The 56,136-nt window shown below is 59.2% G+C and carries 57 protein-coding genes (1 of these 57 cut by a window edge); 30 read left to right on the top strand and 27 right to left on the bottom strand.

All coding sequences use genetic code 11. The features are described from left to right. The 3 genes from VO84_RS21290 to VO84_RS21280 form a co-directional block, all read right to left on the bottom strand. Positions 1-250, bottom strand: partial view of an IPT/TIG domain-containing protein gene (locus VO84_RS21290; RefSeq protein WP_058189781.1) — the 5' end (the start) only. 2,663 nt of this gene lie to the left of the window's left edge; only the first 250 of its 2,913 coding nucleotides appear in the window; it begins with the start codon at positions 248-250; the stop codon falls past the left edge of the window. Positions 251-351: 101 nt separating this feature from the next. Beyond that, entirely contained in the window at positions 352-552 is a 201-nt protein-coding gene (locus VO84_RS21285; protein WP_058189780.1) for a hypothetical protein, read from the bottom strand. Between the two features lie 292 nt (positions 553-844). After that, a complete protein-coding gene (locus VO84_RS21280) occupies positions 845-1,411 on the bottom strand; it encodes a cupin domain-containing protein (protein ID WP_197414150.1) in 567 nt (188 codons plus the stop codon). 218 nt (positions 1,412-1,629) lie between these two features. Here VO84_RS21280 and trxB point away from each other — a divergent pair, with 218 nt between their 5' ends. The 4 genes from trxB to VO84_RS21260 all read left to right on the top strand — a co-directional run bounded on the left by trxB (position 1,630) and on the right by VO84_RS21260 (position 4,216). Continuing rightward, positions 1,630-2,577, top strand: coding sequence for a thioredoxin-disulfide reductase (gene trxB, locus VO84_RS21275; RefSeq protein WP_058189778.1), 948 nt, complete (start codon positions 1,630-1,632; stop codon positions 2,575-2,577). 81 nt (positions 2,578-2,658) lie between these two features. Continuing rightward, the gene (locus VO84_RS21270; protein WP_058189777.1) at positions 2,659-3,144 is read left to right on the top strand and encodes a DUF4188 domain-containing protein; all 486 of its coding nucleotides are present in this window, start codon (positions 2,659-2,661) and stop codon (positions 3,142-3,144) included. Then, on the top strand, positions 3,144-3,890 hold the full coding sequence (locus VO84_RS21265; protein ID WP_058189776.1) for a YggS family pyridoxal phosphate-dependent enzyme: 747 nt from the start codon (positions 3,144-3,146) through the stop codon (positions 3,888-3,890). The genes VO84_RS21270 and VO84_RS21265 overlap by 1 nt, the downstream gene beginning before the upstream one ends. Beyond that, the gene (locus VO84_RS21260; RefSeq protein WP_082662282.1) at positions 3,887-4,216 is read left to right on the top strand and encodes a DUF167 domain-containing protein; all 330 of its coding nucleotides are present in this window, start codon (positions 3,887-3,889) and stop codon (positions 4,214-4,216) included. The genes VO84_RS21265 and VO84_RS21260 overlap by 4 nt, the downstream gene beginning before the upstream one ends. Positions 4,217-4,274: 58 nt before the next feature. On the opposite strand, the gene VO84_RS21255 is transcribed toward VO84_RS21260, so the two are convergent. Then, complete coding sequence (locus tag VO84_RS21255; protein ID WP_058189929.1) at positions 4,275-4,931, bottom strand: peroxiredoxin-like family protein; 657 nt, start codon at positions 4,929-4,931, stop codon at positions 4,275-4,277. An 88-nt stretch (positions 4,932-5,019) separates the two neighbouring features. Continuing rightward, entirely contained in the window at positions 5,020-6,411 is a 1,392-nt protein-coding gene (ffh, locus tag VO84_RS21250; RefSeq protein ID WP_058189775.1) for a signal recognition particle protein, read from the bottom strand. A gap of 71 nt (positions 6,412-6,482) precedes the next feature. Between ffh and VO84_RS21245 the strand changes: the two genes are divergently transcribed. Beyond that, entirely contained in the window at positions 6,483-6,683 is a 201-nt protein-coding gene (locus tag VO84_RS21245) for a superinfection immunity protein (protein WP_058189774.1), read from the top strand. Between the two features lie 58 nt (positions 6,684-6,741). Here the strand turns inward: VO84_RS21245 and VO84_RS21240 are convergent, their stop codons facing one another. The 3 genes from VO84_RS21240 to VO84_RS21230 all read right to left on the bottom strand — a co-directional run bounded on the left by VO84_RS21240 (position 6,742) and on the right by VO84_RS21230 (position 11,759). Then, positions 6,742-8,193, bottom strand: a complete 1,452-nt coding sequence (locus VO84_RS21240; RefSeq protein WP_058189773.1) for an amidohydrolase family protein — start codon at positions 8,191-8,193, stop codon at positions 6,742-6,744. A 124-nt stretch (positions 8,194-8,317) separates the two neighbouring features. Further along, positions 8,318-9,736, bottom strand: coding sequence for a serine hydrolase domain-containing protein (locus tag VO84_RS21235; RefSeq protein ID WP_058189772.1), 1,419 nt, complete (start codon positions 9,734-9,736; stop codon positions 8,318-8,320). Between the two features lie 37 nt (positions 9,737-9,773). Further along, complete coding sequence (locus VO84_RS21230) at positions 9,774-11,759, bottom strand: PP2C family protein-serine/threonine phosphatase (RefSeq protein ID WP_058189771.1); 1,986 nt, start codon at positions 11,757-11,759, stop codon at positions 9,774-9,776. A gap of 105 nt (positions 11,760-11,864) precedes the next feature. Here VO84_RS21230 and VO84_RS21225 point away from each other — a divergent pair, with 105 nt between their 5' ends. Next, positions 11,865-12,482 carry a carbonic anhydrase gene (locus VO84_RS21225; protein ID WP_058189770.1) on the top strand — a complete coding sequence of 206 codons (618 nt, stop codon included), beginning with the start codon at positions 11,865-11,867 and terminating at the stop codon, positions 12,480-12,482. A 22-nt stretch (positions 12,483-12,504) separates the two neighbouring features. On the opposite strand, the gene VO84_RS21220 is transcribed toward VO84_RS21225, so the two are convergent. Beyond that, on the bottom strand, positions 12,505-13,188 hold the full coding sequence (locus tag VO84_RS21220; RefSeq protein ID WP_058189769.1) for a hypothetical protein: 684 nt from the start codon (positions 13,186-13,188) through the stop codon (positions 12,505-12,507). 251 nt (positions 13,189-13,439) lie between these two features. Here VO84_RS21220 and dnaK point away from each other — a divergent pair, with 251 nt between their 5' ends. Then, the gene (dnaK, locus tag VO84_RS21215; protein WP_058189768.1) at positions 13,440-15,350 is read left to right on the top strand and encodes a molecular chaperone DnaK; all 1,911 of its coding nucleotides are present in this window, start codon (positions 13,440-13,442) and stop codon (positions 15,348-15,350) included. 57 nt (positions 15,351-15,407) lie between these two features. Here the strand turns inward: dnaK and VO84_RS21210 are convergent, their stop codons facing one another. After that, complete coding sequence (locus VO84_RS21210; RefSeq protein ID WP_058189767.1) at positions 15,408-16,430, bottom strand: energy transducer TonB; 1,023 nt, start codon at positions 16,428-16,430, stop codon at positions 15,408-15,410. Positions 16,431-16,530: 100 nt separating this feature from the next. Here VO84_RS21210 and VO84_RS21205 point away from each other — a divergent pair, with 100 nt between their 5' ends. The 9 genes from VO84_RS21205 (at position 16,531) to rsmB (ending at position 24,152) form a co-directional block, all read left to right on the top strand. Next, a complete protein-coding gene (locus tag VO84_RS21205; RefSeq protein ID WP_058189766.1) occupies positions 16,531-16,809 on the top strand; it encodes a type II toxin-antitoxin system RelE/ParE family toxin in 279 nt (92 codons plus the stop codon). Between the two features lie 17 nt (positions 16,810-16,826). Beyond that, the gene (locus tag VO84_RS21200) at positions 16,827-17,099 is read left to right on the top strand and encodes a HigA family addiction module antitoxin (protein WP_231738138.1); all 273 of its coding nucleotides are present in this window, start codon (positions 16,827-16,829) and stop codon (positions 17,097-17,099) included. A 44-nt stretch (positions 17,100-17,143) separates the two neighbouring features. Then, positions 17,144-18,352: a DnaJ C-terminal domain-containing protein gene (locus tag VO84_RS21195; protein ID WP_058189764.1), complete on the top strand. Its 1,209-nt coding sequence runs from the start codon at positions 17,144-17,146 to the stop codon at positions 18,350-18,352. Positions 18,353-18,383: 31 nt separating this feature from the next. Beyond that, positions 18,384-18,803, top strand: coding sequence for a heat shock protein transcriptional repressor HspR (locus tag VO84_RS21190; RefSeq protein ID WP_058189763.1), 420 nt, complete (start codon positions 18,384-18,386; stop codon positions 18,801-18,803). A 33-nt stretch (positions 18,804-18,836) separates the two neighbouring features. Then, a complete protein-coding gene (locus VO84_RS21185) occupies positions 18,837-20,027 on the top strand; it encodes a glycosyltransferase (protein WP_058189762.1) in 1,191 nt (396 codons plus the stop codon). Positions 20,028-20,065: 38 nt separating this feature from the next. Then, positions 20,066-21,244: a chorismate synthase gene (aroC, locus tag VO84_RS21180; RefSeq protein ID WP_058189761.1), complete on the top strand. Its 1,179-nt coding sequence runs from the start codon at positions 20,066-20,068 to the stop codon at positions 21,242-21,244. A gap of 24 nt (positions 21,245-21,268) precedes the next feature. Continuing rightward, entirely contained in the window at positions 21,269-21,778 is a 510-nt protein-coding gene (gene def / locus VO84_RS21175; protein ID WP_058189760.1) for a peptide deformylase, read from the top strand. 92 nt (positions 21,779-21,870) lie between these two features. Then, the gene (fmt, locus tag VO84_RS21170; RefSeq protein ID WP_058189759.1) at positions 21,871-22,812 is read left to right on the top strand and encodes a methionyl-tRNA formyltransferase; all 942 of its coding nucleotides are present in this window, start codon (positions 21,871-21,873) and stop codon (positions 22,810-22,812) included. Positions 22,813-22,814: 2 nt separating this feature from the next. Next, the gene (gene rsmB / locus VO84_RS21165) at positions 22,815-24,152 is read left to right on the top strand and encodes a 16S rRNA (cytosine(967)-C(5))-methyltransferase RsmB (RefSeq protein WP_058189758.1); all 1,338 of its coding nucleotides are present in this window, start codon (positions 22,815-22,817) and stop codon (positions 24,150-24,152) included. 4 nt (positions 24,153-24,156) lie between these two features. Here the strand turns inward: rsmB and VO84_RS21160 are convergent, their stop codons facing one another. The 7 genes from VO84_RS21160 to aroB all read right to left on the bottom strand — a co-directional run bounded on the left by VO84_RS21160 (position 24,157) and on the right by aroB (position 30,756). After that, complete coding sequence (locus tag VO84_RS21160) at positions 24,157-24,654, bottom strand: heme-degrading domain-containing protein (protein ID WP_058189757.1); 498 nt, start codon at positions 24,652-24,654, stop codon at positions 24,157-24,159. A gap of 37 nt (positions 24,655-24,691) precedes the next feature. Beyond that, entirely contained in the window at positions 24,692-26,023 is a 1,332-nt protein-coding gene (locus VO84_RS21155) for an MFS transporter (protein ID WP_058189756.1), read from the bottom strand. A gap of 156 nt (positions 26,024-26,179) precedes the next feature. Next, on the bottom strand, positions 26,180-26,959 hold the full coding sequence (locus VO84_RS21150; protein ID WP_058189755.1) for a PASTA domain-containing protein: 780 nt from the start codon (positions 26,957-26,959) through the stop codon (positions 26,180-26,182). Positions 26,960-26,989: 30 nt separating this feature from the next. Beyond that, positions 26,990-27,403: an OsmC family protein gene (locus VO84_RS21145; protein WP_058189754.1), complete on the bottom strand. Its 414-nt coding sequence runs from the start codon at positions 27,401-27,403 to the stop codon at positions 26,990-26,992. A gap of 13 nt (positions 27,404-27,416) precedes the next feature. After that, positions 27,417-28,844, bottom strand: a complete 1,428-nt coding sequence (locus VO84_RS21140; RefSeq protein ID WP_058189753.1) for a cation diffusion facilitator family transporter — start codon at positions 28,842-28,844, stop codon at positions 27,417-27,419. Continuing rightward, positions 28,841-29,629 (bottom strand): ubiquinone/menaquinone biosynthesis methyltransferase, encoded by a 789-nt coding sequence (locus VO84_RS21135; protein ID WP_058189752.1) that lies wholly within the window; start codon positions 29,627-29,629, stop codon positions 28,841-28,843. The genes VO84_RS21140 and VO84_RS21135 overlap by 4 nt, the downstream gene beginning before the upstream one ends. After that, positions 29,629-30,756, bottom strand: coding sequence for a 3-dehydroquinate synthase (gene aroB, locus VO84_RS21130; RefSeq protein WP_058189751.1), 1,128 nt, complete (start codon positions 30,754-30,756; stop codon positions 29,629-29,631). The genes VO84_RS21135 and aroB overlap by 1 nt, the downstream gene beginning before the upstream one ends. A gap of 78 nt (positions 30,757-30,834) precedes the next feature. Here aroB and nadB point away from each other — a divergent pair, with 78 nt between their 5' ends. Further along, positions 30,835-32,418 (top strand): L-aspartate oxidase, encoded by a 1,584-nt coding sequence (nadB, locus tag VO84_RS21125; RefSeq protein WP_082662254.1) that lies wholly within the window; start codon positions 30,835-30,837, stop codon positions 32,416-32,418. Here nadB and VO84_RS21120 read toward each other — a convergent pair. The 4 genes from VO84_RS21120 to nadA all read right to left on the bottom strand — a co-directional run bounded on the left by VO84_RS21120 (position 32,415) and on the right by nadA (position 36,710). Next, positions 32,415-33,599 (bottom strand): lactonase family protein, encoded by a 1,185-nt coding sequence (locus VO84_RS21120; protein ID WP_058189749.1) that lies wholly within the window; start codon positions 33,597-33,599, stop codon positions 32,415-32,417. The genes nadB and VO84_RS21120 overlap by 4 nt on opposite strands. Before the next feature lie 73 nt (positions 33,600-33,672). Continuing rightward, positions 33,673-34,590: an ornithine cyclodeaminase family protein gene (locus VO84_RS21115; protein WP_058189748.1), complete on the bottom strand. Its 918-nt coding sequence runs from the start codon at positions 34,588-34,590 to the stop codon at positions 33,673-33,675. Positions 34,591-34,593: 3 nt separating this feature from the next. Beyond that, positions 34,594-35,040, bottom strand: a complete 447-nt coding sequence (locus VO84_RS21110) for a DUF2203 domain-containing protein (RefSeq protein ID WP_058189747.1) — start codon at positions 35,038-35,040, stop codon at positions 34,594-34,596. Positions 35,041-35,564: 524 nt separating this feature from the next. Further along, positions 35,565-36,710: a quinolinate synthase NadA gene (nadA, locus tag VO84_RS21100; RefSeq protein WP_058189745.1), complete on the bottom strand. Its 1,146-nt coding sequence runs from the start codon at positions 36,708-36,710 to the stop codon at positions 35,565-35,567. Between the two features lie 204 nt (positions 36,711-36,914). On the opposite strand from nadA, the gene VO84_RS21095 reads away from it, so the two are divergent. From VO84_RS21095 to VO84_RS21075, 5 genes are all read left to right on the top strand, one after another. Continuing rightward, positions 36,915-37,409, top strand: a complete 495-nt coding sequence (locus tag VO84_RS21095) for a DinB family protein (RefSeq protein ID WP_197414149.1) — start codon at positions 36,915-36,917, stop codon at positions 37,407-37,409. Between the two features lie 199 nt (positions 37,410-37,608). Further along, complete coding sequence (locus VO84_RS21090; RefSeq protein ID WP_058189743.1) at positions 37,609-38,154, top strand: twin-arginine translocase TatA/TatE family subunit; 546 nt, start codon at positions 37,609-37,611, stop codon at positions 38,152-38,154. Next, on the top strand, positions 38,147-38,944 hold the full coding sequence (gene tatC / locus VO84_RS21085; protein WP_058189742.1) for a twin-arginine translocase subunit TatC: 798 nt from the start codon (positions 38,147-38,149) through the stop codon (positions 38,942-38,944). The genes VO84_RS21090 and tatC overlap by 8 nt, the downstream gene beginning before the upstream one ends. Positions 38,945-38,954: 10 nt before the next feature. Further along, positions 38,955-39,848: a M28 family peptidase gene (locus tag VO84_RS21080; RefSeq protein ID WP_058189741.1), complete on the top strand. Its 894-nt coding sequence runs from the start codon at positions 38,955-38,957 to the stop codon at positions 39,846-39,848. A gap of 14 nt (positions 39,849-39,862) precedes the next feature. Then, complete coding sequence (locus VO84_RS21075; protein WP_058189740.1) at positions 39,863-40,393, top strand: DUF1572 family protein; 531 nt, start codon at positions 39,863-39,865, stop codon at positions 40,391-40,393. A gap of 1 nt (position 40,394) precedes the next feature. On the opposite strand, the gene VO84_RS21070 is transcribed toward VO84_RS21075, so the two are convergent. Further along, a complete protein-coding gene (locus VO84_RS21070; protein ID WP_058189739.1) occupies positions 40,395-41,762 on the bottom strand; it encodes a M20/M25/M40 family metallo-hydrolase in 1,368 nt (455 codons plus the stop codon). Positions 41,763-41,870: 108 nt separating this feature from the next. Between VO84_RS21070 and VO84_RS21065 the strand changes: the two genes are divergently transcribed. The 4 genes from VO84_RS21065 (at position 41,871) to VO84_RS21050 (ending at position 47,602) form a co-directional block, all read left to right on the top strand. After that, on the top strand, positions 41,871-44,918 hold the full coding sequence (locus VO84_RS21065) for a TonB-dependent receptor (RefSeq protein WP_197414148.1): 3,048 nt from the start codon (positions 41,871-41,873) through the stop codon (positions 44,916-44,918). A gap of 34 nt (positions 44,919-44,952) precedes the next feature. Next, positions 44,953-45,822, top strand: a complete 870-nt coding sequence (locus VO84_RS21060) for a TerC family protein (RefSeq protein WP_058189737.1) — start codon at positions 44,953-44,955, stop codon at positions 45,820-45,822. A gap of 161 nt (positions 45,823-45,983) precedes the next feature. Then, on the top strand, positions 45,984-47,216 hold the full coding sequence (locus tag VO84_RS21055; protein WP_058189736.1) for an SH3 domain-containing protein: 1,233 nt from the start codon (positions 45,984-45,986) through the stop codon (positions 47,214-47,216). Positions 47,217-47,257: 41 nt separating this feature from the next. After that, on the top strand, positions 47,258-47,602 hold the full coding sequence (locus VO84_RS21050; protein ID WP_058189735.1) for a hypothetical protein: 345 nt from the start codon (positions 47,258-47,260) through the stop codon (positions 47,600-47,602). Here VO84_RS21050 and VO84_RS22320 read toward each other — a convergent pair. Together VO84_RS22320 and aroE are read right to left on the bottom strand one after the other, a co-directional pair. Then, complete coding sequence (locus VO84_RS22320) at positions 47,577-47,936, bottom strand: type II toxin-antitoxin system ParD family antitoxin (RefSeq protein WP_082662252.1); 360 nt, start codon at positions 47,934-47,936, stop codon at positions 47,577-47,579. The genes VO84_RS21050 and VO84_RS22320 overlap by 26 nt on opposite strands. Positions 47,937-48,001: 65 nt before the next feature. Next, on the bottom strand, positions 48,002-49,555 hold the full coding sequence (gene aroE, locus VO84_RS21045) for a shikimate dehydrogenase (protein WP_058189734.1): 1,554 nt from the start codon (positions 49,553-49,555) through the stop codon (positions 48,002-48,004). A gap of 98 nt (positions 49,556-49,653) precedes the next feature. Here aroE and VO84_RS21040 point away from each other — a divergent pair, with 98 nt between their 5' ends. Both VO84_RS21040 and VO84_RS21035 read left to right on the top strand, forming a co-directional pair. Beyond that, complete coding sequence (locus tag VO84_RS21040) at positions 49,654-51,696, top strand: M3 family metallopeptidase (protein ID WP_058189733.1); 2,043 nt, start codon at positions 49,654-49,656, stop codon at positions 51,694-51,696. Next, positions 51,639-52,058, top strand: coding sequence for an MmcQ/YjbR family DNA-binding protein (locus tag VO84_RS21035; RefSeq protein ID WP_082662251.1), 420 nt, complete (start codon positions 51,639-51,641; stop codon positions 52,056-52,058). The genes VO84_RS21040 and VO84_RS21035 overlap by 58 nt, the downstream gene beginning before the upstream one ends. 27 nt (positions 52,059-52,085) lie before the next feature. Here VO84_RS21035 and VO84_RS21030 read toward each other — a convergent pair whose 3' ends face one another. Then, on the bottom strand, positions 52,086-52,757 hold the full coding sequence (locus tag VO84_RS21030) for a hypothetical protein (RefSeq protein WP_157440042.1): 672 nt from the start codon (positions 52,755-52,757) through the stop codon (positions 52,086-52,088). A gap of 326 nt (positions 52,758-53,083) precedes the next feature. On the opposite strand from VO84_RS21030, the gene pgeF reads away from it, so the two are divergent. Beyond that, entirely contained in the window at positions 53,084-54,205 is a 1,122-nt protein-coding gene (gene pgeF / locus VO84_RS21025; protein WP_082662281.1) for a peptidoglycan editing factor PgeF, read from the top strand. A gap of 40 nt (positions 54,206-54,245) precedes the next feature. On the opposite strand, the gene VO84_RS21020 is transcribed toward pgeF, so the two are convergent. Further along, positions 54,246-54,560 carry an integration host factor subunit beta gene (locus VO84_RS21020; RefSeq protein ID WP_058189730.1) on the bottom strand — a complete coding sequence of 105 codons (315 nt, stop codon included), beginning with the start codon at positions 54,558-54,560 and terminating at the stop codon, positions 54,246-54,248. Between the two features lie 222 nt (positions 54,561-54,782). On the opposite strand from VO84_RS21020, the gene VO84_RS21015 reads away from it, so the two are divergent. Continuing rightward, on the top strand, positions 54,783-55,550 hold the full coding sequence (locus VO84_RS21015) for a dolichyl-phosphate beta-glucosyltransferase (RefSeq protein ID WP_058189729.1): 768 nt from the start codon (positions 54,783-54,785) through the stop codon (positions 55,548-55,550). 135 nt (positions 55,551-55,685) lie between these two features. On the opposite strand, the gene VO84_RS21010 is transcribed toward VO84_RS21015, so the two are convergent. Beyond that, entirely contained in the window at positions 55,686-56,054 is a 369-nt protein-coding gene (locus tag VO84_RS21010; RefSeq protein ID WP_058189728.1) for a hypothetical protein, read from the bottom strand. Positions 56,055-56,136: the final 82 nt, after the last annotated feature.

Raw genomic sequence — 56,136 nt, 5'->3', positions numbered from 1 at the left:
AGAGCGCGGCGGCTGCGTCGACCATCGCGACGGCCTGCTGATTGCTGACCGTGGCGCTGAGTGCACCCTGGTCTACGTAGTAATTGATCTTTCCGCCGGCCCAGTAGAGAGGCTGGCCCATGACCGAAGAGTTGAAGTAGGTGGTTCCGGCGACGGCGCGCGGGCCGCCGGCTTGAACGATGGCGGGTGAGAGGACGAGAAGAATGCCGATGAGCGCGAGGTGCGCTCTGGAATGAGAAAGGCCCAACATGCGAGTGCTCCAAGCATTCGCAGTTGCTGCAGGGGCCAGACCGTTTGGGCTGCGGCAGAATTAAAAAATTCTGGGAGAGCGGAGCCGGATTAGGGCCGGAATCAAATCTCGGGGTAAAAGTCGAAGAAGGCGTCGAGGCTTTGCTTGAGCTGGGCTTCGATCTGCTCGCGGGAGCCCTCGAGCACGTGCATGGTGACGTGCGCTTCATTGCCGTTGGCGAGCTGCAGGGTTGCGTCCTGAATCTGCTTTACTTCGCCCTCGGGGAGGAGGCGCATTCCGTAGACGAGAGTCAAATTTGCCATATCCGTATTATAGGTCTGTGGAAGGCTGAGTGGAGAGAGAAGCGCATGATATTGCCAATAGAATCAACGAATTATGGGCTATAGATAGCTTTAGGCTGCCACGGATGGCCATTTAGCGGATGGCCATTTATAAGACGGGAGTAAAAACCTGACGGATTCCCCAATCAAGGCTTTGGGACGTAGGCTATGCGGAAGGGCTGCAGGAACTGAAAGGGTCAATACATCCGCTTTCATCTCAAATTCTTCCTTCATTTGAAGCTCGTGCGCAGTTACCGCGAAGATATGAAGTTCTTCAAATCGGGAGCGGGCCGAGAATGCTGATGTTGTTCTGCTCACAAAGTGAGCTGAGTTTTTTGAGATCGGGCGGTGTTGCTGCGGGTAGTTGGTGACGATCATAAATCCGTATCGCCATCTCAAGCATCATTCCTACGAAACCGACTTTACCGCCCGGGATCGCATGGATCAGGACTTGCGAGTCTTTGTCGCTGCTGGTTCGAAATCCGTGGGGCACTCCCCTCGGCAGGAAAGTATAGCTTCCTGGTCCAGCCACGATTTTCTCTCCATCGCGAATCACAGTAAGCTCACCCTCTAATACGTAAAACGCTTCATCTTCGGCACGGTGAAGATGGTAGGGAGTTTCAAGGCGTGGAGGGGCTGTGAGATGAATCAGGGAATACGCACCATCTCCCGATTCGTTATGCGCCAGGAGGAGATGGCGGGCATTCAGAAACCAGTAAGCCGGCGCGTTGTCTAAATTGACGTTTGTTAATTCCGAGAACATAACTTCGAGTTCCTCCCACCTGACATTGGTACGTTTGTGAAGATCAACCCCAGGCGTATTGGCCAGGATCAAAGCCATCTCAGAAGCATTTGAGAACACTGAGAACAAGGTATCTCTCGTGGCGGACTAAATGAATAGGGGGTGCTACACAAAAGAGCGTGTGGAAGCGCACGACCTTAACAAAAGGATCCCGGGAGAGCCTGGAGCGGGAAAGAGTCCAGTCCAGCACGTCTTTCATCTTATTAGTGGAGATCCGAGGCGATTTGTACGAATAGAATCGACTCAGGAAAATATTGATGAGCGAGACACGCGAAACAGTCATTCTTGGTTCCGGCTGCGCCGGACTTACCGCTGCTATTTACACCGCACGCGCCGGGCTGAAGCCGCTGGTGCTGGAAGGCCACGAGCCGGGTGGGCAGCTCTCTATCACTACGCTGGTGGAGAATTTTCCGGGCTGGCCGGAGGGCGTTCAGGGGCCGGAGCTGATTGCCAACATGAAGAAGCAGGCGGAGCGCTTTGGCGCGGAGTTTCAGACGGCACATTTGAAGGCTGCCGATTTGCACAGGCATCCGTTCCGGCTGAGTACTTCGATTGGTGAGATCGATACGCGGTCGCTGATTGTGGCCTCTGGTGCGAGCGCACGCTGGTTGGGTATTGAGAGCGAGCAGAAGTTGATTGGGCATGGTGTTTCCAGCTGCGCTACCTGTGACGGGTTCTTTTTCCGTGGGCTGGAGATTGCCGTGGTGGGCGGCGGCGATACGGCGATGGAAGAGGCGATCTTTCTGTCGCGCTTTGCGACGAAGGTGACTGTGCTGCATCGGAGAGAGAATTTCCGGGCGAGCAAGATCATGCTGGAGCGGGCGATTGCGCATCCGCAGATTGTGCTGCGGACGAATGTGATTGTCGAAGAGGTTCTGGGAGTCGATCAGAAGGAAGTATGTGGTGTGCGCCTTAAGAACACCGCGACCGGAGAAGAGGAGACTCTGCATGTGAGCGGCGTCTTTCTCGGCATTGGACATGAGCCGAACGCGAAGATGTTTCATGGGCAGATTGATCTGGATGCTGAGGGTTACATTCTGACGCAGAACAACGTGTTTACTACGCGGAATGGGCAGATTGTGCCTGGGGTGTATGCGTGCGGAGACGTTCAGGACCGACGGTACCGGCAGGCGATTACGGCTGCTGGAACGGGCTGCATGGCGGCGCTTGAGGTGGAGAAGTATTTGGAAGAGCACGGGCACTAATGGTGCTACGCGCACGGCGAACTGCGCTTCGCGCCTTTGAATGGGTTGGAAATTATTACCCGGAGCGCAGTTGAAGGGGGCATGATGTCCATCTTTCCCGGCCGGTATGCAGCGCAGAGTGATGAATCGTTTGTGGTGTTTCTCATTGGCGCGCGGGTTAACAAGCTCTTTGCGCTGGGCAGTTGGCCGCGGGTGTTCGCCGCTATGCCGCCTATGATTGCTGAGCTTCGCCAGCATCCTGAGCTGGGTTTGCTCCATGCGAGCTATTTCGTCTACTGGCGTGGCGTTGCTGTGATTCAGTACTGGCGGAGCTTTGATCATCTTCATGCGTATGCGCATGCGCGGGATGCGAAGCATCTGCCGGCGTGGGCGGAGTTCAACCGGCGCATCGGCGGCAATGGCACGGTGGGAATCTGGCATGAGAGCTATCTTGTGGAGCCGGGCAAGTTTGAGACCGTCTATGCGAATATGCCGCGGTTTGGGCTGGGTGCGGCGGTGGGGCATGTGCCGGCGATGGGGCGGATGCAAGATGCGCGGTCACGGCTCGCAGTGAAACAATCATCGTAATGTCACTGAAAGAAAATCTCGAAAAAGTGGAAGAGCAGATTCATGCGGCCTGCAAGGCTGCGGGACGGTCGCGCCACGAGATTGAGATGATGGCGGTGTCGAAGACGTATCCGGCGGAGACGATTCTGGAGGCCGAAAAACTGGGTCTGCAGCTGTTTGGTGAGAATCGCGTACAGGAGTTTGCGGGCAAGGCGCCGGAGCTTGAGCCGTGCCGCTGCACGGGGCCGATGGCTGCTACGGATGAGCCGATTTTTGTGCATTTGATTGGGCATTTGCAGTCGAATAAAGCGGTGAGGGCTGTGGAGTTGTTTGATTCTGTAGATTCGCTGGATTCAGTGAAACTGGCGGAGCGGCTGAATGATGCGGCGGGCAAGTTGCATAAGCGGCTGCCGGTGCTGATTGAGGTGAAGCTGAGTCCGGAGGAGTCGAAGGATGGGCTGGAGCCTGAATCTGCAGAGGCTGCGGCGCTGCTGGAACGGCTGCCGGATCTTGAGCATCTGCATATGCGCGGGCTGATGACGATTGCGCCTTTTGGTGTTCCGGAGGCGGAGACGCGGGCTTGTTTTCGTGCGTTGCGTGAGTGGCGGGATAGGTGGGCTGCTGCGCATGCTCAGTTGAAGTTTGATGTGCTTTCGATGGGGATGAGCGGGGATTTTGCGCTGGCGATTCTGGAAGGTGCGACGCGGGTGCGGATTGGGACGGCGCTGTTTGGCAAGCGTGCGCTGTGGACTGGGCCGGCGGAGTGATTCGCGAGACGAAAGATGGCGTTACGCTGGCTGTGCGGGCGCAGCCGGGTGCGAAGAAGACTGCCATTGTGGGCGTCTACGGCGAGGGTGATTCAGCTCAGATCAAAATTGCTGTGCAGGCTCCGCCTGTTGAGGGGCGGGCGAATGAGGCGCTGATTGCGTTTCTGGCCGATGCGTTTGGTTTGGCGAAGTCGAGGGTGGAGATTATTTCGGGGGAGTTGGGGCGGGGGAAGGTGTTTTTATTGCGTGGGGTTTCGGTGGAGAGGGTGCGGCAGATTGTGGGAGAACACTCGAAAAAACAAAAGCGGGTCCTTCCCTCCGCCTGAAAGACGGCTACGGTCAGGATGACGACCTTCATGGGGGAGAGGGTGGCTGAGCTGGATTTCAGCGCGCTGAAAAGGCGGCGGCGAGGACTTCTTCCGGCTCGGGGCGGACGCGGAAGTCGGAGTGGGCTTCTGCGAAGAGGACGCTGCCGTTGCGGCTGATCACGTATGTGGCCGGGAGTGCGAGCGTGCCGCTGGTATCGCTGTTGATGAACGGCAGATTGACGAGGATGGATTTGTAGTAGTGCTGCATGTCCTGCGAGAGCGTGTAGGTGAGGCCGAATTGCGTGGCGACCTTGTTTCCAGGGTCTGAAAGCAATGGAAAAGGAAGGCCGTGCTGGCCCGCCATGAAGTCGTTCTGGCGAGCGGTCTGCGGGCTGATGGCGACCATGACTGCACCGTGCTCGCGGATGCGGCCGTAGAGGTCGCGCCAGATTTCGAGCTCTGTTGCGCAGTAGCTGCACCAGCGACCGCGGAAGAATTTGACGATGAGCGGGCCTACGGAGAGCAGGTCTTTGCTGCTGACGGCTTTTCCTCTTGCATCTTTCAGAGAGAATTCTGGAGCTTGTGCGCCTGCCGGAACGATACGGTCTTCGATGCCTGATGCGAAGAGGTCCTCGACGGAGCGCTCGCTGATGGCGAGGCGATCGGCCTGCACCAGCTTACGGGTGTTGGAGGTGATCTCGTCGAGCTGGTCTTGCAGGCTGGTGGTTGTCATGGTTGAGAAGAGCATCCCGCAGGGGCTAAAGCCCGGACAGATTTTGTGCTGCCTTTGATTGCCGAGGTTAAAACCCCGGCCTACCAATCTACCGCCCGAATTTCTGGCGGCCGCCCATCATGCTGCTCATGCCGCCGCGCATCATTTGTTTGGCCAGGCCGCCTTTGCCCATTTGCTTGAACATCTTGCTCATCTGCGCGTACTGGCGGAGGAGCATGTTGACGTCCTGCACGCTGGTGCCGGAGCCGGCGGCGATGCGCTTGCGGCGCGAGCCGGAGATGATCTCGTGGTTGCGGCGCTCGTGCGGCGTCATGGAGTTGATGATGGCTTCGAGGCGGACGAATTGTTTTTCGTCGACGTTCTGCGCGGCCTGGGACATGCCGGCGAAGGGGCCGACCGAGGGGAGCATCTTGAGGATGGATTCCATGGAGCCGAGCTTTTTGATCTGGCGGAGCTGGTCACGGAAGTCTTCGAGGGTGAAGCCGTCGCCGAGCAGCGCCTTCTTGGCGAAGTCTTCGGACTTTTTGCGGTCGAGTGTGGCTTCGGCTTTTTCGACGAGCGAGAGGATGTCGCCCATGCCGAGGATGCGGCCCACGATGCGGTCGGGGTGGAAGGGCTCGAAGGCATCGGGCTTTTCGCCGACGCCGATGAACTTGATGGGCTGGCCGGTGACGTGGCGGATGGAGAGCGCTGCGCCGCCGCGGGCGTCGCCGTCCATTTTTGTCAGGACTACTCCAGTGAGTCCGAGACGAGTATGAAAATCGAGCGCGGAGTTGACGGCGTCCTGGCCGGTCATGGCGTCGGCGACGAAGAGGATTTCCTGCGGGTTGAGGAGCTTTTTGAGGCGCTCCATTTCTTTCATCAGCTCTTCATCGATGTGCAGGCGGCCTGCGGTATCGACGATGAGCGTGTCGAAGCCGAAGTTGCGGGCCTCGCGCCTCGCTTCGCTCGCCAGGCGCTCTACCAGCGCTGAGCCGGGCTGCTCGCCCTTGAGGTCGCCTTCGTAGATTTTGGCGTCAATGGATTTGGCGACGACCTTGAGCTGCTCGCGGGCGGCGGGACGGTAGACGTCTACCGAAACCAGCAACGGGCGGCGGCCACCTTTTTTGAGCCATGCGGCGAGCTTGCCGGAGGTGGTGGTTTTACCGGAGCCCTGGAGGCCGGCCATGAGGATGACGGTGGGCGGCTGCGGGGCGAAGTTGAAGCGCGCAGTGTCTTTGCCGAGGATGGCGATGAGCTCGTCGCGAACGATCTTGGTGATCTGCTCGGTGGGCGAGAGCGCGGTCATCACTTCTGTGCCGACGGCTTTGGCGCGGATGTGCTCGATGAGCTCTTTGACGACGTTCAGGTTGACGTCGGCTTCAAGGAGGGCGACACGGATTTCGCGCAGGGCTTCGGCGATGTTTTCTTCGGTGAGCGTGCCCTGGCCGCGGAGGGTTTTGAAGGCGCGCTGGAGCTTATCTGTGAGTGTTTCGAACATAGACAGTTACTAGTGTATCGGATAGCCTGATTTGCAGCGGATTGACCCACTCCGTCTTCGTCAGAGTTACGATGCGTATTTTCCTCTCCATCCTGGGTGCAGCACTATACGCGGTACCGGCAATTATTGTGCAGCGTCGCAAATGTGCCGATATTTCTCTGATTTTCCTGCTTAGTTTCTTTCTGGGTTGGACCGGCATTGGCTGGATCGCTGCGATGCTCTGGGCAATTTACGGCAAGACCGAGCATGCCAGCCTCGCAGAAAAGCCATGATAGCTAGTGCCTTTCAGTAAATCTCCGAGCGAAATTTTGAGATCCTGCTTGTCGCATATCAGCGGATTCCGACCATGCCTCGGGTGGATTCGATGAGTTTTGCCGGGTCGTAGCCGATGCCTTTTTTGAAGACGTATTCGACGTTTTCCACGGCGGAGATGTTTTTGGCGGGGTCGCCTTTGACGATGACTAGGTCCGCCTGCTTGCCTGCCGCGATGGTGCCGATCTGCTTGTCACGACCGAGGTAACGCGCGCCGTTTTGTGTGGCGATCTGGATGGCCTGAACTGGCGTGAAGCCGGCTTCTACTAGCAGCTCGATTCCGCGCTGGTCGCCGAAGCCGGGGAGGACTGCGCCGTAGCCGGTGGGATCGCAGCCGGCCATGAGGAGGCCACCGGCAGCGGCGAAGGCATGCTCGAAGGCCATTTCTTTTTTGAAAGCGGCGAGCCAGGGGGATTTTTCGCCGCCAGGGGCGATGTAGGCGCGATTTTCGAGGACGGAGGACCAGGCTTCCGGGAGCATGGAGTCGTGCTCGCGATCGAGGAAGGACATGGGCGGGCGGTTGGGCGTGAAGCTCTCGAAGATGGCGAGTGTGGATGTGATGGCGACGTGGTGGTCGACGAGGGTGTGGATGAGCGCCTGGACCTGCGGGCCGTTGATATCGACTGTGTCCGCGATTGCCTTTATGCCTGCGTTGCCGGGGCTGCAGATGCCGGGCTTGCGGTTGGGGGTGAATTCGGAGTCTTCGAGAAGGCCGTGTTCAAGGTTGTCGATGCCCATCTCCGCGGCTTCTGGTATGGAGACAGAGCAAAGATGGCCGGTGATCTTGAGACCGCGGGCGTGGACTGTGTCGATGGCTGCTTTGAGGGCCTCAGGCTTGATGAACATGTAGGCCTTGAAGGAGGTGACGCCCTGATCGGCCCAGTAGTTGACGGCGGCGCGGGCTGAGGCGGCGTCCTGCAACGGGACTGCCTGCATGATGAAGGTGCCGGGGCCGTCGAGGTAGGGGCCTGTGATGTCGAGATCCGGGCCGGGGTCGAGACCTTTTTCAATGCGGGTGCGGAGGGTGATATCGGCGTAGGGCTCGATGCTGCCGGTGGTGCGGCCAGTGGTGACTCCGCCGGCGAGGTAGAGGCGCGGGGCGGTCTGGAGCGATTGGCCGATGAGGAATGCGTGGAGACTCGAGTTTTCCGGCTCGGTGTAGAAGAGATGCTCGTGCATGCCGACGATACCGGGGAAGACGGTGTGGCCGGTGAGGTCGAGGATGCGCGTGCCGGTGGGAATTTTAGCTGAGGATGCGGGGCCGATGCTCTCGATTTTGCCGTTTGCGAGAAGGATGGTTTGGTCGAGGACGGGAGCTGTTCCTGTGCCATCGATGACTTCGACATGCGTGAGTGCGACGGTGGGCTCCGGCACGGAAATGTAGGTGGCGAGAGGGTTGCGGGGCTGCTGGGCTGCGGCGGTGAAAGCGACGAGAGCGAGAAGAGAGATGGGCAGGCGTGCAGCGTGCATTGGTTTCTCCGAAACAGAGTTTGAGAAGCGTCCTCAGGGACTAAAGCCCGAAAATCTTTTCCTCCGACCTCCAGGTGCCGGGGATAAATCCCCGGCCTACCAGCCGTGCCCTTTCAAAGCCGCTTCAGTCTGCGGGAGAGACGAGGTATTGTTCTAGCTTACCGTCGGGGTAGGTGTACGTGGAGACGGAGAGGCGACGTGAGGGATAGACGATGCGGTAGGAGCGCTCGGTCATGCCGCCGCGGAGGGATTCGCCGGTCGGGATGAAGGAGAGCAGCTCTCCGAGAGGGCCGAGGCTGGTTTTGAAGTCCGCGAGAGTTTGCGCGTCGAAGTAGTCGCTGAGGTTGGGCGCGAGGAGCGAGCGGTCGATTTTGCCCTGCTGGAGGCCGTGGTAGATTTCGAGGGCTTGCTGTAGAGGGGCGGAGGATTTGGAGCCGAGGATGGCGTCAGCGGTCATCGTTGCGATTTGAGACGCGCCTGAGGCCATGTGATTCGTCAGGACGATGACGGAAGCGCCATCGTCGGGGAGGATCATGCTTTCGGCAACGAAGCCGGTGACTTCTCCCGAGTGTTCGAGGAGGAGATGGTTGTCATACTTGCGCACGAAGATGCCGAGGCCGTAATGCGTGTCCTGGCCGTCTTTTGGGCCGCCTTTGAGCTTGATGCTGGTGAACATTTCTTTGTAGCTTTCGGGCTTGAGGATGGATTGGGCGATGAGGCTTTCGTTCCAGAGGGCGAGGTCGTGCGGTGTCATGGCCAGCTCGCCGGCGGCGAACATCCAGTTGCGGCCTTCCTTGGGGGCGGGGCGTAGCGGGCCGAGGGCGGCGCGGATGTAGGCTGTGGCGTCTGTGGAGGTGAGCTTGTCCTGATCGGTGTCATAGACGCTCTTCATGCCGAGCGGGTGGAAGATATGCTCGCCGAGGAATTCCATGAGTTTTTGGCCGGAGACTTTTTCAACGATCAGGCCTGCGATGACGAAGTTCGTGTTGGAGTACTGCCACTGCGTGCCGGGCTCGAAGTCGAGCGGTTTTTTGGCCCAGGTGTCGAGGATGTACTGACCCGTGGTGGGCTTCATCATGGGTGTCATGAGGTAGTCCTCGGGCCAGTAATCCTGGTAGCCGGAGGTGTGGGAGAGAACCTGGCGGATGGTGATCTCGTTGCCGCGGGTGAGATCGGGGATGTATTTGCCGACCGGGTCGTCGAGGGTGAGTTTGCCCTGTTCCTGCAAAAGGAGAATTGCGGCAGCAGTGAATTGTTTGGAGATCGACCCGATGGAATAGCGCATCTCCGGCGTGGCTGGCTTGTCCGGATTGATGTGCGCCAGGCCGTAGGCGTGCGTGAAAACGAGCTTGCCGTGCTGAATAACTGCGATGGAGGCTGAGGGAACTCCGCGCTGCTCCATGACACCGGCGGCGATGCGGTCGATTTTGGTTTTGAGGGCCGGGTCGATGGTGTCGATGGTTTGGGCGGTGAGCGAGAGTGCAGAAACAGAGGCGAGAGCAAGCAGAAGCGAGGCGCGGAAGAGCCGGGTGAAGCAGGGCATGAGAAGAATCCTCTCGGAGCAGGATAAACGCAGGGTTTCAGGATGCAAAGGCGATGGACAGGACGATGATGTCATCCTCCTGACCGAAGGAGCGTGCGGCATGGGCTATCTGGCTGGCGGTGTGGCCGGACATGAGCTCTTCGGTTTGCTTAAAGCCGAGGAGTTCGCCGGATGGGGAACGCGCTTCTACGACGCCATCTGTGATAAGGAAAAGTGTCTGGCCGGGTGCGAGGCGTCCGGTTATGGATTCGTAGTCTGCGGCGGCGGCAAGGCCGAGCGGGAGGGCAGGCGATGTGGCCACTTCTGCGCCTGCAATGTAGGGAGGGATGTGGCCTGCGCTTGCGAGGGTGTAGTTGCCGGATTGCTCAATGCGGATGCAGCAGGCAGTGGTGAAGCCGATTTCGGTCTGGCCCAGAAGCTCCAGGTTCAGGTTTGAGAGCACGATGGAGGGATCGCGCGAGTCTTCGCGCCGCAGCGAGCCGAGAATGGCTGCGACGCGCATGGCCGCCTGCAGGCCCTTGCCGCTGACATCCCCCACAACTGCGAGCAGCGAGCCGTCTTTGCCGGAAGAGAGTAAGAAGAAATCGCCGCCTACTTCTTTGGCTGGGTGGTATTCGACCTGCACGTCAAAGCCCGGAGTGACATCCTTTGAGCGCGTGAGCTGCAGGTTCTGCAGGGTGCGCGCGGCGTCCATCTCCGTGGCGGCTTCTGCGTTATGCCGGGCGATACCGACGGTGCGGAAGACCAGGAAGAGGAGGATGCAGAGGAAGAAGAGGACGTCACAGAGGTTGTCGAAGGTGATGGAGTAACTACCGAGATGGAGAGAGGGAAGCGCGGGCAGCCTGAAGGGCTGATTCAGGAAGAGGACCAGATAACGGGCGAAGACCCATCCCCTGGAGGTGACGACGGCTACGACTGCGGGTGTGAGGATGCGGGCTTCTGTGCTGCCGGCGCGCCAGCTGCGGATGAGGAGCGCCAGGACGATTGCTTCCACGACGAGCGTGGGGAGGAAGAAGGTGATCAAGCCCAACTGGTAGATGCCGGGCAGGCCGTAGTTGACGAGCGGGCCAGCCAGCGCGGAACCCACGACAATGATTTGCGCGATGAGCAGCCAGCGGGGGCGTTTTTTGCCAAGGTAAGGTGCAAGCAGGATGCGGAAGAACTCAAGGAGCAGACCCTGGGCGATGCCGAAGAGGGCGTAATCGATCCAGTCAGAGAATGGAGTGCGATCACCGAGCATGAGCCAGATGTCGCAGAGAAAAAGCTGCCCGTAGGCAAAGAGAGCGGCGGCGGCGGCGAGGTATTCCTTGCGCGTACTGAGGGCGAGATAGAGGCCGAGGGCGATGACGCAGGTGAGGAAGGCGAGGCCCGCGAGCAGGAAGAGCGCCCATGTGCTGTGAGCGCTGATGAAGCTGGCATTGATGTCGGCCTGCGCGGGGCTGGTGAGGAAGATGTGCGACTCGAAGCCGATGGGCGTGGCGGTGCGACGCCCATGGGTGCGGATCTGGCGGCCTGCAGGATTTATAGCGAAGCGGATGGCGACGACGAGGTCGCCAGTTGAGGGAATTGCTGATTGTGGAACCGGAAAGGCGAGCAGACGGTATTGATAGCGGTAGGTTGCGCCGGGAATGGGGCCGTTGCCGCCGAGGGAGATGCCGTTGGCGAAGACTTCATACGTGCCGAGGGTGGAATCGAGGGTGATGGCAGGTGGGGGCGCGTCAGTACGGAGATGGATGTGCATGCGATACCAGCCGAAGCGGATGTCGCGGATGTTGTAGTCAAGGAGCTGCTTGTTGGCCGAGATGACCTGCCAGCTGGTGTCGTCAAATGTAGACGATGCCCATTCGGGATTGTCGCCGGGCTGGAAGAGCCATAGCGGCCCGAGCTCGATGCGCTCTCCAATGTCTGTTGCGTCGACGCTGCGTGGATCTGGAATTGGAGTTTGCGCGCTCGCCGCTGAGACGCAGAGCAGCGTGGTCAGCAGAAAACCGCTTAGTCGCAGACAAATTCTGGTACGGGGCATCGCCCTCAATATACCGCAGCGTGATTTCCCTGGAACGAGAATCCTGTAGGCTGGTTCAGGCTTGCAATTGAGAGAGTTCGGGCTGGACGGCGGAGAGGAATCGATATGCAACATTTGATTGATGGTTATAAGAAGTTCCACGCGGAGGTTTTCCCGACTTGCCGCGACCAGTTCCATTTGCTGGCGGAAGGGCAGTCGCCGGAGTACCTGTTGATTACGTGTGCGGACTCGCGAGTGGTGCCGAATCTGATTTTGCAGGCGGGGCCGGGCGAATTGTTCCTTGCCCGGAACGCAGGGAATGTGGTGCCGGTTGCCGGCAATGATGTGGACGGAATTACCGCGACGATTGAGTATGCGGTGCAGGTGCTAAAGGTGAAATATGCGATTCTGTGCGGGCACTCGGACTGCGGGGCGCTGAAAGCTGTGCTCTACAACAAGAATGTGGACGATCTGCCGAAGGTGGCGCGGTGGCTGCACCATATTGACGCGGCGCTGGAATTTAAGCAGCCGGAGCGGCCCGAAGAGGGGGAAAACGCAGAGCTGGCAGCGGTGATTCGCGGGAACGTGGTGGCACAGCTCAGGAACCTGAAGGCCGACCCGGTGGTGCGGCAGGCAATGGAGGCGGGCACGCTGCAGGTTTTCGGCTGGTACTACGACATTCTGACCGGAACGATTGAGCAGTATGACGAGAAGGATCGGCGGTTTGTGGCGCTGGGGGAGTGAGGCTGTGAGCGGTTTCCTTTTCCTATGGAATGGTGCCGGCTGACTTTGAGGAGACCATCTTTGGGCTGCCGTTGAGGGACATGGAGCAGCGGCCCCAATCCATACTGGGTGCGCCCTGAATCTGCGGCTGAGTTATGCCGATCCACTCCGTGCCGTTGTGGAAGAAGAAACTGCAGGCGTTGGGCTGCTTTGCGTCTCCGTAGAGATCGAAGTCGATTGAGAGCAGAACGTCGGCTGTGGTGCGGCCGATGCGTTCGAGCAGCGGGTAGCCCTGCTTCTTTCCTTCTGAATTCGGGTAATGCAGGGCGCAGACTGTGTCCGCGCCGGTTCCGCGCAGCAGGAGAAGGCTGCAGCCGTTCTGACCGCCGGTAAAGATGAATCTGCGCGGCGGTGCGGCCTTGGGGATATTATCCAGCGGCTGCAGTGCCTGGTTATTGCTGGTGACCGTGCCGAAGGCGAGATAGGGCGCATAGTAGCCGGAGATGAGGCCTGGTCCGGCGGCGATCTGCGGCTCCAGCATGACCTGCGAGGTGGAACCGAAGAGGGAAGCCGACCATGGCAACAGGTCGAAATAGAGCGTGTCGTAGGCCAGGTTGGGGTTGAATGCCGTCAATGGCACCCCTCCCTTGGTTTGCAGGTTGATGCAGGTGGATTTTACATAGGCCAGCGGGCTGAGCAGGAATTTTTGAACCTCGGCTGCAGACATGGTTCTTACCGTCCTATTGGGGAGCAATTGCGCTGTAGGAGATTGTGGACCTGATCGTACACCGAACTGCCAGACTATTTATTAAAAAAAGCCCGAAAAGCCGTTGTGGAATTAGGCGAAGATTTTGCCCGGTCTGGGACTACGAACTCGCGAGTAAGGTTTATATAAACAACTTCAAAAAAACTTGACACTAAGTCACTCAATCTTGCATCTTATATTTGTCAGTATCTTTTACCGGCAGGAGCCAAAATATGGCAAAAATTATTGGTATCGATCTCGGAACCACCAACTCGTGCGTCGCTGTCCTTGAGGGGGGCGAGCCAAAAGTCATTCCGAATGAAGAGGGTGCGCGTACTACGCCCTCGATCGTCGCGTTTTCAAAGACCGGCGAGCGCCTTGTGGGCCAGGTGGCCAAGCGGCAGGCGATTACGAACCCGGAGAACACGATTTTCTCCATCAAGCGGTTTATGGGCCGCCGCTTTAATGAAGTCAATGACGAGATGAAGATGGTGCCCTACAAGGTCATGCAGCAGGGCGATCACATTGCTGTTTTAGCGCAGGGCAAAGAGTACACGCCGCCGGAGATTTCGGCGATGATTCTGCAGAAGTTGAAGAAGTCTGCCGAGGCCTACCTGGGCGAGACCGTGACCGAGGCTGTGATTACGGTTCCGGCGTACTTTAACGACGCACAGCGGCAGGCGACCAAGGACGCGGGCAAGATTGCCGGCCTGGACGTGAAGCGCATTGTGAACGAGCCGACGGCGGCTGCACTGGCGTACGGTTTGGACAAGAAGAAGGACGAGACGATTGCCGTGTACGACTTCGGCGGCGGTACGTTCGATATTTCGATCCTGGAAGTGGGCGAAGGCGTCATTGAGGTCAAGTCGACCAACGGCGATACGCACCTGGGCGGCGACAACCTGGATCAGCGGATTGTGGAGTGGCTCATTGCCGAGTTCAAGGCTGAGGAAGGCCTGGACCTGGGCTCGAAGGGCAACGAGATGGCTCTGCAGCGTTTGAAGGACGCGGCGGAAAAGGCCAAGATTGAGCTTTCAACTACGGTTGAGACGGAAATCAATCTGCCGTTTATTACGGCGGATGCGACGGGACCGAAGCACCTGGTTCGCAAGCTGACGCGGGCGAAGCTCGAGTCGCTGGTGGACGATCTGCTGCAGCGGTCACTGGAGCCTTGCAAGAAGGCGATGAGTGACGCTGGCGTGACGGCGGCGCAGATTGACGAGGTTGTGCTCGTTGGCGGCCAGACGCGTATGCCGAAGATCCAGGAGATTGTGAAGCAGCTCTTTGGCAAGGAGCCACATCGCGGCGTGAACCCGGATGAAGTGGTTGCCATAGGCGCGGCGGTTCAGGCTGGCGTGTTGGCTGGCGAAGTGAAGGATCTGCTGTTGCTGGACGTGACACCGCTGACCCTCTCGATTGAGACGCTGGGTGGAGTGGCGACGCCGATGATTCCGCGGAACACGACGATTCCGACGAAGAAGACGGAGACGTTTTCGACGGCGGCTGACTCGCAGACCGAGGTTGAGGTGCATGTGCTGCAGGGCGAGCGCCCGATGGCGGGACAGAACCGTACGCTGGGCAAGTTCAAGCTGGCGGGAATTCCTCCGGCGCAGCGCGGCGTGCCGCAGATTGAGGTGACGTTCGATATTGATGCGAACGGCATTCTGAATGTGACGGCGAAGGACAACGCGACAGGCAAGGACACGCGCATCACTATTACTTCGAGCTCAGGTTTGAGCAAGGATGAGGTGGAGCGCATGGCCAAGGACGCCGAGGCGCATGCGGCCGAGGACAAGTCGAAGCGCGAGGAGATTGAGGCGCGCAACGGGCTGGACTCGCTGGTCTACAACATAGAGAAGATGCTGAAGGACGCAGGCGAGAAGGTGGAAGCTGCGGACAAGACGGATGTAGAAGCTGCTCTTGCCGAAGCGAAGACCACGCTGGCTGGAACGCCTTCTGTGGACGAGCTGAAGGCCTCACACGAGAAGCTGACTACGGCGAGCCACAATCTGGCTGCGGCAATGTATAAGGCGAATGCGGCTGCTCCTTCACCTGATGCTGCGGCGGGCGAACCTGCTGCCGAGCAGAAGAAGGATGAAGGCGTGATTGACGCTGAGTACGTGGATGTCGAGGACAAGAAATAGGACTCGCCAGGACTGGCAAACAGTGGGGAATGCCTATATGGCTTCCTCACTGTTTTTTTATTGCAGATTGAAGTTCACTTGTACCGTCATCTGCACATCGACTGGCTTGCCGTTCAGCAAAGCGGGCCAGAAGCGGTATTGGTTCACAGCTTCTATTGCGGACATTTGCAGTTCTTTCGGCCCACGAACGGCGTGAACTTCTCGGGGCTTTCCATCCTTGCCGATAATGGCTGAGATATAAATCTCCCCGGAGATGTGATTGGAGTGAGCATCGCGCGGATAAACAGGCTCGACGCTGTATTTAAGGCGAGGTGGTGTAACGCCCGGTGCATTCAGGGTGCGCAGCGGCTCCGGGACCGCATCTGCAGGAGGAGCGAAAACTGCTTCTTCCGAAGGGTCGAGAACCGAGGCTGTTTCTACGTGAACCGTGACTGTTGCCTTGCCGTCATGCGTGATCTTAAGATCGCCGGCAATGACGCGACCTTCGACGCGGATGAGCTTGTTGTGAAATGTCTGATCAGAGGTTGAAGGGCGTGCAGCAATGCGCAGGAGAGGCTCATCCTGATTCAAGCAATATGCGGAGTTGTCCGCTGGCGCGCCGGGTGTGGACGCGGATGGGATCACACAAGTGAGTTTGAGATTGCCGGCGTCGAGGGGTTTGGTTGTATAGGTGGTGTGTTCGATGATAGCTTCGGGCGGCAGCGGGTTGACGAGATTATTTCGGGCAGCGAGCAGGAGATCGGGAGTGTCTCCATGGACTTCGGAGAGCAGGATGCCTGCTTTGCCGCCATATGCAGTTTGCGAAAAATTCTTTCCAGCGAAGACGCGCTTGAATTGAAAAGGGCTGGCCCAGAACTCTTCGTAGGTGCCCTCGTCGGTTACCGCGCCCTGGTCGTCGAAGAGCTGGAAGGAGGCTTTGATGTGCCAGGGTTTGGCGTCTTCTGTGGTGAGATTGTTGAGCTTTAGTGCTGCGAGCATCAGAGCCTTGGGATCGGTGGGCTCCTCCGCGGAAGCTAGGATGCAAGGCAGGAGCGCAAGGCCTAAGCCGAAGAGCACAATGCGGACGGGTTGTTTTCGCATGGCGGAACGATAGCAATAGACGGGCTGAGGCGCAAGGAGATTTCTTGAAGTAAAGGATGCGTATCTGGCTTTCTGATGCGTGATGCGCTACACTTAACGCGTGATCACGAGCTTCCGGCACGCTGGCGTTGAGAAGTTTTTCAAGACGGGGAGCAAGGCGGGAATCCTGCCGGCTCATGCCGAAAGGCTGGCAAATCGGCTGCAGGTATTGAATTTTGCGAAGTCTTCTGCAGACATGAATATGCCGGGATGGGGATTGCATTCGCTGGCCGGTGATCTGAAAGGCCATTGGGCGGTGAAGGTCAGCGGGAACTGGCGTTTGACGTTCGCTTTTGAAAAGGAAGATGCGATCCTGGTGGATTACCAGGACTATCACTAGGAGGTGTTATGCAGCGAATGCACAATCCGCCCCATCCGGGCAAGATTTTGCGCGATGCGCTTGGCGATATGGATGTGACCTCGGCGGCAAAGAAGCTGCATGTCTCGCGCACCACTCTTTCGCGCATTTTGAACAGCGCTGCCGGTATCTCTGCGGATATGTCGTTGCGCCTGTCCGCTGCCCTTGGTACTCACGAGAGCCTCTGGTACCAGTTGCAGATGGACTATGACATGTGGCAGGCGGCGCGCAGGAAGCGTCCCAGGATTGAACGTTTCAATGTTGCTGCATAAATAGCGGGCGACTGCCGATAAAGAATGGGCAGAACAGGACAAACATGGCAACGACAACCAACAAAGACTATTACGCAACGCTCGGCGTGAAGAAAGCGGCCACGCCGGAGGAGATTCGCAAGGCCTTTCGCAAGGCGGCGCGCAAGTATCACCCGGACGTGAACCCGAACGATAAGAAGGCCGAGGAGAAATTTAAGGAAATCTCAGAGGCGAATGACATTCTGAGCGACGAGAAGAAGCGGAAGGTTTACGACCAGCTTGGCTTCTACTCCGACCAGATTGATCCGGCGCAGGCCGAGGCCTATGCGCGCCAGCAGAACATGGGCGGGCAGCCGCCGGTGGACTTTGGCGGCTTTGATTTTTCGGGCTTTCAGGGCGGCGGTGCGCATGGCGGCGCCTCGTCCGGTCCAGGTGCGACGGGTCCGGGATCTCCGGGCTGGGGCAGCTTCAAGGATATTTTCTCGGGGATTTTTTCGGGATCGCAGCAACCGGGCCGTCCCCGTGGACCGCAGCCGGGAACGGACCTGGAGTACCAGGTGACGGTGGACTTCTGGACGGCGATTCGCGGCGGCCAGGCGCGGCTGACTGTGCACCGGCAGGAGGTTTGCCCGACGTGCCACGGCAAGGCTTCGACAGGCGGTCCGCAGGCTTGCCCGGAGTGCAATGGCACGGGGCAAGTGACGCAGATGGGCGGGCGCATGAAGTTCAACATTCCGTGCCCGCGGTGCAATGGTACGGGGCGTATTTCAAATGCCTGCGGCACCTGCCACGGAGAGGGTGTAATGGACCGCTCGGAGAATGTGGAGTTCCGCATCAAGGCTGGCACGCGGGATGGTCAGCGCATCCGGCTGCAGGGCAAGGGCAATGCGGGCATTCACGGCGGAGCGGCGGGAGATTTGTATCTGATTATCCGCACCGGCTCGAATGCGGTGTTTTCACGGCAGGGAGATGATATTCACCTCACGGTTCCGGTGACGGTGCCGGAGGCCTCGCTGGGTGCGAAGGTGGATGTGCCGACGATCGATGGGCGCGCGCAGCTGAAGATTCCGCCGGGAACGCAGAGTGGGCAAAAGCTGCGGATGCGGGAGCGCGGGGTGGAAAGCGCGCAGAGCGCGGGCCAGCGCGGCGACCAGATTGTGACTGTTGAAGTTCTGGTGCCGACGCTACAGGATGAGCGCAGCCGCGAGATTATGCGCGAGCTGGCGAAGCTGAATAATCAAGACCCGCGGGTGCAGTTGTTCGATAAGCTGTAGGCCGGATTGTGTAGAGTGGTGGGAAGAAGCCATGCCTGCAAAACGCAAATCGAAGGGCGCGTACATGATCTCGGCGGTGGCCGAGATGTATGGTATTCATCCGCAGACGCTTCGGCTTTATGAGCGCGAGGGATTGCTGAAGCCTTCGCGCACGGAAGGCAATACGCGGCTTTATACGGACGAGGATATTGAGCGGCTGGAGTTCATTTTGAACCTGGCGCGCGACCTGGGCGTGAACATTGCCGGCATTGCGATCATTCTCCAGATGCGCGAGCGCATGGAAGAGATGAACCGCCAGATGCAGAGCTTTGTGGAGTATGTGCGCTCGGAGATGCTGACGCGCTTTCAGCAGAATGCGCCGAGCACGGCGGGAGCGATTGTTCCGCTGCGGAAGCCTGCTGTGGCCCGGCCGGTGGTGGTTACCAGGACTAATCCGAAGCGCGAGTCTTGATTCGCGTGCACTTGAAGGTATTCTGATAGCTGCATGTTGTACGTCTTGCTTGGATTGGCCATTTTTGGCCTAATTACTTCTTCGGTCTTTACCGGCATGGTGCTGGCCGCTTTGCCCTCGTATCTGCGGGAGCGCAGAGCCGCTCTTGAAAAACTTGCCTCCGGTGCGCCATTTACGCCGCCGCTGAGCCTGCTTAAACCCCTGCATGGCGCGGAGCCAGGGCTCGAAGGCTTCCTCGAAACATTCTTTACGCAGGACTATCCACGGTACGAGATCCTCTTTTGCGCGCGCTTCGCGGAAGACGCGGGGCTGGCGATTGCGCAGAGCGTGGCCGAGCGGCATCCGGCGATTCCGGTGAAGTTTCTGGCGACTGGCGGTGAACCGGATTACATCAACGCCAAGGCCGCATCTTTGGAACATATGGAGGCTGCTGCTGAGCACGAAATTCTCATCATCAGTGACAGCGATGTGTGCGTGACGCCGGATTATCTGCGCGCGGTGGCGCTGCCCTTTGCCGATTTAAAGGTGGGCGGCATGACCTGCCCGTATCGCGGGGTGGTGGCCCCAGGTCAATCCGGCATTGGTTTGTGGGCGGGGCTGGAAGCGGTAGGCATGTCTGTGGAGATGACCGCAGGTGTGCTGGTGGCGCGGAATATGGAGGGGATGCAGTTCACGCTGGGGCCGACGATGGCGTTTCGCCGTGGAACGATCCGCAAGATGGGCGGATTTGCCGTGACGGCGGATTATTGCGCGGATGATTTTGTGCTGGGCAATGAGGCTTTCAAGCAGGGCGATGCGATTGTGCTGAGCCACCATGCGATTGATCACATGGTGATCAACGCGAGCTTCTGGCAGTCGATGCTGCACCAGGTTCGGTGGATGAAGTCCACGCGCTTTTCGCGGCCCAAAGGGCACTTTGGCACGGCGCTTACCTTTGCCATGCCGTTTGGGCTGCTGGGACTAGCTGCGGGCGGGGCGCTGGGGCATTGGGGTTGGGGATTTGCGCTGCTTGCGTGGGCGCTTTTGTCGCGTCTGGCCATTTCACTTTCCGTAGGCCGGATGGTGGTGCAGGACCCGAGCTGGCTGGCGCTGCTGGTGCTGTATCCCGTACGCGACCTGATGGGGTTTTTCTTCTGGGCGGCGAGTTATACCTCCAGCCATATTCATTGGCGGAGCAGGATTTACCAGCTTCTGCCGGGCGGAAAGATGCGGACGGCGAAGTAGAGGCCCGGACTGACCGCTGATTTAAAATCAAATTCATCATGATTCGTTATTCCACTGCCGGTGAGTCGCACGGTGAGGCGCTGATTGCGCTGGTCACGGGGCTCCCTGCGGGCATTCCTGTCGATCTCGATTTTGTGAACCGCGAGTTGTGGCGGCGGCAGCAGGGCTATGGCCGCGGCGGCCGCATGAAGATTGAGACCGACAAGGCGCATATTCTCTCGGGCGTGCGTCACGGCAAGACGATTGGTTCGCCGGTGGCGATTGAGATTATTAACCGCGACTGGAAGAACTGGGAAGAGAAGCTGCCGGTGGAGGCGGGCGATCCGGCCAAGCACCAGGCTGTGGCTTCACCGCGACCGGGCCATGCCGATCTGGCCGGCGCGCTCAAGTACAACTTTCCCGATGCGCGGTATGTGCTGGAGCGGGCTTCGGCGCGTGAGTCTACGGCGCGCGTGGCTGCGGGGGCGTTTGCCAAGCTGATGCTGCGCGAGTTGGGCATTGAGATCCTTAGCCATGTGATTCGCGTGGGCCATGTGGAGTTGAAGCGCACGGCGGCGTGGGATGAGATTGTCGCGGTGGCGGCGAAGGACGACGTGCTGCTGAGCTGTGTGGACGCTGAGACCGAAGCGCGCATGAAGGAAGAGGTTGAGAAGGTCTCGCGCACAGGCGATACGGTGGGCGGCGTATTTGAAGTTGTCGTGCATAACGCGCCTGCCGGCCTGGGCACTTACGCCACGTGGGATGAGCGGCTGGATGGACTGCTGGCGTGGAGCGTGATGAGTCTACAGGCGGTGAAGGCCGTGGAGATTGGCCGTGGTGTGACGGCGGCGGAGAGCTTTGGCTCTCAGGTGCATGATGCGATCCACTATGCGCCGGAGCCCAACGGTAAGCCGACGCGCTTTACGCGCGAGCAGAACAACGCGGGCGGCGTGGAAGGCGGTGTTTCCAATGGCGAGGACATTGTGGTGCGCGGCTATCTAAAGCCGATTTCGACGCTGCGGCGGCCGCTTGAGTCGGTGCGTTTTGATACGCGGGAGACGACAAGCGCCAGCTACGAGCGCAGCGATATCTGCGTGGTGCCGGCGGCGGGCGTGGCGGCGGAGTCGATGGTTGCGATGACAATTGCGAGCCTGGCGCAGCAGAAGTTTGGCGGAGACAGCGCGCTCGAAATGAAGCGGAACTTTGATGGTTATATTGAACAGATTCGGAAATTCTAGGTCAGGAGATTTTAGTTTTCGGACATGGTGTTGAAGATCGTTAAATACCCGGAGCCGGTGCTGCAGCAGCCCGGTGAACCTGTGACTGAATTCAATGATGAGCTGCGCGGCTTTGTCGCTGATCTCTTTGAGACGATGTATGCGGCCAAGGGGATTGGGCTGGCTGCGCCGCAGGTGGGCGCCTCCAAGCGCATTACTGTGATTGACCTGAGCAGCGGAAAGAATCCGGAAGAGAAGCTGGTGCTGATCAATCCGGAGATTATTGCGCGCGAGGGCAAGCAGTATGAAGAAGAAGGCTGCCTGAGCTTTCCTGATATTCATGAGAAGGTGCAGCGTGCGGCCAAGGTGACGGTGCGCGCACAGGATGAGTACGGAAAGTGGTTTGAGATGGATGGCGAGGAGCTGCTGTCGCGTGCGTTTCAGCATGAGTTTGACCATCTGGACGGCGTGCTGTTCATCTTCCGCATGAGCGGCCTGAAGCGCGACATGATTTTGCGCCGCATTCGCAAGGCGCAACGCGAAGGCACCTGGTAGAGACTGGCCGTCCAGGTGACAGCGCGCTCTCGCGCGCCACACCGGCAGCGGTGGGCCTCCTGCTGGTTGGCACAAGGGTTCAGGAGTAAGGCATGGAACTCGTATTCTGTGGTACGCCGCGATTCGCAGTGCCTACGCTTGAGGCGTTGATCGCGGCGGGGCATAAGGTTCCGCTGGTGGTGACGCAGCCGGACAGGCCTGTGGGGCGCACTCAGGAGCTACATGCGCCGCCGGTGAAGCAGACGGCGCAGGCTGCGGGGTTGCAGGTGACGCAGCCGGAGAAGATTCGCAACAATGCGGAGTTTCGGGTGCAGCTTGAGGCAATAGCGCCGGATGCGATTGTGGTGGTTGCGTATGGGCGGATTATTCCGCCGTGGATGCTGGCGCTGCCACGGCTTGGTTGCATCAATCTGCATGGGTCGCTACTGCCGAAGTATCGCGGTGCAGCGCCGATCCAGTGGGCCGTGGCGATGGGCGAAACGGTGACTGGCAACACGACCATGCTGCTGGAAGAAGGACTTGATACGGGGCCGATTCTGCTGCAGCAGACGCTGCCGATTGCGCCGGAGCAGACAGCAGCTGACCTTTTTGGTGAGCTGGCTGTGCAGGGCGCGCCGCTGGTGGTGGAGACGCTTGCCGGGCTTGACGCAGGGAGCATTGTGCCGCAAGTGCAGGATCACACAAAGGCTACGCTTGCGCCGATTTTAGAGCGCGAGGACGGGCGGATGGATTTTGCGGCACGGAGCGCGGTGGAGCTTGTGAATCGCTGGCGCGGCTTTCAGCCCTGGCCGGGAGCCTTTACTTCGTTTGATGGGAAGAAGCTGATTGTGCATCATATGGTTGTGGTGGATGGACAGCCAGGAACTTCTGATCCCGGTATGGTGAGTGTGAAGGACAAGCGGATGCTTGTTGCCTGCGCGCAGAATACGTGGCTGGAATTGCTGGAAGTGCAGTTGGAAGGCAAGAAGCGCATCGCTGCCGCTGAATTTCTGCGTGGGCAGCAGCCGGCGCATACGCATTTGCGGTTAGGTTAGACATGGCTCGTACTTCCGAGAAAATCTCGCCGGCACGGAAGGCTGCATTCGAGATCCTGCTGGCCGTGGAGCGGGGACGCGGTCACTCGGACGATCTCCTGCGAAGTAAATCCGTCTCGCGCCTTTCTGCATCCGACAGGAACCTTGCGACAACAATGGTGCTGGGTGTTCTGCGATGGCAGATTGCGCTTGATGCGCGGATTCGACCGCTGCTTACGCGCCCCAACGCGAAGCTCGATGCGGAAGTGCTTCTTGCGTTGCGGCTAGGTGCGTTTCAAATGCTGAAGCTGGACCGGATTCCGGCTCATGCGGCGATTGATGAGAGTGTGGAGCTGGCCCAGGCAGCGGGGCATCGCTTTGCTTCCGGCATGGTGAATGCGGTGCTGCGAAAGCTGGCGACTGCAGATGCGAGGATACGTGAGGATGATCCGAAGGCTGCATATCCCCTATGGATGGTGACGCGCTGGATGCGCTTCTTCGGCGTAGAGAAGGCAGAAGCGATTTGCAGGAACGGTCTTTCAGAGCCGGAGACGAGTGTTCGCATCCAGGGCTCCTCAACTGCAACTGAGCTTGTGGACGCGGGAGTTAGATTTACGCAAGGGCAATTGCTGACAGCGGCTCGCAAAATCCTCTCCGGGGATGTGATGGAGACGGCGGCGTTCCGCGATGGGCGGGTGCGGATTCAGGATGAGGGTTCGCAGCTTGTGGCGGAGATTGCGGGGAGTGGAGCGGAGATTCTGGACGCATGTGCTGCGCCGGGAGGCAAGACGCTGATTCTTGCCGAGCGGAATCCGCAGGCACAAATTGTGGCCTGCGAAGTGAACCCGCAGCGGTATGCTTCGCTGCGGAAGAGGCTTGCTTCGCTTGGGAGTCGCGTGGAGTGCAGGCAGGCGGATGCGACGGAACTTGAAGAGAAAGACGCGTTTGATCTCGTGCTTGCGGATGTGCCATGCAGCGGTACAGGGACGCTTGGGAGGAATCCGGAGATTCGGCATCGGTTGCAGCCGGAGGATTTTGCGCGGCAGGCGGAGCGACAGAAGGCGATTCTGACAACAGCTCTGCGTGTAGCGCGGCGGGGCGCGAGGATTGTGTACTCGACCTGTTCGCTGGAGCCGGAGGAGAATGAGCAAGTGATTCAAGCGGTACTTGCGGAGGTGCCGGGAGTGAGGCTTGTTTCACTTGCCGTGCGCACTGTGCAACTGCGCGAAAAGGCCATAATTACGTCAGATGGCGCTGAAAGGCTATTCAAAAATACTTCCACAGATGGTTTCCTGCGTCTATTTCCGGGCGATTTCGGCACAGACGGATTCTTTATTGCGCTTATGGAAAAGCTTGCGTGAACGGCTACTCAGTGGGCAGCTTGAGTTCGGCATAATCGCGGCCGAGCAACGCGCAGAGTGCTTCGATGACTAATTCGTGATCGGCGCGCATGGGCAGACCGGAGACTGTAGCGATGCCTACAATGCCTGCGCCGGTGACGCGCAGCGGAAATGCACCGCCATGGGTTGCGTAGTCGGCCACGGGCAGGGCCTGGCTTTCCGTGAGCGAGTGTCCTTTGATCTTTTCCTTGATGCCGGCTGCGTATGAGCTGATGTGGAAGCGCTCGACGACATTGTTCTTGCGGCGCACCCAATCGACATTGTCGGGAGTTGTGCCTTCGAGAGCCGTGTAGAAGAGCGGCTGACCGATGCGGCGCACGTCGATGACGACGGCAAGCTTACGTTCATGCGCCATTTGGCGCAGGCGCGAGCCGAGATCCCAGGCAGTATCCGCACCAAATTCTGGAAGTGTGAGTTCGCGTTCCTGGAATGCGATTCGTTCGAGGTCTGACTGCAAGCTCATGTCGGCGGTGTCTCCCTGATCTACTCATGGTAACCGCTTAGTTCTCGGCGGCTTCTTCTACCAGCGCCGGCTGCCGGATCGGAATGATGCCGAGCCGCTCATAGATGGGACGTATCTCTTTGCGAATGCGGGGGAGGCGCGTGAAGAACCAGATGCCGCCGGAGATGCAGGCGATGCCGCTGACGATGACTGTGTTCTGCGCGCCGACGACGCGCGCCAGCGCGCCTGCGAAGAGGCTGCCGAAGGGCGCCATGCCGACGAAGGCCATGGTGTAGTAGCTCATGACTCGGCCGCGCATCTTTTCATCGACCAGCGTTTGCAGAATGGTGTTGCTGGAGGTGATGCCCTGCATCATGCCGAAGCCTGTGACGAGCATGATGGGCAGTGAGAGCCAGAGGCTGTGCGAGAAGCCAAAGGCGATGAGCCCGGCACCGAATACGCATGCGCCGATGGGAATAATTTTGGTGAGCCCGCGCACGGATTTGCGAACCACGAGCACAAGAGCGGAAGCGAGTGCGCCGACGCCGACTGCGCCCATGAGGAAGCCCTGCGTGTGCGCGCCGCCTTTGAGCACTTCCGCGGCAAAGATCGGCATAAGCACCATGAACGGCCAGCCCATGAGGCTGAGCACGGCAAAGAGCAACAGGATGTTGCGGATGGGTACGGAGTGCGTTACATACTCCCATCCCTGGCGAAGCTGCTGGGTCATGGTGGCGCCATGTGCCTGCAGCTCTTCGTGACGAACCCGCATCATGAGCAGCGAGGCGATGACAGCGATGTAGCTGATGCCGTCGACGAGGAAGCACCAGCCTTCATTGGTGGCGGCGATGAGGATTCCCGCGAGCGAGGGGCCGATGAGACGGGCGGCGTTGACCATCGACGAGTTGATTGCGATGGCATTCTGCAGATCGGCGCGGTCTTCAACCATGCGGATCATGAAAGACTGGCGCGCAGGCATGTCAAAGGCGTTGATCATGCCTTGCATGACGCTGAGAAGGAGGATTTCCGTTACGTTGATGCGATGGGTGAGGGTGAGAGCGGCGAGCAGCAGCGACTGAAGCATGGCGAGGGCCTGCGTCCATAGGAGGACTTTGCGGCGATCCATACGGTCTACGACAACGCCGGCGAGCGGCGCGAACAGAAACGAGGGAATTTGTCCGGCGAAGCCCACGGTTCCCAGCATCAGAGGGGATTTAGTGAGTTGGTAAACCAGCCAGGAGGTGGCAATGCGCGTCATCCACGTGCCGATGAGCGAGATGCTCTGGCCGCCGAAGAAGAGCCTGAAATTCCTATGCTTTAAAGCACGCCATGCGTGCGAGATGCCTTCGGGCTGGGGTGTCTTGGATTCTTTGCTCGACTCAACGGACATGCGTATTTGTTTGACGCTCCAGGCTGCTCCTACGACGCGCATATAAGAGCGGATCAGCATGGGCGTGGCCGGTGAAACCTGTAATGCATTGGATTTTTCTTAACAAAAATCCGATCCGGCATCTTCGCGGTAGGGCTCAGTCGTGGTGATTCTGCTCTATCGCGCGACGGTGAGCCTGACAAGAGTGTTTGCATCCACGCGTGCGCCGGGCAGCGGCTGCTGCTGAATTACGGTGTCCGGCGCAACGGGCAGTTTTACGCTTGAGCCATCGGGCCCGACAGGCGGAACATCCATCTCCATGAAAGTGGGTGGGGCTGCGGTGAGGCCGACATGGGCCAATTGAGCCTGGGCAGACTCAAGCGTCATTCCCTTCAGATCTGGCATGAGAAAGCCGTCCGCGCCTACATCGGGCGGAGCAGCGACGAGGAGATTGATGCTGGGTCCTTCAATGCCTTTTGCGTGCGCGGGCGGATCCTGCGCGAGAACCGTGCCTTCCGGGGTTTTTGCGTTGGGCAGGCGGGCGGTTGTACCTACGGTGAGGCCCACGCGGCGCAGCTTGAGCGCGGCAAGATGCTCATCCATGCCGATCGTGTCGGGCACATCCACCTGCTGCGCCCCGAGGCTTTCGGCGACCCGCACATGCCACTCGCGCCGCACCACGGTTCCAGGCGTGGGCGATTGTGTGAGGATGTGTCCGGCGGCCACATCGGAAGAGAAGTAGCGATTGTCCACATCGAGGTTGAGACCCAGACCCGCGGCCTGACTGCGTGCGTCCGCAACCGTCATGCCTTTGAGCGTTGGAACCTGAACCTCCGCGCCGTGAATGACAAAGTGCATGGTGGTGATGGCCGCAAGAAGGCCTACAGCGACCACCAGCAGGATGACCGATGCCACGCGGAAGAAGCCGACGACGGGGCGAGCGATTTGTGGGCTCATGACTGGGGACTCATGTGTGTGGCTCCGTGCTTATGCTTCTGGTTCTCCATCGGGGAGTGCGATCTCGTAACTGATCTCAGCTTTGCATTCGAGCATCTTCGATACGGAACAGTATTTGTTTTTCGAAAGCGAAACAGCGTCTTCCGCGGCCCTGCGATCGACTTTGCCACGGATGGTGTACGTGAGCATGATTTTTGTGAAGACCTGTGGAGGGTCGGGAGCGCGCTCGGCCTCAGCGGAGACGCGCAGGCCGGTGATTTCCTGCCGTTTCTTTTTGAGGATGCTTACGACATCGACAGAAGTGCATGCGCAGAGAGCCATTAACACGGCTTGCACAGGACTTGCGCCGTGCGTGTGGGCGCTGTCGGTATCGAAGACGATTTTGTTGCCTTCCGAGACTGCTTCATAGATGCTGTCGTTCTTCCAGTCGCTGTAAACATTCATTGCGGTGATCCTCTTATCTTGTGTTTTCCGTTGCGGGCTCGGGGTGAATGGTCATGCGGTTCACCTCCGGGCATTCCTGTTTCAGCCGATCTTCAAGCGCTGTGATGATTTCATGCACATGACCCATCGGCAGCGCATCGGGCAGGGTGCAGTGGCAGGAGAGATCGATATGGTCGCCCACGCGCAGCACTGTAAGCTCATGCACGTCGATGATCTCAGGAAACTGCGTCGCAGTGGAACGCAGGGCCTGCTCAATGCGTCGGTCTTCAACCACGATTTCTTCAGGTTGCTCGATGGTTGCCGGCTCGCTCTCAATGTGCGTGAGCACGGAGTGAATCTCCGGAGCTTCATGCAGGATTTCCTGTTCGAGCGCGGTGACGAAACGATGCGCCTCGATGAGCGGCAAGCGCTCGTCAAGCTCGACGTGCTGTTCTACGCGCAGCTTCCCATGGTGCGATTGCACACTGAGCTCATGCACGAAGACGTTGTTGCGCGCAGCCACGGTGCGCACGCGATCGAAGATGCTTTCCGTGCCGGGGTCGCGTGGGACTGTGTGAATCACTACGTCTGTGCCGGGAAGAGCCTGATCGACGGCCTCGGTGGCGGCGCGGACGACTTCGCCGGTGTGCTCGAAGGTGAAGCGGCGCGGCAGCGCGAGCGTGAGATCGGCAAAGTAGGATGCGCCGGAGCGGCGCACGCGCGCCTGCTCCACGGCCAGCACGCCATCCACGCCTGCTGCCGCGTGAATGACACGTTGACGGGTTTCAGCAGGGATCTCGTCGATCAGCGCGGCGATAGTCTGGCGCGTGAGATGGATTGTGAGGCGCAGGATCATGAGTGAAACCACAATGGCCGCGAATGGATCGGCAAATTCCAGCCAGGGAATACCGAAGCGCGCGCCGGCCCAGCTTGCACCCAGACCGACGAGAACAGCCAGTGTAGCCCAGATGTCGGATGCAAAGTGGAAGGCGTCGGTTTCAAGCGCGGGAGATCCTGTGCGCCGCGCTACCTCGCGTAACTCGCGCGAGCGCCAGTAATCCACGGCGATGGAAGCGAGCAGCACCAGCACGGGCCAGATGGAGTGGTGCAGCTGAATGGTTTGACGTGCAATATGGCTGAGCGCCTCCGAAATGATCCATACGCAGGAAACGGCCATTAGGCCGGCTTCAATGAAGGCGGAGACGTTTTCAATTTTGCCGTGGCCGTAGGTGTGATCTTCGTCCGCGGGCTTGTCTGCCACCCGCACGGAGAAGAAGGTGAGAACGGCGGCGACGAGATCGATGGCAGAGTGCGCAGCATCTGAGAGCACGCCGAGCGAGCCCGAGAGCAGGCCCACCAGGAGCTTGAGCAGCGTCATGCATGTGGCGCCCAGAATGGAATAAAGCGCCACGCGCCGCTTTTCAGCGGTGATGGAGGCGAGGTTGGGCGCAACAGAGGTCATGCGAGTTTCAGGCGCTCCGCGCTTTCATCCATTGGACGGATACCAGTGTAAAGTCCGGCGATTCCGAAGGTATAGGGCTGCCAGGTGCAATCGGTGTGACCCGCTTGGCGCATCATCTCAAGCATTTGTGGAGGGGCGGGAAAGTTGCCGACAGATTCGGGAAGATATTGGTAAGGACTTGTTTGGCCGGTGATGACGCGGCCGATGGCGGGTAGGACACGACGGAAGTAGATGGCGTAGAGCTTGCCGAGCAGGCCGCCCGGTTCGCTGAAGTCGAGGATGCCGAGCTGGCCGCCGGGCTTGAGCACGCGATGAAATTCTCGCAGGCCGGCATCGTAGTTAGCCAGGTTGCGAAAGCCGAAGGCGCTGACGACGAGATCCAGCGAGCCGGATTGCAGCGGGAGATGAAGGGCGTCGGCTTCGAGGGTGGTTGCCGTGGGCTGGTTTGGAGCGCGTGTTGCGAATTTTTCTTCGGCCCGCGAGAGCATGGCGCGTGCGAAATCCGCCGCCAGAATCGGGCGAGAGCCGGCGGGACGATGCTTGAGCAGCGCCAGCGTCATGTCGCCGGTGCCGCAGCAGATGTCGAGTATAGCGGAGTCGGGCTGTGCGAGGATGTCGTGAAAGCGGCGGGCGGTGCGGTTCCACCAGATGCGGTCCACGTTGGCGGAGAGGACATGGTTGAGCAGGTCGTAGCGCGGCGCAATGGAGTTAAACATGGCCTGCACGGCCTGTGCGGCACTGGCTTCATCCTGCGCGCCTGCGGGTTTTGCGCCGGTGTTTGCCATCAGGCCTTTTGCTCCGTGCGATGAGCCGGTTGGGGTTTGGGCGCGGCCTGCGCCAGCATGTATTCGGCTGCTTCGCGCAGCTCACTGACGGTGATGTCTTCCACAACGCCGGCGTCACCGATACCGATGGGAAGCACGAAGCGGCGTATGCCGCCGACGTTCTTTTTATCCGCGCCGCTGGCGGCAACGAGCCTGGCCGCGCTCGCTTCGAATGGCGGAAGAGCGCCATAGTGGTGGATCAGTTCTTCCATGCGGTCTGATTGTGCGCGTGTGATGGTTCCGCGCAGGCCTGCGATGTAGAGCGCGGCAATCATGCCCCAGCCGACGGCTTCGCCGTGCAGCAGGACTTTGTAGCGTGTGACCTGCTCAATGGCGTGACCGAGAGTGTGGCCGAAGTTGAGAATCATGCGCAGGCCGCTTTCGCGCTCATCGCGGTTGACGACATCGGCCTTCATGCGGACGGATGCGGCAATAACCTTTTCGAGGGCTTTGGGATCGCGCGCCAGCACGTCTTCGGCACGCTCATCCATGTAGCGAACCAGCGCGCGGTCACGGATGATACCGGCTTTCACGCTTTCCATGAGACCGGCGCGCAGCTCGCGCTCGCTGAGCGTGCCGAGGACGCCAATGTCCGCAAAGACGGCGAGGGGGTGATGAAAGCTGCCGAGGAGGTTCTTGCCGTTTGGCAGGTTTACGCCGGTCTTGCCGCCGACGGAGGAATCAACCTGCGCGAGAAATGTGGTGGGGACCTGGATATATGGGATTCCTCGCATGAAGATGGCGGCGAGGAATCCGCCGACGTCGCCGACGATGCCGCCGCCAAAGGCGATAAGCAAGGAGCCGCGGTCGCCGCCGGCTTCAATCATCTGGCGGGCGAGGCGCTCCACGCTGGAGAGCGTCTTGCTTTTCTCGCCGGCAGGAAGGAAAAGAGCGATGGGCGGCTGCGGAAAGGATTTTTCCAGCGTTTCGCCCCAGAGCGCCCAGATTTCGGGCGAGGTTAAGACAAAGACGCGGCGCGGAAGCTGGCCGGCCACGCGCTCAATGCGGGACCCGAGCGTGTCCAACAGGCCGCTGCCCGCGAAGACGTCATATCGTGCTGATGGGGTGTCTACTCGTATGGTCTGCACGCTATCTCTATCGTAAATGTGCGGAGCGAGGGATAAGGAAACAGGGACAAGGGACAAGAAAATGCTTTAGCCTGATGGGTGAACCCTTTTTTGCAATCGGATTTCCTGGTAATCGGCGCTGGCGTGGCCGGGCTGCGTGCGGCGGTTGAGTTGGCCGCCTATGGCTCCGTGCTTGTTGTCACGAAGGAAGCAGTGAGCGAGTCGAATACGCACTATGCGCAGGGCGGCATTGCTGTGGCGATGGAAGGCGATGCGGATGTAGCGCTGCACTTCGAAGACACAATTGTGGCTGGAGATGGATTGGTGGATCGCGCCGCCGCGGAGACGCTGGTGCGCGAGGGACCGCTGCGCGTGGCGGAGTTGATGGAGTGGGGTGCGCAGTTTGATCGCGAGGCAGGTCAATTGCTGCGTACGCGCGAGGCGGCGCATTCCAGGCCTCGAATTCTTCATGCAAATGGCGATGCGACAGGAGCAGAGATTGGACGCGCGCTGGCGGTGCTGGCAAGAAGTCAAGCCAACATTCGCTTTGCCGAGTGGACCACGGTTACGAACCTTGTGGTTGCCGATGGACGCGTTGTGGGCGCGGATCTGCTGGATCGCGATGGCGTACTTTCGCGAGTACCGGCGCGCGCGGTGCTCGTAGCTGCCGGCGGCGCGGGGCAGATGTATTCGCATACGACCAATCCGGCCGTGGCGACGGGCGATGGGCTGGCGCTTGCCTTGCGCGCCGGGGCCGAGCTGTCTGACATGGAGTTTTACCAGTTTCATCCCACGGCGCTGGCGCTGCCGGGTGTGCCGGCGTTTCTGCTCTCTGAGGCTCTGCGCGGCGAGGGCGCATGGCTGGTGAATGATCGCGGCGAGCGCTTTATGGAGCGCTACGATGCGCGGCTGGAGCTTGCGCCCCGCGATGTGGTGGCGCGCGCGGTATGGCGTGAAGGAATGGACGAGGCCGGGCGTCAGGCGCGGCAGGTGTATCTCGACATGCGGCATGTGACCGGAATAGATTTGCACAAGCGTTTTCCGGGCATCAGCGCGTTCCTGGCACAGCATGGGCTGGACCTGCATCGGGACCGGATTCCGATTCGTCCGGCGGCGCACTACCTGATGGGCGGCGTGAGGACCGATCTCGACGGGCGCACGCGGGTGCGTGGGCTGTATGCGGCAGGCGAGGCAGCATGTACTGGCCTGCATGGGGCGAATCGGCTTGCTTCGAACTCGCTGCTGGAAGGGCTGGTGTTTGGCGCGCGGGCTGCACAGGCTATGCTTGCCGATGCGCTGTCGCTTGCGGTGGTTCCGGATGCCGAGCCTATGCGGGCTGTGGCTGTGCCGGAAGGGCTAGTAGCGGAGATAGTTCAGGAACTGAGGCAGACAATGGACCGCTGCGCAGGCTTGCTGCGAGAGGAAAACGGCCTGCGTGACGGACTTGCTCTGCAGGCGCGTTGCGCGGAGGCTCTGGATGAGATTGCCGGGCGAGCCACGCCGTCGCGCGAGATTGTGGAAGCGCAGTCGCTGTGCGCGGTTGCAGAAGCGATCCTGAGTTCGGCGCTGGCGCGAACGGAGAGCCGTGGCGCACACTTTCGCACAGATTATCCCCGGCGGGATGATGAGCGATTCGGAAAGCACTCGATCTTTGACGGCAAGTACGTGACGTTTGCCGATTAAAGAGCAGGCGCGGCGATGATTGCAATGGTGCCGGTGGGATCTGTGCCAGTGGATGAGGTGGGGCCGGCATCGAGCTGGCCTTGCGTGGTGGAATCAAAGGTGAATGTGCTGAGATCCGGACTGCCACCGAAGTTTACGGCGAGGATGTATGCATTTGTGTTGTCTTCTGCGATTGCGGACGTGAGCGAACCGGCGGAAATAGTGTTGATAGCGGTTAAGGAGTAGCTGGTTCCAGAAGTTGAAGTTACGATAGAGAAACCGCTGATGTTTCCGCTGGAGCTGCCGCTGACGGCGCTGTTGGCCACGTAGACGATGCCAGTTGTGGGTAGGATGGCGGAAGGCCCGGTGCCGCCGGTTGCATAGGGCGAGCCGGAGATTTCACTGATGGCCGAGCTTCCGATGGTGAAGACGCGCAGACCGCCGGATTGTGTTCCACTTACGGCCACGGTTTCTCCCACATAGAGCAGGCGGCTCCCCGGATCGACGGCGACAGCGTTGTCGGCGCCGAGCGAGTTCTTCACACCAATTTTGCTCACTACGCCGAAGGGATTCGCGTTGCCTGAATTGAAGGCTACTACTGCGGTTCCGCCGGTTCCCATGGCGACAAAGACATACGGCGTAGCGGCTCCGCTGGGTGTGACGGCGATTTCCTTGAGTGTGGTGGCAGGGAGATTGACGGTTTGTGCGGTCCCGTTGAGGGCTCCGGTACTGGAGTCGAGGGGGAGAGCAGCCAGAACGCCGCTTCCGGAGACGGACTCGATAAGCCACGATCCGCTGGGGTCAACCTGCATGGCAAAGGCGGTGTCACTGCTGAGGATCTGGCCGCTGTCGCCGGCGGTCAGCGAGCCATCTGCGTTAATGGTGTAGTAAAGGATGCCGGAGAGGGTGCTGACATACAGGTAACTTCCACTGGGCGCGATGGCCATGGCCAGCGGCTGCGAGGGAAGCGAGTATGGGCTGTTCGTCACCGCGGTTGGAGATGAGGCGCCGGCGGCGAAAGCAAAGCCGGCGAGCTGATTGGTCTTTTGATTAAGGACGTAAAAGGTGCCGCTCACGGGATTGGTGCCGCCACCGCCGGAGTTGGGCAGCGGATCCCAGAATCCGGCGCAGCCGGAGATTGCGGCTACTGCAATTGCTGCTACGGCCACAATGATTCCGCGAACCCACCTGGCTGTCCTCATGACGCTCCTTGATATGTGCTTAGACTACCGCAAGATTGCCTAAGTTTATTGACGTGGAGGTGGTTCGATTCGTTCATGTTTGGCTGGCTGAATGGGCCTGCCATACGAGACGGGCTGCGACGAGGTCCTCAATGGCCATGCCGACGGATTTGAAGAGGATGCGGCTGCCGCGCGGGACGGGATATGCGGGATTCGCAAGAATCTCACCGATTTCGGCCTGGACGCGAGCGCCGGAGAGAAGAATGTCGCCTGATTCGCGCTCGACGCCCTGGCGCGATTCGGCAACGACCCAGCAGGAGCGGGCCGCTTCATCATCGAGCTCGCGCAGATGTGCGCCGACGGCTCCGACGGCAAGGATGACGGCTTTGGGCGAGAGCCAGTGGCCTTCGAGGACAGGCGTGGGCGATGCGGTTGCGGTGAGGACAATGTCAGAACCGGCGGCTTCTTCGAGTGTTGTGGCGCGAGCGCCATTCTCTGCCGCGAGCTGTTCGGCATTGGCGGAGGTGCGGGACCAGATGCGGATGTCGGTCAGCGAAGGGCGGACGCTGCGCAGAGTTTCCAGATGCGAGTGGGCCTGAACGCCTGCACCGAGGATGCCGAGGCTTGTGACGCCCGGGTCGGCGAGGGCATCAAGGGCGACTGCGGAGACAGCAGCGGTGCGCATGGCTGTGATCAGGCGGCCATCCATGACGGCAAGCGGCTCGCCGGTGGTACGGCTGAAGAGCGTGATGACGGCCATGTGGGTGTGGAGGCCGTGGTTTGCATTGCCGGGGAAGAAGGTGACGGATTTTACGCCCATGACTTCGCCGTGGATGACGGGCATGACGGCGAACCAGTCTTTATCGCTGGGGCGGAGGATGGAGCGCGGAGGCTGAACTACCTTGCTTTTTTCATCTTTGCCTGTGGAGTAGTCGATCAAGGCTTCGCGAATGGCGGGGATCAGCGCGTCGTATGTGAGAAGCGAGCGGACTTCTTCTTCCGGTATGTACATGGGCTAGTTGGGGCGCGTGGATGAGCCTGATCCAGACCGGCGGCGGAAGCGATCATCGACGGGCTGGCGACCCTGGAAGCCGGATTCGACGGTGTGCCAGTGCTCGATGGCCGGCTCGCCCAGACGCCAGCAGAGCAGCACCACCTCGTCTTCGAGGCGGAACGGGAAGTCGAGCAGGCCGGTGTCGAGGTCCTTGACCTGAACGCCGATGGCGTCGATTTCCGCGACGGTCTCCTTGACCTGCTTGAGGTGCTCTTCCATCTCGAAGCGGTCGCGGGCGACGGCGGCGACATCAACCCTCATGCCGCCGGAGATATAGATGCGGCGGATCAGTTCCTGCAGGCGGTTCTCGGCCAGCTCGGCGGACTGCTTGCCCTCAATGGCGCGCTTGAGGAGCGAGTCGAGGACGGGGAGCAGGGATTGTGCTTCGTCGATGGTGAAGGTCTTCATTGCGTGATCCTAGGATACTGCGTTTTGCGGTTGCTTTGGTTTGGGTGGTGGGTTTAAGCGGTTCGGCCGGGGGAATTCCAGGTTCCACAGAATCTGTGGAGAAAATCCGAGGTCCGAAAATACTATCTTGTTCCTTTTTATAGGTTTAGCCTTGCGCTCGCCCACAGATTTACTGAAACCACAGATTCTGTGGGGAGTGAAAAAATGTGTTTTTCGGTTAGGGGATTCTTATAGGCTGTTTATATTCATGCGATTGCGGGTAAATTTTTGCTGGAAAGAGGGTGCGAAATTGCGGTGAAATGCTGGTGAAAATGCCACTTTTTGAGCTCCAATCCGCGGAAATGCGAAGGCCCGGTCCTTAAGGACCGGGCCTTTTTTTGATTTCGAGATGATTATGGCACAGATGGCGGTAATTTTGTGCAAACTATCTTGAAAAAATTGAGGTTGTGGATTACAGACGGTGAGGCTGGCTTTTGTGGTATCCCTGGTCCCAAAATCGGGACCAGGGGCACCCGCAGCACTCCTCATTTTCCGGGATTGATCTCCAACATGCGGTCCAGGGCGACGCGGGCCCAGTGCTTGACGTTTTTGCGGACCTGGATGCGGTTGACGACGCGGCCTTCGACGAGGTTTTCGAGCGCCCAGGCCAGGTGCTGCGGGCTGATGCGGTACATGGTGGTGCAGAGGCAGCCGGTGTCGTCGAGGGTGATGATCTTTTTGCCCTCCGGGGCGAAACGTTTGGCCAGGCGGTTGATGAGATGGATTTCCGTTCCGATGGCAAAGGTGGTTCCGGCGGGGGCGTCTTCTACGAGTTGAATGAGGCGTTCCGTGGAGCCGAGGGCGTCGGCCTTCTGGCAGACCTCCCAGCGGCACTCCGGGTGGACGATGACCTGGATGCCGGGGTACTTGGCGCGGACTGCGTCCACATGGCTGGGCAGGAAGCGCTGATGGACCGAGCAGTGGCCTTTCCAGAGTAGGATGCGGGCAGAGTTGAGCTCGCTGGTGGAAAGGCCGCCCTGATTTACGGGGAGCTGAACGGCCCAGGGGTCCCAGATCTTCATTTCATCGAGGGGAATGCCCATGGCGAAGCCGGTGTTGCGGCCGAGGTGCTGATCGGGGAGGAAGAGGATCTGTTTTCCGCGCTGGAAGGCCCACTCGAAGGCCTGGCGGGCGTTCGAGGAGGTGCAGACGAGGCCGCCGTTTTCTCCGCAGAAGGCTTTGATGGCGGCGGAGGAGTTCATGTAGGTGATGGGAACGATCTTGCTTAGATCGCAGGTGCGCGCGAGCGCCTCCCAGCAGGCTTCAACCTGCGAGATCTCTGCCATATCGGCCATGGAGCAGCCGGCGTTCAGGTCGGGCAGGATGACCTGCTGCGAGTCGCGGCCAAGGACATCGGCGCTTTCTGCCATGAAGTGCACACCGCAGAAGATGAGGTATTTTGCGTCGGTCTCAGCGGCGATCTTCGAGAGTTTGTAGCTGTCGCCGGTGAAATCGGCGAAGCGGATGACTTCATCGCGCTGGTAGTGGTGGCCGAGGAGGATGGTGGAGGAGCCAAGTTTGGCGCGCGCCGCGGTGATGCGGTCATCCATGGTGTGGTCGGGGAGCGCGAGATAGTTTTCAAGACTGCACGAGTCAGCAGCCTGCGCAAGATCGTCAAGAACCAGAGTCACTGTATTCCGCCTTCAGCTCTGCCGGCCCGAAGTGCTGGTCCGGCGAACGGGGATGTTGAAAGCTTTCTTATCGGCTGCAGTGAGCGCGCTACTTTTCCGCCCACGGGGATGTTGCAGCCTGTTACATCATTCGATTTTAACAAACACGCACATGATTCAAATTTGTCGAGATTACGGTATTTTGAGTGAGGTATGGAGGAAGCTGTGAGCGAACTGGAGCAGGCACTTATCGGAGACAGCGCATATACGCCGCCGGCGCACATTCTGGAGGGGTTGACGCAGGAGTTGGCGCATAAAACGCCTGCGGGAGCGCCGCATTCGATTTATGAGGAGCTGTGGCATATCGCGTTCTGGCAGCAGATCACCCTGGAGTGGATTGCCGGCGTGGAGAGGCTGTATCCGGCGAGTCCGCGGGATGCGTTTCCGACGGTGCAGGACGCTGAGAAGGAATATTGGGGGCAGCTTTGCGAGCGATTTCTGGCGGGGAACCGAAAGGCGGGCGAGGCGGCGAAGGATGAGGGACGGTTGAATGTGCCGGTGCGTTGCACGTCACGGCCCGACGAGCCGGTGCGCGTAATGACGGTGCGGGAGCAGCTGGAAAGCCTGGCGGCGCACAACGGGTATCACTTTGGGCGGATTGTGCTGCTTCGGCAGCTGCTGGGTGCGTGGCCGCCGCCGAAGGGTGGGTTTGATTGGTGAGGGCGAAAGAGCCGGGACAAGGGAACGAGAAAAAGCAAAAGCAGGTCCTTCGACTCACCACCCCCAAACTGAAGTACGTTTAGGGCCCGTTCGCTCAGGATGACACCTCATTTTTGTTTTGAGGTTATGTATGCGCTAAAGCTCGTACCCTTTGTGTCCGTTTGTGAGGGGTTGAGGCGGGCGATTATGATGGTGGTTCATGGGAACGCCTTTACCAATTGAGCAAGCCAGCGTTGGCATGGCGGACTCCATCATTCTGATGATCCTGGCGTTGGTGGTTTTTGGGCCGCGCAAGCTTCCGCAGATTGGCCGGCAGATCGGCAAGCTGATGTACGAATTCCGCAAGGCTTCCAATGATTTCAAGTTCCAGATGGAAGAAGAGTTGCGGATGTCTGAAGAGGCTGAACGGAAGCAGAAGGAAGAGGCGCAACGGCAGCAGACGCTGGCTGCGCAGTCGGTCTCTGCCCCGGCTTTGGCCGCGCCGCTGGAAGATCCTACCGTGGAGAAAATGCCCGAGGTACAGCCGCCGCGCATGTCTGCACCGATTTCGGAGTCTCCATCGACGCTGGTGATTCAGCCGCCTTCGACGGGCGAGACGGTTGCCGCCGCGAAGCCGGTTTCGAGAGCGGATGTGACGGAGCCTGTTGTGGAGGCGAACATCGGAGCGGAAGATGCCGCACCATCCTTGCCGACATCGCCATCTGAATCCTTATCGGCGGGAGAGACGGTGAGCCAGCATGGTTGATGCCGGGGATGCAATCGGCAAAGCTCGCGCCGCGGTGAGCGAGCGCGCGGACCTGCCCGGCATGAGCCTGATGGAGCATCTGGAGGAGCTGCGCAAGAGAATTGTGCACTCCGCGATTTATCTTGCAGCCGGATTCTTTATCGCGTTTTATTTTCACGACCGGCTGTATGGACTGGTTCAGGCGCCGATCAACAAGCTCAATTTGAAGCTGAACATGACACATCCGATGGATGGCATGAACCTGTCGATGCAGGTGGCTTTGATTGGAGGAGCGATTCTGGCGGCTCCGTTCATTCTTTACCAGGTGTGGCTGTTTATCTCGCCGGGGCTGTATCAAAAAGAGCGGCGGTTTGTGATTCCGTTTATGACGGCCACGCTTGGGCTGTTTTTAACGGGTGCTTCGTTTGGATATTTTTTCGTGTTTCCGAGCGCACTGAAGATTTTGATCTTCGGCTTCGGCAAGCCGTTCAATCCGATGATCACGATTGAGGATTACACAGGCTTCTTTATGTCAATCATCCTGGGGTTGGGCATCAGCTTTGAGCTGCCGATCCTGATTTTCTTTCTGGCAATGTTCGGGATTGTGAGCCCGAAGTTTCTGTGGAAGAACATTCGTTATGCGATTTTGATTATTTTCATCGTGGCGGCGATTATTACGCCAACGCCTGATCCGTGGACGATGTGCGCGTATGCGGTCCCGATGTTTTCGCTCTATCTGCTTGGGATAGGCGTGGCGTGGTGGGTGCATCCGGAGCGGCGGCGCAAGAAAGAAGCGGCGCGGGCCGCATAAGGCAGGTCGGATGAAGGCATTTCTGCGGCGGTTGGCTCTTGTTGTGTTTGCGGGATGCGCAGGCGCGCTTTCATTGGCGGCGCAGGGGCACTTCAGTGGCGAGCACGCCATGCAATACACGCGGGAGTTTGTGGCGATTGGGCCGCGCTGGCCTACGAGCCTGGGCCACCTGAAGGCTGAAGCGTATCTTCGCGCGCATTTTCAGCACGACCAGGTGGAAGAAGATACCTTTACCGCGGACACGCCGATTGGGCCTGTGGCGCTGCGAAATTTTATCGTGAAGTTTCCGGGCAAGAAGCAGGGCATTGTTGTGCTGGCGTCGCACTACGAGACGAATTATCCTCTGCGGAATATCAATTTTGTGGGCGCGAATGACGGCGGCTCGACGACGGGGCTGCTGATGGCGATTGCCGATACGCTACGCGGTAAACCTAACGATGGCTATTCGGTGTGGCTGGTATTTTTTGACGGAGAAGAGGCATTCCAGACCTGGTCACAGTCGGATTCGACGTATGGAAGTCGGCACCTGGCGGCGAAGTGGGGACGTGACGGAACGCTGCCGAAGATCAAGGCGTTTGTGCTGGCGGACATGATTGGCGATAAGGATCTGGACATTCAGCGCGAGACGAATTCAACGCCGTGGCTAAGCGACCTGGTGAAGCAGGCTGCGCACAAGTTTGGATACGACAAGTATTTCTTCCAGACGGACGAGGCGGTGGAGGACGATCATCTGCCGTTCGTGCATCGTGGAGTGCCGAGCGTGGATGTGATCGACCTGAATTACGGGCCGAACAATGCGTACCATCACACGGCGCAGGACACAATGGACAAGATCAGCACGAAGAGCCTGACGATGGATGGCGACGTGTTTCTTGAGACGATCAAGCTTATAAACCAACGATAGTAAGGCGGCTTGTCATGGCTCAGGATATTACGACGTTGTTTCTGGCGTACTCGCGCAAGAAGCTGCTGGATCAGTATTGGCCGCGGATGCGCGGAGCTGTCGAGCCGCTTACGGATGAGCAGGTGTGGTGGCGTCCGAACGATGCATCCAACAGTATCGGGAATCTTCTGCTGCATCTGAACGGCAATGTGCGCCAGTGGCTGGTGGATTCATTCAACGGACAAAAGGATGAGCGCAATCGTCCGCTGGAATTCAGCGAGCAAGATGGGATTTCTGCGGCAGAGTTATTGGAAAGACTCGGCGCGACGCTGGGCGACGCAGAGAAGGTGCTGGCACGGCTCACGGCGGATGAGCTTACTGCGCCGATGGAGATTCAGGGCTATCACGTGTCCGGCCTCGATGCGGTGTACCAGGTTGTCGAGCACTTCGGACTGCACTACGGGCAGATTCTCTACATTGTGAAGATGCTGACCGGAGCGGATTTGAAGCTCTATCGCGAGCTGAATGTGGCGGGGCACTCGGATTTGAGCGCGGCGCATCCGTAGCTTACTTTGCTTTGCCCGCCACGCTGATCAGGTCGGCTTTCTGATCGATTTTGCTGAGGCGATACATCAGCATGGCGTCGCGCTTGGTGTTGATGGGCTGCGTGGAGAGATCAATGGTTTCACCCGGTGCGTGCGCGCCTTCGCCGGTTGCGCCAATGCCGGCGAGGCCGGGAAGAATGTCCGCGACGAATGCGATGTCGCCCGCGCCTCGCTTCATGGGATCGAGCTCCGGCATTGCGCCAAAGCCAAGACTTGCATTGGCCTGATTGAGAACGCCGAGCAGGGCGCGGCTCTGCGCGGTGGGCGCCATGGCGGGGTAGCCCTCGCTGAAGGTGAGGGTTGCGCCGGTTTTTGCCAGATGCTGCGCGACGATGGATTGCATCTTTTTCTCGACGCGTTCGGATTGTTCATTGGAGATGGTGCGGATGTCGCCGCTGGCGTAGGCCGTGGGGGGAATTACATTGCCCTTGCCGGTCGCGGTGGCGTTGTTGCCCGAGTCATCGACGGTGAGGCTTGTACCGCCGACAAGGAGGCCCACGTTGAAGGTGAGATATTGCTCAGGAAGCTGCGTGCGAAAGGCATCCAGGATGCGAGTGAGCTCGTAGATTGCGCCATAGCCTTTGCTGGAGCCGAAGATGCCGGTGGAGTGGCCTGTTTCGCCCGTGGTGTTGATGTGCCACGAGATGGAGCTGCGCCGGCTGACGCTGCCGTAAAAGATGCCGTCCTGGCGCGGCGTGCCCTCGAATTCGAGTGCGACGTCACTGTGTTTTGCGGCGGCGATCATGTCACGCCGTGAGATGCTGGCTGGCTCGCCGTGCGCTTCTTCATCGCCACTGAGAACGATGGTGATCTCCGTTTGTTTCAGCACATCTGCGGCCTGCATGGCTTTGAGCGCGAAGAGCATGTCGACGAGACCGCCCTTCATGTCGTTGACGCCTGGGCCGGTGCCGATGTGGCCCTGCACGGTGTATTGCTGAAAGGGACTGTCTTTATCGAAGACCGTGTCCATGTGACCGATGAGAAGCATCCGCTTGCCGCATGTGTTGGGCTGCGGACATGGATGCTCGGCGACCAGGGCGCCGGCACGGTGCACTGCATCCATGTTGACCCAATGTACCTGGAAGCCGAGCGAGCTGAGCTGGTCCATCATGATCTTGCCAACGGCGCGGACGCCTTCGAGGTTATGTGTGCCACTGTTGATATTCACCAGCTGCTCGAGCATCTGGCTCGACGCCTGTTCGTTGGTATCGATGTACGCTACCATTGCCTTTTCCGCAGGGGAGAGCGGCTGTACGGATTGCGAGTGGATGGCGAGCGCAAAGACAGAGGCAAGCGTGAATGGAAGAAATGCATGAGAGATGCGGCGCATAGGTGTGCTGAGGATAACAGGAGCCGGCAAATCGGCTGCCGGGAAAGTCCGCCAACTCTTAACATTGCTCTGACACTAAGCTGCAGCGCGGACGATAGAGTAATGACCATGCTTTCTGCTATTTATCAGCTTCGCATGGCAGCTATTATGTTTCTTCTTTTGCTGGCAGCTTCCGTCAGCTTTGCCCAGGTGGATCGCAGCGGATTGAATGGTGTGGTGAGCGATCCGGCGGGCCGCGTGCTGCCGCAGGCACGCATTACGGCGGTTCAGAATGCGACCGATCTGCGCCGCGAAACGGAATCGCGTTCCGATGGAAGCTATAGCATTCTTGAGCTGCCGGTGGGCGTCTACACGATCACGTTTGCCCATGCGGGATTCAAGAGCATCACGTTTGTAAGCGTGGAAGAAGTGATCGGGAGGACGCGCACGCTGAATGCGACGCTACAGGTATCGGGCGGCGAGCAGCGTGTAGAAGTTCCCTCCAGCTCGGCTTTGATCGATCGCACTACCGGCGCGGTGACAGGCCTGATTGAGAAAACACAGGCCAACGAATTGCCGCTGAATGGCCGCAACTGGGCGGCGCTGACGGCGTTCATTCCCGGCGCCATTGACACGGGTGGCAGCAACCAGCGGACGATTCGCTTTGCCGGGCGCGGTCTGGACGACAGCAACTTTACTTACGACGGTGTGGACGCCACCAACATTGTGAATCAGACACAGCGCCAATGGGTGAGGCTTGCAATTCCGCTGGATGCGATCTCGGAGTTCCGGGTGGATTCGCTGATGTCGACCGCGGAGGTGGGCGCTACGGGAGGCGCGCAGCTGGATGTGACTTCGCCGAGCGGCACCAACGCGCTGCATGGACGGATCTTCGAGTACCTGCGCAATGACGCTTTTGACGCACCGCTGCCTCTGTGGGCCTCGAAGGGTGAGACACAGCAACCGCTGCGCCTGAATCAGTTTGGCGGATCACTGGGCGGGCCGATCATACGCGACAAGACGTTTTTCTTCCTCGCCGCTGAAGCTTACCGGCAGAACTGGGGCTACCCGGTGAGTGGAGACGTGCCGAGCCAGGCGCTCATTGCGTCGGTTCCATCGACTTCGCCGGTGTACAACATCCTGCACGGATATCCTGGCGCCGGTCCAAATACAATTCTGACACCGACCAGCGACCCGGACATCGACCTGCTGACATGCGCATGCACGCAGGTGGTGAACGAGAGCTCGTTCATGCTGCGACTGGACCAGCACTTCACATCGAAGACGACGGGCTTTATGCGCTTTAATTACGACCGGTCAGTGGATACGCAGCCGCTTTCGGCCTCTGCGACGGATCTGACGCAGAAGGTCTCCGCGCCGGTGAACGGCATGCTGGAGCTGCTGCACATTTTCAATTCTCACTTCGTGAATGAGTCCAAGGTTGCCTTCAACCGCTCCAGCGACAACCAGTACAACTACAGCAACTCCGGGATTGCTTATCAGATTGCGGTTTCAACGCCTTCTTCTCCGGGAGTGATCACGCAGAATTACGACTACACCAGCGTTTATGTGGGCAACTCGTATTCCGCAATTGACAACCTGACCTGGACGCATGACCGGCATACTTTCAAGGCCGGAATGGAGTTCCGCTACATTCAGGTGAACCAGGAATATGGCGAGCACGGGACGGTTACGTTTAATACCGTGGAGGACCTGGCGGCGAACAACGTGAAAAAGGCCAGCCTGACAGGCTCTCTGCCGGTGAACGGATTGCGCAAGAACAATTACTTCTTCTATGCGCAGGATGAGTTCAAGTGGCGGCCGAATCTCACGCTCAACCTGGGCCTGCGTTACACCATCTTCAATCTCTTTGATGAGGCGCATGGAAAGGCCAACCCCTTTGATTTTGATACCTGCGGTCCGCAGGGATTCTGCGGCGTGGGCGCAAGCTTTGGCAACCAGAATTACGGCGATATTGATCCGCGTGTGGCCTTTGTGTGGGAGCCGCGAAAGAACGGAGGGACCGTGATCCGCGGCGGATTCGGCATGTACCACGAGGACGGACAACTGGACGATCAGAATCTGCCGGCCAAGAACGAGGTTCCCTCCTATTCGAAGACAAGCAGCGCGACCAATCCGATTTCCTATCCGGTCACATTTGGTGCGGGAACCATCTCACCGAATGCCGAACAGCGAAATCGCAAGGACTCGTATACCGAGCAGTGGAGCCTCTCGGCGCAGCAGGAACTGCCTGCGAAATTCGTCGGCACTCTCTCCTACCTGGGAAGCCATGGCGTGCATCTGCTGGATACGAACGTGGTGAACCTGATCGATCCGACGACGGGATTGGTGCAGTATCCGGCCTTTGCCCCGGCGATCGGCTGGCGCGGTTCGATCGGAATGAGCTCTTACAGCGGCTTGTCGGCGGCGCTGCGGCGAGCGTTTTCAAGCGGCCTGCTGGTGACGGGCAATTACATGTGGTCGCACGAGATCGATAACGGATCGAATGGAAGCGGCGACGGCGACAACCAGGACCCGCAGAATCCGTTGTGTCTGGCTTGCGATCGCACCAGCGGCAACTGGGATGCGCGCAATGTGTTCAACGGCAACGCGGTGTATGAACTTCCCTTTGGCCAGGGCAAGCCGATGCTGAACGAGAACGGGATTGTGAACGCCATTGTGGGCAACTGGGAGCTGACAACAACGGCGCTGGCCCGCACAGGCTTTCCGGTGAATGTAGTGATGCCTTCAAGCTACACCGCGCCGGATGGGGCCTCCGGCACACAGCGCCCTGATCTTATTCCGGGCGTTTCTCTCACGCCTTCAGGAGGCAGAAACGTGGCAGGGTGGATCAATCCGGCTGCATTCGCGACTCCGGCTGGAGAGTTCGGCACTGCGCCGCGCAACCTGATTCGCGGGCCGGGCACCTGGCAGATCGATCTTGGCGCCGGTAAGACGTTCCCGCTGGGGGAGCGCGCGCGGCTCGAGTTCCGCTCGGAGTTTTACAACATCTTCAATCATCCGCAGCTTGGCGAGCCGCAGGCTACTTTCAATCCGGCGAACACGACCGGCTTCGGCAGCATCATTACGACGGTGAACCTGAACGTATCGCCGATTACGCCGGTAGGATCAGGCACGCCGCGTGAGATGCAGTTTGCGCTGAAGCTGGAATTCTGACCATTGCGCCTGACGGTCCTGTAGCATCGTGCCTATGATCGGCGGAGCCTCATGGACGTGGTGGGTTGGCTTTCACGCAGCGGTAATTATGCTGGTGGTTGTGGACTCGCTGCTGACCGGCGGGCACAGGAGCGACAAGGCAAACCAGAGGATTGCTCTGGCATGGACACTGGCGCTTTTTGTTGCTTCGGGGTGCTTCGCGGCCTGGATTACGATGAAGGACGGGCACGCCCTGGGGCTGCAGTGGATTGCAGGGTACTCGATTGAGACTTCGCTGAGTATCGACAATCTTTTTGTCTTTCTTGTGCTGTTTCGCGGGTTCGGCATCGACAAAGAAGGGCAGCATCACGCGCTGGCGTGGGGCGTGGCTGGAGCGATTGTGCTGCGCGCCGGATTTATTGCAGTCGGCGTGACGCTGCTGCAGCATTTTGAGTGGATCACATGGATATTTGGCCTGCTGCTGCTGTATGCGGCGTGGAAGCTGCTGCGCGGCGGCTCGGCCAAGGAAGTGATTCCGGAGTGGATTCGCAAGCTGCAGCCGGCGAAGGGGTCGCTCTTACCGGTGATTCTCGCGGTGGAGGTGACGGATCTGCTCTTTGCGGTGGACTCGATTCCCGCGGTGCTGGCGATTTCGCGGAATCCGTTTATCGTGTACACGTCAAACATTGCGGCGATTCTGGGGCTGCGGTCGCTGTATTTTGTGTTGTCTGGCCTGCTGGACCGGTTGCGCTATCTGCACTATGGGCTGGGCATACTGCTGGCGTTTGTGGCTTTCAAGATGCTGGTTGCGCACTGGATCGAGATTCCGATTACAGTTTCTCTGGGCGTGATTGCGGGGATCCTGGGTGTGTGCGCGGCGGTTTCGTTACTGGCGAAGGGTGGGGAGCAGAACCCCTCTGCGTAAAGCGTTGAGGAGATTCCCGAAATTGACACAGGTGCTACATAGGTTCTCCGCGCGCGCGAAGGCGGTACATCGTTGATTGCCCTGCGCTGTTCCCTGATATTCTCAACGTGAACGCTGTGCTCATGACATTCCCCATGTCACTCAAATCTTTGCTCTCCCGAATGAAACTTTCATTCTTTGCTGCTGCAATTCTGCCAGTCGCGATGCTGGCTGGATGTAATCGCCTGCACCCGGACAACCATGAGACGGTTTACGTGGTGGCGCAGCAGCAGTATCTGCATGACCGGGTGGCTGCGGTGTCAAACCGCGTTGGCGAGGTAAAGAACGGGCAGAAGCTGGAGGTGCTGGAGCATGGGCGGCGCTTCCTGAAGGTCAAGACGGAAAAGAACGAAATTGGCTGGCTTGAGCAGCATGCCGTGATTGACCAGCCGACCTACGAGTCTTTTGCGAAGATTGGCCAGCAGCACAAGAATGACAACGTGGTCGCGAGGGCGGTGTTGCGGGACGACGTGTTTCTGCATCTTGCGCCGGGGCGCGATACGGAGCGTTACTATCTGCTGCCGGCAAATGACAAGGTAGAGCTGCTGGTGAGGGCTTCGGTGGCGAAGGCGGCAGCAGGTGCGCCGGTTCGCAAGCCTGCGGGGAGTGCGCCGGCTGCGAATGCTCCGGTGGCGCCGAAGGCAGGAAAGACGGCAGCACCGAACGCGGCCGCAACGCCGGCATCAGGTGCGGTTCCGACTGGCCTTGTCGCAGGAGGCCCTGCGGCTGCACCGATCCTGGAGGACTGGTGGCTGGTGCGCGATGGCCAGGGCCGCGCTGGATGGGTGCTTTCCAGCAGGATGGATATCGATGTGCCGGACGAGATTGCGCAGTATGCCGAGGGGCAACGCATCATTGGTGCATACGTACTGACCAAGGTATCGGACGAGAATGTGGACAAGGACGGCCAGCCGGTGACGACTGAGAAGCCGGAGTTTGTTACGGTGCTTGCTCCGCCGAAGGCCGGGCTGCCGTTTGATTTCGACCAGGTGCGCGTGTTTACGTGGAGCGCCAAGCGGCACCGCTATGAGACGGCCTTCCGTCTGCATCCGATTGCGGGCTTTCTGCCGGTGAAGGTGACGCAGGCTTCCGTGCCCAAGGGGCCGGGTGTGCCGGGCGGCGTGGCTCCGCAGTTCAGCTTCCTGCTGGGCTTGCCGGAGAGCGTAAAGGTTGATCCGGAAACCGGCGTCGTGAGCCCGGTTGCGCCGCGCACGTTGAACTATCAGCTGATTGATACGACGGTGAAGCGCGTAGGGCCGGATATGGACCCGATTCCTTCTTCGCGCAAGGAAGAAGAGAAGGGCGCTAAGGGTGGGAAGAAGCCAGGGGCGAAGACGGGGAAGAAGAAAAAGTAGTTTTGATATAGTCGAAGGCAATTCCCGTAACTGTTTGCTGAATGATTAACACTTCGCTTTTCTTCTCGTTTTCTGGCCGGGGCTGGATTGCCGGTGCTGCGACAGTTGTATGCCTGCTTGCCTCCGATTATCTAACGGGGCTGTATTATCACGACTCCAATTATTACGCCCATAATGGCTGGCCGAAGCTAGCCGCATTTTGGGCGGCGGGCGTGATTGTGCAATTCCTCTTGCCTGGGCGAGAAGAGGTTTTGGACGGAACCGGCGAGGTTGTCGAGCAGAGATCGATTCTGAAGCACCGGGATAAGTTGTTCTATATTCCAGTTCGATTCTGGCCGATGATTTCCTTCGTCCTTGGAATCATCTTCTATTTTGTTCGCGACTAGCTGCGGGCTTCAGTTCGCGTGCGCTGGCTCTCTCTTCAGAGGAAGAATCTGCGATGCAACCAGCCCTCAGACGTGCTTTGCGGTGCTGGACAAGTTTTGCCAGCACTTGCTCAGAAGTGAGTACCCGTGAGGGGTCTGCTTTAACTTCTTCATAGCTTGCCACGACTTCAGTTCGCAGCCAATGCTCCAGCGCTTCATCTTCCCGTTGAAGGGCGCGCAAGCCATCACGAATGACTTCGCTCTCCGAGGCGTAATTTCCGGACTCAACTTTCTTGCGGACCATACCGGCTAGCTCGTTGGGGAGTGTGATGCTCATTTGCTTTGTGGAACGCATGATGGCCTCAGATAGGATTTAATCCTACTTGATTTTTCCATCCATTCCAGCAATTGTCCAGATGCTTAGCCGCGTCGCTTCAGTTCGCGCTCGACTACTCGGCGCATTTCGGCTTCTGGCGGCGTTTTGCCGGTCCAGATTTCGAATTGGCGCACGCCTTGTTGCACGAACATTTCGAGGCCACTGATGGTGGGAATGCCGCGTGATCTGGCGAGGCGAAGCAGAGGCGTTTCAAGCGGGTTATAGACCATTTCGAAAATCAGGTTGGCGTTGAGCTCGCTTTCTGCCAGTGGCAGCGGCTGCGCGGAGCCTTTCATGCCGCAGGGCGTGGAGTTGAGGATGGCGTCGAAGCGATGTTTTGTGAGCTGATTGTGCTTGAGAGCTTTTGCTTTTGCGGCGCGGGCCAGGGCTACGGCATTTTCATGCGTGCGGTTGATGATGAAGACCTCTGCGCCTGCATCGACGAGCCCGAAGACCGCCGCGCGGGCTGCTCCGCCTGCGCCGAGAACGGCGATGCGCGCGCCTTTTAGCTGGATGCGCTGGGCGAGTGGGTTTACGATGCCGTGGACATCGGTGTTGTAGCCGGAGAGCTTGCCGTCTGCGGAGACGCGCAGCGTGTTGACGGCCCCGATGCGACGGGCGATGGGGTCGATGTGATCGAGGTACGGAAGGACCTCGAGCTTGAGCGGCATGGTGATCGCCGCTCCGCTCATGGGCAGCTCGATCATGAGTGCGATGAGGTCGGCCGCAGTTTTGGCCTTGAGCGGAAGCAGGACAGCGTTTACTTTTTCGCGTTGGAAGGCGGTGTTGTGCATCAGCGGTGAGAGCGAGTGCGTGATGGGATTGCCAGCGACGCCGAAGATGCGGGTCTCGGCGTTGAGCTTGTCGGCGCGGTAGAGGCGGCGCAGCGTGCGGGCGGAGACCTGGCCCGGCGCGGTTTCGGAACCATCCACCAAGGATGCGAAGGTGAAGGTCGCGCCCTCGCGCGGGCCGAGAACGCGGCTCACCAGGCCTTCTTCGCCCATGGCAATGCCGACGACGCGCGACGATGTGGCGCGGTCTTCTATGAGGCGCAGGATGGCGAGGTTGTCGGAGAGCGTCTGTGCGGTGGAGACAACCTTGATGTAATCCGGCGCGAAGGCGGCTATGCGACCTGCGGCGCGGTCCAGATGGCGAGTTTTGGAGAAGTCATGGAAGCTGATGAGCAGTGATGCGCCTGCGGAGTGCAGAGCGGTACGGAATTTTTCGAGCTGCGCGGAAGAGGCTTCTTCGGCGGATTCGACTTCGAGATCAATGATTCTGCATCCGGTGCGTGAGGCCTTGAGCAGGATTGCAAGCTCGTCTGACAAGGGCCCAACAAAGTGCCCGCCGTTGGGTTTGCGGCGGCATGTGCCGATGGCTACGACGCTGGGATTTGCGGTGAGAAATGCTTTCAGGCGCGGCAGTGCGGCGGCGGGATTTCTGAGCGAATCGAGACGGAATTCGAGGAATTTTGCGTCTTTGAGAGCCCGTGCTGCGCGGTCCAGCATCTCAGCAGGCGTGGCGGCCTGTATGGCGACGCAGATCTTTCCGTGGCGAAGTTTTGGGCCTGACAGTGGGGACTTGGGCGCAGTTTTCATACGGTCAACTGTCCTATCGTAGAAGGGTTGAACGCTGCGGTACAAGGCATTGCATGCGCCCGGTGTGGCAAGCTAGTTCTTTGGAGGAATGTTTGCCGATGCCAGCCGATACCGTTGCCGCTTTGCTTGTGACTGAAGAGATTCATGCCTGGGATGAAGGCGGGGCCGAGTCCGCAGAAGCGCTGGACAAGTGGGTTAGTGCGCGCCTTGCGGCGCATGAGGAGGCGCTGGCTGCGCTGCTGGCGGTCCCAGGGCAGCGGACGCTCGAAAACACGCTGCGGCTGTATGACGCGGCGATCGAGCAGCTGAGCCTGGCCGGGTCGCAGGCTGGCGTGCTGAACTCCGTGGCTGCGGATAAGGGTGTGCGCGATGCGGCGCAGACGGCTGCGCAGCGGGTCTCGCAGGCCGGCGCGGCGCTGAGCCTGAATCGCGGGGTGTATGACGCGCTGGCTGCAATGGGCAGGACCGGAACCAGTGACGCGACAAAGCATTATGTGGAGCGCACGCTGCTGGGGTATCGGCTGGCCGGCGTGGACAAGGACGAGGCTACGCGCATGCATCTGCAGCAGCTACATGAGCAGGCGACGAAGCACTCGCTGGATTTCAGCCGGAACATCCAGGAGGGCGCAAAGACGATTGAGGCCGCGCTGGAGGAGCTGGACGGTTTGCCGGCCGATTACCTGGCACGGCATCCGGCAAATGCTGAGGGCAAAGTGACGATTTCGACGGATCAGCCCGATATGCAGCCGGTCATGACATTTGCGGCGAACGGAGAGCTGCGCGAGCGGATGTATCTGGCGTACAACACGCGGGCGTATCCGGCGAACAAGACGATCCTGGAAGATTTGCTCAAGACGCGGCAGGAAATCGCGTCAGTGCTTGGCTTTAGAAGTTGGGCCGATCTGGCGACCGCGGACCAGATGATGGGTTCGGCGAAGAATGTGCGTGCGTTTCTGCACAAGCTGGATGAGGCTAGCCGCGAGGGTGCGAAGCGCGAGCACGAGATGATTCTGGAATTTGCACGGGAGCAGCAGCCGAAGAATGAGCCGCGACTTGACGAGATCGACATTACCAGCCGCGGCTACTGGTATGAACAGTTCCGGCGGGCAAAGTTTGATTTTGATTCGCAGTCCGTGCGGCCTTATTTTCCGTACGAGCAGGTGGAGGCAGGCGTGCTGGCGACGGCGGCGCGGCTGTTCAAGGTAGAGTTTCGGGCGTCGGATGCGACTGCCTGGGACAAGGCTGTGAAGGTCTTTGATGTGTTCGAAGGTGGTAAGCGGATCGGGCGGTTTTATCTCGACATGCATCCGCGCGAGGGCAAGGATAAGTGGTTTTCGGCTGCGCCGGTGGTGACGGGCGTGAAGGGGCGCTATCTGCCGGAGGTTTCGCTGATCTGCAACTTCCCCGGCGGCGAAGAGGGTGGGTCAGATCAGAAGGACCCGGGACTGATGCAGTACAACGACGTGGTGACGTACTTCCATGAATTCGGGCACCTGATGCACGCGATTCTGGGCGGCCACACAGAGTGGGCCGGGCTTTCAGGATTTGCGACGGAGGGAGATTTCATTGAGGTGCCTTCGCAGATGCTGGAGGAGTTTTTCCGCGACGTGAAGCTGCTGCAGAGCTTTGCAAAGCACCACGAAACGGGCGAGGTTCTGCCGGCGGAGATCATTCAGCGGATGAAGGCCGCGAGTGCGTTTGGACGTGCGGATGGAATGCGGCAGCAGATTTACTACACGGCAATTTCGCTGAATCTGCATGATGAAGACCCGGCGCAGATCGATCTGGACAAGACGATTCATTCGCTCTACACCAGCCTGCTGCCGTGGAAGTGGCTGGACGGCAGCCGCATGTATGCGAGCTTCGGGCATCTGACGGGTTACTCGTCGAACTACTATACGTACGCCTTCGACAAGGTGATCGCGCTGGACTTCTTTGCGCAGTTCGATCCGGAAAATCTGCTCGACGGTGACGCAGCCACGCGCTATCGTAAGGCGGTGCTGGAGCAGGGCGGCTCAAAGCCGGGGCGGACGATGGTTCGCGATTTTCTGGGCAGGGACGAGGAATTTGAGGCTTTTCAGAGATGGCTCGGCGAGGAATTCGAGATGGGGAAATTCGAAAGCAAACCGGCGCTGGCTTAAGCGTTGCGGACTTTCGGCGCATCGCGCTCAGCATGGAAGGCGCGGAGGAAGGCTCGCACATGGGCTCGGCGGATTTCCGCGTCGGCGGGCGCATCTTTGCTACGCTGGCCATGCAAAGCAAAGGCTACGGAAACCTGATGCTGACACCGGGGATGCAAGCGGGCTTTATCGCTGAGCAGCCAGAGGTATTTCTGCCGGTTTTTGGCGGATGGGGACGCATGGGCGCCACACATGTGTTGCTGGCCGCAGCCAATGAGGACTTGCTTACCGGTGCGCTGCACACTGCCTGGAAGCTGCGCGTAGAGAAGAACCGTAAGCCGGCGAAGAAACGCGCAGCAACGAAGAAGCGAGCGGAAAATTGATGCCCAGATCGGGCTCAAAGGCCGGGATCAGGCACCGGGCGCTGACATGACAAAGGAATTGAAGAAGCGTGTCACGTCCTGTTCGTGCCGCGCACCGGCGGTGGGAAAGAGCGCCATCAGGGTATAGAGCCGGTCATTTGCTCCGGGGAGCTTCACATAGATCAACCGCGCATTCAGAACGCCGCCCGAGGCATTGTGCGCCAGAATCTCCCGCCCCGGAGATCCGCCGGCGACGATTCGGGTCTGGCTCATCAGCGTCGTCTGTGTGCGGCTAAGCATTCCGTCCTGGGCCTGGTCCAGCGTGCGGTCCGGCACGTTATTGTTGATGCGCGCGATGGGCGGATTGTCCTGCCAGGTGATGGCGTAAACCGTGTCGTCGTCAGAGGTTGACTCCAGCATTTTGACCGGCTCCGTGCTCCCGGTTTCATTGAAGGCAGGAGCTTCGGAATCTCGCGTGCCTGCGGGCAGTTCGACGGTGAACCCGTCAGCGGGACGGGAGATGGACCGCCATTTCGCCTTCGACGGTTTCATCGCGTTCAGGGCTGCACTGACGCCGCTGGTGCTTTCACCGGTATTTTCACTGGCGGAACTGGCTCCTAGCATATGTCCGACCCCAAGTCGCTGCCGGTCGCTGTATACCAGAAACCCCGCGCCACCGATGACGATCAGCACAATCAGAATGTATGGCCAGTTCTTCACAACTATTAGAGTGCCAATCGGGAATCGCGCGCGCAATAGAATAATGCTCTGTTTTCATACATTTTCGGGCTCAAAAAAATCCTTCCGGAAGTCGAGCAACCATTCCCCGGGGCTTGGCGTCTTATTTATTAACAAGCAGAGGCTTCCCCGTAGTATCACCCTCCAAGGTAGGAAACCATCCTCTTTGAAGGTCGTTTACGATCTTCACCTCAATCCCCCCTTTCTGGATACCCCACCCCCAATGCCTCTCTAGCGGGCCTGCCGGAAGGCAGGCCCACAAGCTTTATTCCGGCTGAAATAATTTCTCTCCCGCTAAAATGAAGTCCATGCCCTCCAGCATCCCCATTACCCGCTCCGTTTCCGCGCTTGCGAAATCCGCTGGTGCAGAATCCCTCATTGAGGCGCAGATTGATGCGCGCATTGAGGACCAGATCGAGCAGGTTGACGCTCTGTTTTCTGCAGCCGGATTGGTTCGCGGTCAGACAGAGAAGGCTGCAGGCGGTCGCAAAACCACCCCGCGCCACGATCTAAGCAATAAGAGTCCCGACGATCTACGTCCGGCTGCCGCCGAGCCAATTCACGCCGGCAATGGCGTCGAATGGGTTTCTGCGCCGGCCCTTAAGCGAATTTCATGGCTATGGCACGGCTTCAGCACACGGCGCGGCGGTATGAGTACCGCCTATGCAGCAGAAGGCGAGCCAGCAGAGCTGAATCTGGGCTTTACCGCGGACGATACACGCGAACATGTGCTGCGCAACCGCGAGCTCTTCGCCGAAGCCATTACCGGCAATGCTTCCACACCGATCGTGACCATTCGGCAAATTCATTCGAGCATGGTGGCTGTGGCGGATTCATCGCATATTGGTCAGCCATGCGAGGGAGACGGGCTGATGACCGACAAGCCCGGCCTGCTGCTCGGCATTCTGACTGCGGATTGCACGCCCGTTCTGGTGACTGACCGCAAGAAGAAGGTTGTTGCTGCTTTCCACGCCGGCTGGCGCGGCACCGTCAAGCGCATTGTAGAGAGCGGCATTGGGCGGATGCGGCTGGAATTCGGCTCGGATCCCGAGGATCTGGTTGCGGCGATCGGCCCAAGCATTGGGCCATGCTGCTATGCCGTGGGTGAGGACGTATTTTCGGAGTTCACTTCGCAGTTTGCCTACGCGCCGGAGCTGTTTCACGAGGTCTATGACTCAGACTCTGTAAAGCAGGAATATCCCCTGCTGTTTCTTACGCAGCGCGCGCCTGGAGACTCGTCCCAAGGCCCGGGTTTGCATCTGGATGTGGCGGAAGCGAACCGCAGGCAACTGCTCGATGCAGGCCTTAAACCGCGCAATATCAGTATGGTTGGCGGTTGCACCCGATGCCAGCCTGAGCTTTTCTTCTCGCACCGTGGCTCACAGGGCCGCGCGGGCCGGATGCTGAGCGTGGTCGGCATCCGGGGCTGAATTTCGACGCGTTTGTGTGTAAGCCGGATTCCCGCGCGGCTTACTCCGTCTTTTCCCCTTTAGACGCCGCTTTGGCCTCGTCCGGATTAACCAGGTCGCGCAACTCCTTGGAGGGCTTGAAGTAGGGCACACGCTTAGCAGGCACCTCGACGCGCTCGCCTGTCTTGGGGTTGCGTCCGATGCGGGGATTGCGCTGGCGGATACGAAACGACCCGAATCCGCGAATCTCGATCTTGTCGCCAGTCTGCAGAGCATTGATCACCGACTCAAAGATGGTTTCGACGATCACCTCGCCGTCGCGGCGAGTCAGATCTCCCAGGCTGGTTACTTTCTCTACAAGGTCCGCCTTCGTCATGCCTCGTTCGCCTCCGCTACCAAGCATACCCAAAATCGACGCGTGGTGCGCGAAAAAGACGCGACTTGCTGTGGATTTGACCTTTATGCATCAGTCATTTGGCGTATAAGCCCGCATACTGCAAGGCTTCGAAACGTTCGCAGGCCAGCGCGTATATCATGTGCAAAGTACCCCAAGTTCGCCTGGACAATCGCTTGCCCGGGGCCAAAAGAGACTTGTTAAGTGACGCCGTATCCCAAATACAGCATTGTTGTCCCGGCATATAACGAGCGGGCGCGCATTCTACCAACGCTGGAGGCCGTGATAGCGGCCGTTCGCAGCCATGGATGGTTCGCGGAGGTCATCGTCGTCAATGACGGCTCTACCGACGAGACCGCCAGCTTGGTAAAAAAATTTGCTCTCACTGCTCCGGAAGTCCGGTTGATGGAGAACCCCGGTAACCGCGGCAAGGGATACAGCGTTCGCTCGGGTCTGCTGCACGCGCTGGGAGAGGTGGTCATGTTCACGGATGCCGATCTCTCAGCGCCGATTGACGAGGCCCAGCGGCTGTTTGACGCCATTGCCGCCGGCGCAGATATTGCCATTGGCTCGCGCTGGCTGGCGACCAGCCGCCAAACTCACCGCCAGCCGCTGTACCGGCAGATTTTTGGCCGTTGCTTCAATCTACTGACCCGCGCCGTGATGCGCCTACCGTATGCGGATACGCAGTGCGGCTTCAAGGCTTTTACTCGCGAGGCCGCGCAGACTGTATTCCAATTGCAGACAATTGAGCGCTGGGGCTTCGATCCGGAGATCCTCTTCATTGCGCGCAAGCGCGGCTTCCGTGTGCAGGAGGTTCCGGTGAGCTGGGCGCATGACGCGCGCTCGCGCATCAGTTATCTGCGCGACGGGCTGCAGATGTTGAAGGAATTAGCGATTGTGCGCTGGAATGCCCTCGTCGGGCGGTATGGCAAGAAGGTCGCGATCATCGAAAGACAGCGGGAAGGCTGAGAAGAGGGCAAGGGAACGCAGCTTCTATTTCGCGCTCTCCGCCACACCGGTAAAACTGCAATCAGCATAAATGCAATTGCAGCGGTAGCGCGTCCCAGTTCGATGTGCGGCATTGAATGACCTCATCCCGCAGTTTTATTTCACTCGTGTCGCGGTCAGTTCTTCCGTGGCGAACTCTCCGACCTTGCGCGTGAACTTGATGGAGTCGCCATCCATCTTGCCGGTATAGATGATCCGCAGCGCACTGCCCTGAAAGTCAAGCGGTTCGACAAAGCTGATGGAATCGCCATCCACCTTGCCTTCTGCAATGTCCGTGCTCCCGAACTGTTCATTTACCGCTTTGCCGGTCAGTTTTGTTCCATCCACATGAAACTCGAATGTATATTTCTGCGGCCCAATTTGTGTGTCGAACTGTGCCGTCCATTTGCCGTTGAAATCACCGGCAAAGGCAGTGGCAGCGGAGAGCAGAAAAAGCAATGCAAAAGCCCACAATTTACGCATCATGCTTAGCCTCCGGGGAAAACAACGCTTTGGGCGGATCATATCACCGGAGCTGTTTGGGCAGCTCCGCCCTTAGGCGCAGGTG

It is taken from the genome of Occallatibacter gabretensis, assembly GCF_001449115.1.
GTDB lineage: Bacteria > Acidobacteriota > Terriglobia > Terriglobales > Acidobacteriaceae > Telmatobacter > Telmatobacter gabretensis.
Note: the sequence above shows the minus strand (reverse complement) of the source record. Positions and strands in the feature narration are given on the sequence as shown.

Coding starts and splice junctions, on each gene's coding strand:
- VO84_RS21285 (WP_058189780.1), bottom strand. CDS start 552: ATGGCAAATTTGACTCTCGTCTACGGAATGCGCCTCCTCCCCGAGGGC.
- VO84_RS21280 (WP_197414150.1), bottom strand. CDS start 1,411: ATGGCTTTGATCCTGGCCAATACGCCTGGGGTTGATCTTCACAAACGT.
- trxB (WP_058189778.1), top strand. CDS start 1,630: ATGAGCGAGACACGCGAAACAGTCATTCTTGGTTCCGGCTGCGCCGGA.
- VO84_RS21270 (WP_058189777.1), top strand. CDS start 2,659: ATGATGTCCATCTTTCCCGGCCGGTATGCAGCGCAGAGTGATGAATCG.
- VO84_RS21265 (WP_058189776.1), top strand. CDS start 3,144: ATGTCACTGAAAGAAAATCTCGAAAAAGTGGAAGAGCAGATTCATGCG.
- VO84_RS21255 (WP_058189929.1), bottom strand. CDS start 4,931: ATGACAACCACCAGCCTGCAAGACCAGCTCGACGAGATCACCTCCAAC.
- ffh (WP_058189775.1), bottom strand. CDS start 6,411: ATGTTCGAAACACTCACAGATAAGCTCCAGCGCGCCTTCAAAACCCTC.
- VO84_RS21245 (WP_058189774.1), top strand. CDS start 6,483: ATGCGTATTTTCCTCTCCATCCTGGGTGCAGCACTATACGCGGTACCG.
- VO84_RS21240 (WP_058189773.1), bottom strand. CDS start 8,193: ATGCACGCTGCACGCCTGCCCATCTCTCTTCTCGCTCTCGTCGCTTTC.
- VO84_RS21235 (WP_058189772.1), bottom strand. CDS start 9,736: ATGCCCTGCTTCACCCGGCTCTTCCGCGCCTCGCTTCTGCTTGCTCTC.
- VO84_RS21230 (WP_058189771.1), bottom strand. CDS start 11,759: ATGCCCCGTACCAGAATTTGTCTGCGACTAAGCGGTTTTCTGCTGACC.
- VO84_RS21225 (WP_058189770.1), top strand. CDS start 11,865: ATGCAACATTTGATTGATGGTTATAAGAAGTTCCACGCGGAGGTTTTC.
- VO84_RS21220 (WP_058189769.1), bottom strand. CDS start 13,188: ATGTCTGCAGCCGAGGTTCAAAAATTCCTGCTCAGCCCGCTGGCCTAT.
- dnaK (WP_058189768.1), top strand. CDS start 13,440: ATGGCAAAAATTATTGGTATCGATCTCGGAACCACCAACTCGTGCGTC.
- VO84_RS21210 (WP_058189767.1), bottom strand. CDS start 16,430: ATGCGAAAACAACCCGTCCGCATTGTGCTCTTCGGCTTAGGCCTTGCG.
- VO84_RS21200 (WP_231738138.1), top strand. CDS start 16,827: ATGCACAATCCGCCCCATCCGGGCAAGATTTTGCGCGATGCGCTTGGC.
- VO84_RS21195 (WP_058189764.1), top strand. CDS start 17,144: ATGGCAACGACAACCAACAAAGACTATTACGCAACGCTCGGCGTGAAG.
- VO84_RS21190 (WP_058189763.1), top strand. CDS start 18,384: ATGCCTGCAAAACGCAAATCGAAGGGCGCGTACATGATCTCGGCGGTG.
- VO84_RS21185 (WP_058189762.1), top strand. CDS start 18,837: ATGTTGTACGTCTTGCTTGGATTGGCCATTTTTGGCCTAATTACTTCT.
- aroC (WP_058189761.1), top strand. CDS start 20,066: ATGATTCGTTATTCCACTGCCGGTGAGTCGCACGGTGAGGCGCTGATT.
- def (WP_058189760.1), top strand. CDS start 21,269: ATGGTGTTGAAGATCGTTAAATACCCGGAGCCGGTGCTGCAGCAGCCC.
- fmt (WP_058189759.1), top strand. CDS start 21,871: ATGGAACTCGTATTCTGTGGTACGCCGCGATTCGCAGTGCCTACGCTT.
- rsmB (WP_058189758.1), top strand. CDS start 22,815: ATGGCTCGTACTTCCGAGAAAATCTCGCCGGCACGGAAGGCTGCATTC.
- VO84_RS21160 (WP_058189757.1), bottom strand. CDS start 24,654: ATGAGCTTGCAGTCAGACCTCGAACGAATCGCATTCCAGGAACGCGAA.
- VO84_RS21155 (WP_058189756.1), bottom strand. CDS start 26,023: ATGTCCGTTGAGTCGAGCAAAGAATCCAAGACACCCCAGCCCGAAGGC.
- VO84_RS21150 (WP_058189755.1), bottom strand. CDS start 26,959: ATGAGCCCACAAATCGCTCGCCCCGTCGTCGGCTTCTTCCGCGTGGCA.
- VO84_RS21145 (WP_058189754.1), bottom strand. CDS start 27,403: ATGAATGTTTACAGCGACTGGAAGAACGACAGCATCTATGAAGCAGTC.
- VO84_RS21140 (WP_058189753.1), bottom strand. CDS start 28,844: ATGACCTCTGTTGCGCCCAACCTCGCCTCCATCACCGCTGAAAAGCGG.
- VO84_RS21135 (WP_058189752.1), bottom strand. CDS start 29,629: ATGGCAAACACCGGCGCAAAACCCGCAGGCGCGCAGGATGAAGCCAGT.
- VO84_RS21120 (WP_058189749.1), bottom strand. CDS start 33,599: ATGAGGACAGCCAGGTGGGTTCGCGGAATCATTGTGGCCGTAGCAGCA.
- VO84_RS21115 (WP_058189748.1), bottom strand. CDS start 34,590: ATGTACATACCGGAAGAAGAAGTCCGCTCGCTTCTCACATACGACGCG.
- VO84_RS21110 (WP_058189747.1), bottom strand. CDS start 35,040: ATGAAGACCTTCACCATCGACGAAGCACAATCCCTGCTCCCCGTCCTC.
- VO84_RS21090 (WP_058189743.1), top strand. CDS start 37,609: ATGGGAACGCCTTTACCAATTGAGCAAGCCAGCGTTGGCATGGCGGAC.
- tatC (WP_058189742.1), top strand. CDS start 38,147: ATGGTTGATGCCGGGGATGCAATCGGCAAAGCTCGCGCCGCGGTGAGC.
- VO84_RS21080 (WP_058189741.1), top strand. CDS start 38,955: ATGAAGGCATTTCTGCGGCGGTTGGCTCTTGTTGTGTTTGCGGGATGC.
- VO84_RS21075 (WP_058189740.1), top strand. CDS start 39,863: ATGGCTCAGGATATTACGACGTTGTTTCTGGCGTACTCGCGCAAGAAG.
- VO84_RS21070 (WP_058189739.1), bottom strand. CDS start 41,762: ATGCGCCGCATCTCTCATGCATTTCTTCCATTCACGCTTGCCTCTGTC.
- VO84_RS21065 (WP_197414148.1), top strand. CDS start 41,871: ATGCTTTCTGCTATTTATCAGCTTCGCATGGCAGCTATTATGTTTCTT.
- VO84_RS21060 (WP_058189737.1), top strand. CDS start 44,953: ATGATCGGCGGAGCCTCATGGACGTGGTGGGTTGGCTTTCACGCAGCG.
- VO84_RS21055 (WP_058189736.1), top strand. CDS start 45,984: ATGAAACTTTCATTCTTTGCTGCTGCAATTCTGCCAGTCGCGATGCTG.
- VO84_RS21050 (WP_058189735.1), top strand. CDS start 47,258: ATGATTAACACTTCGCTTTTCTTCTCGTTTTCTGGCCGGGGCTGGATT.
- VO84_RS22320 (WP_082662252.1), bottom strand. CDS start 47,936: ATGCGTTCCACAAAGCAAATGAGCATCACACTCCCCAACGAGCTAGCC.
- aroE (WP_058189734.1), bottom strand. CDS start 49,555: ATGAAAACTGCGCCCAAGTCCCCACTGTCAGGCCCAAAACTTCGCCAC.
- VO84_RS21040 (WP_058189733.1), top strand. CDS start 49,654: ATGCCAGCCGATACCGTTGCCGCTTTGCTTGTGACTGAAGAGATTCAT.
- VO84_RS21035 (WP_082662251.1), top strand. CDS start 51,639: ATGGCTCGGCGAGGAATTCGAGATGGGGAAATTCGAAAGCAAACCGGC.
- pgeF (WP_082662281.1), top strand. CDS start 53,084: ATGCCCTCCAGCATCCCCATTACCCGCTCCGTTTCCGCGCTTGCGAAA.
- VO84_RS21020 (WP_058189730.1), bottom strand. CDS start 54,560: ATGACGAAGGCGGACCTTGTAGAGAAAGTAACCAGCCTGGGAGATCTG.
- VO84_RS21010 (WP_058189728.1), bottom strand. CDS start 56,054: ATGATGCGTAAATTGTGGGCTTTTGCATTGCTTTTTCTGCTCTCCGCT.